At 55.8% G+C, this 57,671-nt stretch carries 50 protein-coding genes (2 of these 50 running past the window's edge); 31 read left to right on the top strand and 19 right to left on the bottom strand.

What is annotated here, in order from left to right:
• Positions 1-2,734, bottom strand: the 5' portion of a protein-coding gene (locus tag ACR3EH_RS21580; protein WP_171676462.1) for an ATP-binding protein. The gene continues 896 nt to the left of window position 1, outside the view; 2,734 of the gene's 3,630 nt are visible here — the first part of the coding sequence; it begins with the start codon at positions 2,732-2,734; the stop codon falls past the left edge of the window.
• Positions 2,735-2,910: 176 nt separating this feature from the next.
• Here ACR3EH_RS21580 and ACR3EH_RS21575 point away from each other — a divergent pair, with 176 nt between their 5' ends.
• Together ACR3EH_RS21575 and ACR3EH_RS21570 are read left to right on the top strand one after the other, a co-directional pair.
• A complete protein-coding gene (locus ACR3EH_RS21575) occupies positions 2,911-3,099 on the top strand; it encodes a hypothetical protein (protein ID WP_170424930.1) in 189 nt (62 codons plus the stop codon).
• A 56-nt stretch (positions 3,100-3,155) separates the two neighbouring features.
• Positions 3,156-4,559 (top strand): MATE family efflux transporter, encoded by a 1,404-nt coding sequence (locus ACR3EH_RS21570; protein WP_171676460.1) that lies wholly within the window; start codon positions 3,156-3,158, stop codon positions 4,557-4,559.
• A 123-nt stretch (positions 4,560-4,682) separates the two neighbouring features.
• Here the strand turns inward: ACR3EH_RS21570 and ACR3EH_RS21565 are convergent, their stop codons facing one another.
• Positions 4,683-6,029: a DUF7986 domain-containing protein gene (locus ACR3EH_RS21565; RefSeq protein ID WP_171676458.1), complete on the bottom strand. Its 1,347-nt coding sequence runs from the start codon at positions 6,027-6,029 to the stop codon at positions 4,683-4,685.
• 115 nt (positions 6,030-6,144) lie between these two features.
• Positions 6,145-6,417, bottom strand: coding sequence for a DUF6429 family protein (locus ACR3EH_RS21560; RefSeq protein ID WP_253762173.1), 273 nt, complete (start codon positions 6,415-6,417; stop codon positions 6,145-6,147).
• Between the two features lie 175 nt (positions 6,418-6,592).
• On the opposite strand from ACR3EH_RS21560, the gene ACR3EH_RS21555 reads away from it, so the two are divergent.
• Positions 6,593-6,844, top strand: a complete 252-nt coding sequence (locus ACR3EH_RS21555; RefSeq protein WP_257601408.1) for a WGR domain-containing protein — start codon at positions 6,593-6,595, stop codon at positions 6,842-6,844.
• 137 nt (positions 6,845-6,981) lie between these two features.
• Here ACR3EH_RS21555 and ACR3EH_RS21550 read toward each other — a convergent pair whose 3' ends face one another.
• Complete coding sequence (locus ACR3EH_RS21550) at positions 6,982-7,290, bottom strand: hypothetical protein (RefSeq protein WP_171676816.1); 309 nt, start codon at positions 7,288-7,290, stop codon at positions 6,982-6,984.
• A gap of 595 nt (positions 7,291-7,885) precedes the next feature.
• Here ACR3EH_RS21550 and ACR3EH_RS21545 point away from each other — a divergent pair.
• The 5 genes from ACR3EH_RS21545 (at position 7,886) to ACR3EH_RS21525 (ending at position 11,222) form a co-directional block, all read left to right on the top strand.
• Entirely contained in the window at positions 7,886-9,232 is a 1,347-nt protein-coding gene (locus ACR3EH_RS21545; protein ID WP_171676814.1) for a DUF3560 domain-containing protein, read from the top strand.
• Positions 9,229-9,537, top strand: a complete 309-nt coding sequence (locus tag ACR3EH_RS21540) for a hypothetical protein (protein ID WP_171676812.1) — start codon at positions 9,229-9,231, stop codon at positions 9,535-9,537. Before ACR3EH_RS21545 ends, ACR3EH_RS21540 begins: the two co-directional genes overlap by 4 nt.
• Positions 9,534-10,142 carry a methyltransferase type 11 gene (locus ACR3EH_RS21535; RefSeq protein WP_171676810.1) on the top strand — a complete coding sequence of 203 codons (609 nt, stop codon included), beginning with the start codon at positions 9,534-9,536 and terminating at the stop codon, positions 10,140-10,142. Before ACR3EH_RS21540 ends, ACR3EH_RS21535 begins: the two co-directional genes overlap by 4 nt.
• A 10-nt stretch (positions 10,143-10,152) precedes the next feature.
• Positions 10,153-10,347, top strand: a complete 195-nt coding sequence (locus ACR3EH_RS21530; protein ID WP_171676808.1) for a hypothetical protein — start codon at positions 10,153-10,155, stop codon at positions 10,345-10,347.
• Positions 10,348-11,060: 713 nt separating this feature from the next.
• A complete protein-coding gene (locus ACR3EH_RS21525; protein ID WP_171676806.1) occupies positions 11,061-11,222 on the top strand; it encodes a hypothetical protein in 162 nt (53 codons plus the stop codon).
• Between the two features lie 541 nt (positions 11,223-11,763).
• Here ACR3EH_RS21525 and ACR3EH_RS21520 read toward each other — a convergent pair.
• Positions 11,764-12,789, bottom strand: coding sequence for a GlxA family transcriptional regulator (locus ACR3EH_RS21520; RefSeq protein ID WP_171676804.1), 1,026 nt, complete (start codon positions 12,787-12,789; stop codon positions 11,764-11,766).
• A 117-nt stretch (positions 12,790-12,906) separates the two neighbouring features.
• Here ACR3EH_RS21520 and ACR3EH_RS21515 point away from each other — a divergent pair, with 117 nt between their 5' ends.
• The 5 genes from ACR3EH_RS21515 to ACR3EH_RS21495 all read left to right on the top strand — a co-directional run bounded on the left by ACR3EH_RS21515 (position 12,907) and on the right by ACR3EH_RS21495 (position 21,411).
• The gene (locus ACR3EH_RS21515) at positions 12,907-13,986 is read left to right on the top strand and encodes a class I SAM-dependent methyltransferase (protein ID WP_171676802.1); all 1,080 of its coding nucleotides are present in this window, start codon (positions 12,907-12,909) and stop codon (positions 13,984-13,986) included.
• Between the two features lie 24 nt (positions 13,987-14,010).
• On the top strand, positions 14,011-15,231 hold the full coding sequence (locus tag ACR3EH_RS21510; RefSeq protein ID WP_171676800.1) for a flavin-containing monooxygenase: 1,221 nt from the start codon (positions 14,011-14,013) through the stop codon (positions 15,229-15,231).
• Positions 15,232-15,638: 407 nt separating this feature from the next.
• Entirely contained in the window at positions 15,639-17,351 is a 1,713-nt protein-coding gene (locus ACR3EH_RS21505; protein ID WP_171676798.1) for an adenylate/guanylate cyclase domain-containing protein, read from the top strand.
• Between the two features lie 369 nt (positions 17,352-17,720).
• Positions 17,721-19,463 (top strand): sigma-54-dependent Fis family transcriptional regulator, encoded by a 1,743-nt coding sequence (locus ACR3EH_RS21500; protein ID WP_171676829.1) that lies wholly within the window; start codon positions 17,721-17,723, stop codon positions 19,461-19,463.
• A 148-nt stretch (positions 19,464-19,611) separates the two neighbouring features.
• Complete coding sequence (locus tag ACR3EH_RS21495; RefSeq protein WP_171676796.1) at positions 19,612-21,411, top strand: NAD(P)/FAD-dependent oxidoreductase; 1,800 nt, start codon at positions 19,612-19,614, stop codon at positions 21,409-21,411.
• Between the two features lie 63 nt (positions 21,412-21,474).
• On the opposite strand, the gene ACR3EH_RS21490 is transcribed toward ACR3EH_RS21495, so the two are convergent.
• Positions 21,475-22,335 carry a DMT family transporter gene (locus tag ACR3EH_RS21490; RefSeq protein WP_171181573.1) on the bottom strand — a complete coding sequence of 287 codons (861 nt, stop codon included), beginning with the start codon at positions 22,333-22,335 and terminating at the stop codon, positions 21,475-21,477.
• A 116-nt stretch (positions 22,336-22,451) separates the two neighbouring features.
• On the opposite strand from ACR3EH_RS21490, the gene ACR3EH_RS21485 reads away from it, so the two are divergent.
• The gene (locus ACR3EH_RS21485) at positions 22,452-23,846 is read left to right on the top strand and encodes an aminotransferase-like domain-containing protein (RefSeq protein ID WP_171676794.1); all 1,395 of its coding nucleotides are present in this window, start codon (positions 22,452-22,454) and stop codon (positions 23,844-23,846) included.
• Positions 23,847-23,906: 60 nt separating this feature from the next.
• On the opposite strand, the gene ACR3EH_RS21480 is transcribed toward ACR3EH_RS21485, so the two are convergent.
• A complete protein-coding gene (locus tag ACR3EH_RS21480; protein WP_171676792.1) occupies positions 23,907-25,814 on the bottom strand; it encodes a DUF3604 domain-containing protein in 1,908 nt (635 codons plus the stop codon).
• A gap of 108 nt (positions 25,815-25,922) precedes the next feature.
• Between ACR3EH_RS21480 and ACR3EH_RS21475 the strand changes: the two genes are divergently transcribed.
• Positions 25,923-26,900: an AraC family transcriptional regulator gene (locus tag ACR3EH_RS21475; RefSeq protein WP_171676790.1), complete on the top strand. Its 978-nt coding sequence runs from the start codon at positions 25,923-25,925 to the stop codon at positions 26,898-26,900.
• Between the two features lie 49 nt (positions 26,901-26,949).
• Entirely contained in the window at positions 26,950-28,011 is a 1,062-nt protein-coding gene (locus ACR3EH_RS21470; protein ID WP_216601679.1) for an alpha/beta fold hydrolase, read from the top strand.
• Between the two features lie 112 nt (positions 28,012-28,123).
• Here the strand turns inward: ACR3EH_RS21470 and ACR3EH_RS21465 are convergent, their stop codons facing one another.
• Complete coding sequence (locus ACR3EH_RS21465; protein ID WP_480634877.1) at positions 28,124-29,035, bottom strand: alpha/beta fold hydrolase; 912 nt, start codon at positions 29,033-29,035, stop codon at positions 28,124-28,126.
• 320 nt (positions 29,036-29,355) lie between these two features.
• Positions 29,356-30,381 (bottom strand): ankyrin repeat domain-containing protein, encoded by a 1,026-nt coding sequence (locus tag ACR3EH_RS21460; RefSeq protein WP_171676786.1) that lies wholly within the window; start codon positions 30,379-30,381, stop codon positions 29,356-29,358.
• Positions 30,382-30,721: 340 nt separating this feature from the next.
• On the opposite strand from ACR3EH_RS21460, the gene ACR3EH_RS21455 reads away from it, so the two are divergent.
• From ACR3EH_RS21455 to ACR3EH_RS21445, 3 genes are all read left to right on the top strand, one after another.
• Positions 30,722-31,027: an ArsR/SmtB family transcription factor gene (locus ACR3EH_RS21455; protein ID WP_253762237.1), complete on the top strand. Its 306-nt coding sequence runs from the start codon at positions 30,722-30,724 to the stop codon at positions 31,025-31,027.
• A gap of 221 nt (positions 31,028-31,248) precedes the next feature.
• Entirely contained in the window at positions 31,249-31,581 is a 333-nt protein-coding gene (locus ACR3EH_RS21450) for a YegP family protein (protein WP_171676784.1), read from the top strand.
• A gap of 304 nt (positions 31,582-31,885) precedes the next feature.
• On the top strand, positions 31,886-32,203 hold the full coding sequence (locus tag ACR3EH_RS21445) for a bactofilin family protein (protein WP_171676782.1): 318 nt from the start codon (positions 31,886-31,888) through the stop codon (positions 32,201-32,203).
• Between the two features lie 139 nt (positions 32,204-32,342).
• Here the strand turns inward: ACR3EH_RS21445 and ACR3EH_RS21440 are convergent, their stop codons facing one another.
• The 3 genes from ACR3EH_RS21440 to ACR3EH_RS21430 all read right to left on the bottom strand — a co-directional run bounded on the left by ACR3EH_RS21440 (position 32,343) and on the right by ACR3EH_RS21430 (position 34,366).
• On the bottom strand, positions 32,343-33,683 hold the full coding sequence (locus ACR3EH_RS21440; protein WP_171676780.1) for a DUF7986 domain-containing protein: 1,341 nt from the start codon (positions 33,681-33,683) through the stop codon (positions 32,343-32,345).
• A gap of 120 nt (positions 33,684-33,803) precedes the next feature.
• On the bottom strand, positions 33,804-34,076 hold the full coding sequence (locus ACR3EH_RS21435; protein ID WP_253762235.1) for a DUF6429 family protein: 273 nt from the start codon (positions 34,074-34,076) through the stop codon (positions 33,804-33,806).
• The gene (locus tag ACR3EH_RS21430) at positions 34,073-34,366 is read right to left on the bottom strand and encodes a hypothetical protein (RefSeq protein ID WP_371810755.1); all 294 of its coding nucleotides are present in this window, start codon (positions 34,364-34,366) and stop codon (positions 34,073-34,075) included. The genes ACR3EH_RS21435 and ACR3EH_RS21430 overlap by 4 nt, the downstream gene beginning before the upstream one ends.
• Positions 34,367-34,662: 296 nt before the next feature.
• On the opposite strand from ACR3EH_RS21430, the gene ACR3EH_RS21425 reads away from it, so the two are divergent.
• From ACR3EH_RS21425 to ACR3EH_RS21385, 9 genes are all read left to right on the top strand, one after another.
• A complete protein-coding gene (locus ACR3EH_RS21425; RefSeq protein ID WP_253762233.1) occupies positions 34,663-34,932 on the top strand; it encodes a WGR domain-containing protein in 270 nt (89 codons plus the stop codon).
• Between the two features lie 526 nt (positions 34,933-35,458).
• Positions 35,459-35,863 (top strand): DUF3768 domain-containing protein, encoded by a 405-nt coding sequence (locus ACR3EH_RS21420; RefSeq protein WP_253762224.1) that lies wholly within the window; start codon positions 35,459-35,461, stop codon positions 35,861-35,863.
• A 253-nt stretch (positions 35,864-36,116) separates the two neighbouring features.
• A complete protein-coding gene (locus ACR3EH_RS21415) occupies positions 36,117-37,982 on the top strand; it encodes a ParB/RepB/Spo0J family partition protein (RefSeq protein WP_171676775.1) in 1,866 nt (621 codons plus the stop codon).
• Between the two features lie 74 nt (positions 37,983-38,056).
• Positions 38,057-38,695 (top strand): hypothetical protein, encoded by a 639-nt coding sequence (locus ACR3EH_RS21410; RefSeq protein WP_480634876.1) that lies wholly within the window; start codon positions 38,057-38,059, stop codon positions 38,693-38,695.
• A 246-nt stretch (positions 38,696-38,941) separates the two neighbouring features.
• A complete protein-coding gene (locus tag ACR3EH_RS21405) occupies positions 38,942-39,544 on the top strand; it encodes a class I SAM-dependent DNA methyltransferase (RefSeq protein WP_171676771.1) in 603 nt (200 codons plus the stop codon).
• 632 nt (positions 39,545-40,176) lie between these two features.
• The gene (locus tag ACR3EH_RS21400; RefSeq protein WP_171676770.1) at positions 40,177-40,377 is read left to right on the top strand and encodes a hypothetical protein; all 201 of its coding nucleotides are present in this window, start codon (positions 40,177-40,179) and stop codon (positions 40,375-40,377) included.
• A 469-nt stretch (positions 40,378-40,846) separates the two neighbouring features.
• Complete coding sequence (locus tag ACR3EH_RS21395; RefSeq protein WP_171676768.1) at positions 40,847-41,266, top strand: ribbon-helix-helix protein, CopG family; 420 nt, start codon at positions 40,847-40,849, stop codon at positions 41,264-41,266.
• The gene (locus ACR3EH_RS21390) at positions 41,263-43,092 is read left to right on the top strand and encodes a relaxase/mobilization nuclease domain-containing protein (RefSeq protein WP_171676766.1); all 1,830 of its coding nucleotides are present in this window, start codon (positions 41,263-41,265) and stop codon (positions 43,090-43,092) included. Before ACR3EH_RS21395 ends, ACR3EH_RS21390 begins: the two co-directional genes overlap by 4 nt.
• 87 nt (positions 43,093-43,179) lie before the next feature.
• Positions 43,180-44,217 (top strand): hypothetical protein, encoded by a 1,038-nt coding sequence (locus ACR3EH_RS21385; RefSeq protein ID WP_170514426.1) that lies wholly within the window; start codon positions 43,180-43,182, stop codon positions 44,215-44,217.
• A 249-nt stretch (positions 44,218-44,466) separates the two neighbouring features.
• Here the strand turns inward: ACR3EH_RS21385 and ACR3EH_RS21380 are convergent, their stop codons facing one another.
• The 5 genes from ACR3EH_RS21380 to ACR3EH_RS21360 form a co-directional block, all read right to left on the bottom strand.
• Positions 44,467-46,080, bottom strand: a complete 1,614-nt coding sequence (locus tag ACR3EH_RS21380; RefSeq protein ID WP_171676764.1) for a mechanosensitive ion channel family protein — start codon at positions 46,078-46,080, stop codon at positions 44,467-44,469.
• Entirely contained in the window at positions 46,077-47,399 is a 1,323-nt protein-coding gene (locus tag ACR3EH_RS21375; RefSeq protein WP_171676762.1) for a mechanosensitive ion channel family protein, read from the bottom strand. Before ACR3EH_RS21375 ends, ACR3EH_RS21380 begins: the two co-directional genes overlap by 4 nt.
• A 325-nt stretch (positions 47,400-47,724) precedes the next feature.
• Positions 47,725-48,246, bottom strand: coding sequence for a hypothetical protein (locus tag ACR3EH_RS21370; protein ID WP_171676760.1), 522 nt, complete (start codon positions 48,244-48,246; stop codon positions 47,725-47,727).
• Between the two features lie 295 nt (positions 48,247-48,541).
• The gene (locus ACR3EH_RS21365; RefSeq protein WP_152460026.1) at positions 48,542-49,174 is read right to left on the bottom strand and encodes a tyrosine-type recombinase/integrase; all 633 of its coding nucleotides are present in this window, start codon (positions 49,172-49,174) and stop codon (positions 48,542-48,544) included.
• 386 nt (positions 49,175-49,560) lie between these two features.
• On the bottom strand, positions 49,561-51,084 hold the full coding sequence (locus ACR3EH_RS21360; RefSeq protein WP_171676758.1) for a winged helix-turn-helix domain-containing tetratricopeptide repeat protein: 1,524 nt from the start codon (positions 51,082-51,084) through the stop codon (positions 49,561-49,563).
• Positions 51,085-51,202: 118 nt separating this feature from the next.
• Between ACR3EH_RS21360 and ACR3EH_RS21355 the strand changes: the two genes are divergently transcribed.
• From ACR3EH_RS21355 to ACR3EH_RS21345, 3 genes are all read left to right on the top strand, one after another.
• Positions 51,203-52,246, top strand: coding sequence for a PLP-dependent cysteine synthase family protein (locus ACR3EH_RS21355; RefSeq protein ID WP_253762222.1), 1,044 nt, complete (start codon positions 51,203-51,205; stop codon positions 52,244-52,246).
• The gene (locus tag ACR3EH_RS21350) at positions 52,246-53,694 is read left to right on the top strand and encodes a pyridoxal phosphate-dependent decarboxylase family protein (RefSeq protein ID WP_171676754.1); all 1,449 of its coding nucleotides are present in this window, start codon (positions 52,246-52,248) and stop codon (positions 53,692-53,694) included. The genes ACR3EH_RS21355 and ACR3EH_RS21350 overlap by 1 nt, the downstream gene beginning before the upstream one ends.
• Positions 53,695-54,143: 449 nt before the next feature.
• Positions 54,144-55,913, top strand: coding sequence for an adenylate/guanylate cyclase domain-containing protein (locus ACR3EH_RS21345; RefSeq protein WP_171676752.1), 1,770 nt, complete (start codon positions 54,144-54,146; stop codon positions 55,911-55,913).
• A gap of 446 nt (positions 55,914-56,359) precedes the next feature.
• Here the strand turns inward: ACR3EH_RS21345 and ACR3EH_RS21340 are convergent, their stop codons facing one another.
• A complete protein-coding gene (locus ACR3EH_RS21340) occupies positions 56,360-56,992 on the bottom strand; it encodes a tyrosine-type recombinase/integrase (protein ID WP_480634875.1) in 633 nt (210 codons plus the stop codon).
• 234 nt (positions 56,993-57,226) lie between these two features.
• Positions 57,227-57,671 carry the final stretch of an alpha/beta hydrolase gene (locus ACR3EH_RS21335; protein ID WP_171676740.1) on the bottom strand. 650 nt of this gene lie beyond the right edge of the window, so only the last 445 of its 1,095 coding nucleotides appear in the window; its start codon lies off the right edge, out of view; the stop codon is at positions 57,227-57,229.

Raw genomic sequence — 57,671 nt, 5'->3', positions numbered from 1 at the left:
CGCCTGCAATGAAAGCGCGATTTCCAAGCTCGGTCAGAAAATCGCAGCGCGACAGATCGGAAATGTCATGGGTCGTCGTCAGCCTTTCGGCTTTGGCGAACGCTGTGTTGGCCTCGTCGATTGCGCCTTGAAATCGCAGCATCCAGGCCTGACCCACCAGGGCGCGCAGCCGGGCGCTGGCACTTTCCGCCGTGTCCGTCGCCTCGCGGTAAAGGGCGATGGCTTCGTCGATCTGTCCCTGATCGCGCCGGATATCTGCCAGCGACCGTTGTAATTCGGCCTTGTTGTCGCCGGTGCAAGCGGAAGACAGGCCCGAAGTGACGAAACGTTCCGCGACTGTGAAACGGTTCTGCGCCACTGCCTCGATCGCTGCAGCAACCGAGGCGGTCGTGGCTTGTTCGGCGTCGCCACTTGCAACTGCGTGTTCAGCCCACTTGAATGCATCCCGTGACATGTAATGCATCGCGGCTGCCGTATGGGCGGCCCGGCGTTGTTGGTCGGGTGTAGCTTCGTAGATGGCTTGCTGGATCAGCGCGTGGTCAAACTCGATTTGCGACCCGCGCGTGTTCAGAAACCCGGACGTCAAGACTTCCGAGGCAAATGCGGGGCCAAATATCTGTGCAGCATCCGACCTTGGGAAACTGCGCCCAAGCACTGCAGCATTCTGGCAAAGGTGTCTGATTTGCTCGTCCAGGCGATCCAACTGAAGCTGGGCCAACGCAATCACCGAGTTTGGAATCGTATCGCCCAGTTCGTTGCTGGCCTCGGTTAGTCGGATAGTGAACAACGGGTTTCCAGCCGCGTGCTCAACGATCCGTGTCGCGTCCTCTTCGGCGTTTACAGATACGGTGCGCGCCAGGGCCATGGCCTCGCTTTTTCGAAGCGGCGACAACATCGTGACGTGGACAGGTGTTTCCATCGATTGTGCCTGAAGCACAGGGCGCAGCCTTTCTTCATTCGCGCGCTCAGTCGCCACCACAAACACCCGATATAAGTAGAGGCGACTGGATAGCAACGCCAGAAAGGCGATTTCCTCACTCGTGGCCCAATGGCAATCGTCAAGAACCATCGTCAGGCCCGTTTCGGGAACATAGTCAAGCATGGCGCATATGGCATCCACCGCCATGCCCGACAGAACGGAGGGGCCTATGCCGGAGAGGTTAGATCGGTGATTGTCGAACAGGGTAAACAGGAAAGGGTTCCGGTCCGCTTCCGCCACGTGCAGATCTTCGGGTGAGCGCAGGTTCAAGAGACCGGCCAGTCTTGTGGCAATCCGCGAACGCAGGGGATCCTTATTCCCGGTGGTGGGATTGAATTCCATTCGCAACACAAGACCGCCAACCTCCTTGGTGCGGCTTTCTAGTTCCTCGGTAAGCCGGGTTTTCCCCATGCCGGCGTTGCCCGCCAGGATCGACACCGATCCTCTGCCGTCCATCGCCTCGTCTTGTAAAATGCCAAGCTGCAACAGCTCGATCTTGCGTCCGACAAATGGCAGCCGGGGTCTAAGGGGGCCTCGCTCAACGCTGACCAGGCGCCAGAATTTTCTGCCGCGAAAATCTTCCTCGACGAATTCGGCCCAGCCTCGCGTCTGGTTGCGCAAGAACGATCCTGAAAGGACTTCGCCTGGTGCAGCCATGAACGACAACGCTTCGGCCCGGCGCAGGGGTTCGCCGTGAATATTGCCCCCATCCCTTGTCACCAATCCCAAAGCCATGCCCGCCGCAAGGTCCGGCAGCTCGGAAATCGCCTGCGATGCTGCCTCCAACGCGTGCAATGCATCGTCTTCGCGAGAGGTTTCAAGGCCGAACAGGAAGCAGAGGTCATTGGCAGTGGCGTGCAGTTTCTCACCACCGAAGCCTTTCACAATCGTCGTCAAAGATTCGACCGTATCTTTCCGGGCATCCAACCGCAGGCACAGGACCGTGACCAGGCGCATGGTCGGGAACGTATCCTCGACCTGGGTTTCTGGTGGTGTGGTATTATCGTCGCGGGGTATCTGCGCTCTTTCATTTCGAATGCGGTGGTATAGCTCCGTGGTTTCCTTCTCGGGCGCCACGTCGAGTTCGCCACGCAAGAGTGCCTGTAACGTCTGATATTGTTCCATTGCCCGAGACGACCGCCGACTATTGGAAAACGCCTCCATGAGTCGTCGGTGGGCGGCCTCGTTGAGCGGGTCCAGAGTGATCTGGCGCAGCGCCAGCCGGATTACGTTTTCGTGGTTGCCATCTTTCGCTTCGGCCTCGGCGCGCGTGGCAAGCGTGGTTATCAACCGTTCTGATTGGTGGCGTCGTTGGGCTTCCAACCATTCCTGCAATGTGGGGTCACCGACGTGTACGCCTTCCAGGAATTCGCCAAGCCGACAGAGTAGGGCCACCGGAAGATCGACCGACAAACTATCCAGGTCGTATTCCATTCGCGCATCATCCAGCCAGACGCTGGCCACATCCGATTGAAGAAGTGATGCCGCCGGTCCCATCACATCGCGCAGCCTGGACAGGGCTTGGCGCAAAGACGCGCGCGCTTGAGCTGGGCCGTGGTCGGGCCAGAGAAAGGCCGCCAGTTGCGGACGCGTCATCGTCCGGCCCCGTTCGGTGGCCAGCCGCGCCAGCAGCAACTGCCCCTTTCTTGAAGAAACCTTGGCCGCCTGTCCGTGTACTTTCAGCTCAAAGGCGCCGAGCAGGTTCAGCGCAGAAGTCGCTCCTTCGCCTAACCTGTCACCGTAGGTCTCTGTCATACCGTCCTCCACGTACCCAACTTTCACCGAGTATGTGCCCAAGGCAACGAAAGATTGGGAGGCCGACCAGTGAGAGGCGTCTTTTACGGCTTTGTCACGCGCTGAATTGCAGCCTGGTTACGGTGGATCGGGATTGGTGACCGAACAACGCAATCCAATATCGAAAGGATTCCAAAATGACCAAAGATCTCATCTTTGCCGTCGCCGCTATAGCGCGCTTGGCACCCAGGTGGATGCAGGCAAGCGTCTGGTCGCAATCGACGTCGCTGAAACCCATACAGCCGTCGTCTTCGCGCCCGCTGGGTTTCACCGCGTTCATAGGAGCCAGCGCCACGTTTGAGATCCTGAAAAGCGTCACGAACTAGGGCTGAGCGATCCCGCAATCCACGCTCCAGGACTGCCTGTCTCGGGCGTGCCCGCAATGACAACCGAAATCCACGAGGCCGCCATGACAGCTGCAGACATCACAACCGAAACCTTCCGTCCGCGCCGCCGCCGTTTAGCGCGCTATATTGATACCTGCGAGATGCGTAAGATCTCGCGTTTGGCCACACCTATCGCGTTGGTGGCGATGGTCAACATGGCCATGAGCATCACCGATACCTTCATGGTGGCCGCGCTTGGGTCACAGGCGATGGCAGCGGTGGCGATTGGCAGCGATTTCTATTCGATTCTATTCTATCTCGCGACCGGGCTGCTGGCGGGATTGTCCCCGGCCTATGCGGAAGCCTGGGCCAAAAGAGACTATGCACGGTTAGCCCGGCTGAGAACCGTTGGTTGGATGTTGTTGGCGGCCGCCGCCGTTCCAGTCATCCCTGCCATTTGGTTTGCGCCGAATTATCTTGGGGCGCTCGGGATCGACCAGGGTCTCTTGCTGGAAGGCACCGGCTATACACGGGCCATGGCCCTGACGCTGTTGCCCATGCTGGCGGTGACCTTCTACCGCAACCGCCTTACGGCATTGGAGAAACCTGGGTTGATCCTCAAAATCACCCTTGGGATCGTTCCGCTTAATGCGGGTCTGAACTGGGTCTTCATTTATGGTGCCGCCGGGTTCGACGGGATGGGTGCCACTGGCGCAGGCGTGGCCTCTTGCCTGTCCGCCATCTGCATTGCCATGGGGTTGGCCTGGCTGGCCTGGCGAGCGGAGGATCGCGGCCTAGCGTGTTGGATCGACTTCGCTGAGTTCAGGTCCGCGGTGCGGATCGGCTGGCCCATCGGCATCGCGACGCTCGCTGAAGTCGGCATCTTTTTGGGTGCCACATTGTTCATTGCCGCCATAGCCCCCCAGGACACTGCGGCGCATGCTATTGTCTTGCGGCTGGCGGGCTTCACATATGCCATCCCAGTAGGGCTTCTTCAGGCCGCGATGGTACGCATGGCGCGCCTTGGGGTCGATGCGCGGCGCGCGCACCGACGACGTGTCATCGCCAGCGCGACCGTGATCGCACTGGTCTCGGGTGGCGCATTGTTCCTGGCCCTTGCAGCTTTGGCGCTCCCCTTGTCGGAGGTGGTTATGGGCAATCAACCCGATGCTGCCGTGCTGACACGAACTTTGGTGATGCTGATTCTGATCCTGGCAGCAATTGAGATTGCGGAGCCCTTGGGCACGACCTCAGCGGGACTCCTGCGTGGCTGCGACGACACGTGTGTTCCCATGATCATCAGCCTGTTCGGAAACTGGGGTGTCTCATTGCCGCTTGGGCTGGTGCTTTGCCTTGGATTTGAAACAGGCGCAATCGGTGTCTGGGTCGGCATGGGAATCGGCAACATCACTGCATCGCTGTTTATGTTTGTGCGTGTCAGGCACTACTGGCAGCGTTGAAACTCCGGGAGTGGGTGCATTCGATATGCGCTCACGGCAACTACCAGAAATGACGAGATGTGCTGCCGCTCCATGAAAACCTGGCGAAGGTCTGGGAGAGATTTCACTTGATCGATCGCGGGTTCACTTTCGGTAATCTGACAATCCGAGCTCGTCCCACATCCAGCTGAAATCATAGTCTGCAACAGGAGAGCCGGTCTGGCGCGCGCTGCGGTTTTCGATTGTCTTCAGCCAGTCTATGACTTTCTTCCTGCCCGCCGTGGTGCGAGCGGCCTGGCGCGGGGTCTTGCCATCCAGGGCCGGGATCGGCTGATCAAGCGTGTCGCGGTAGTGATGGTCGAGATGTTCGTGGGCAATCTGATGGGCAAGGGCAGGGGGGATGTCCTCTTCTTCTGCCACTTCGCTCTCCAGGCTGTCATCCGCCATCATCTGTTCGGCGGTCTGGATTGATGTCAGCGGAGATTTCACCAGGTCGCCCAGGAGGTCCCGGACCAGGGCTTCGCCGCGTTCAGCGCGCGCTGCAGAGTTCACAGAAAGTGTGAGTGTCCGACCTTTCAGATCTAGGGACCCAAGCACGGAGGCCCCTGACATTGATTTGTCCAACACGAGGCCGGTGCCGTGCTTGGTGCCTGACGGGGTGTCGAGGTCAAGCCAGGTCCAATCCTTCTGGCCTGAGATCACGAGCTCTGCGGACTGTGTTAGCTTTTCAGATACCTGGCTTTGCGTCACTTTGCTGGCGAGGGGGAAGCGCATGTCGTGAAAGAGCAGGTTGTCGCCATCGCTGTTGCTGATTTGTGGTGGTTCCGGATCCAGTAGGTTCGGCAGATGTGCGAAGAGCCAGGCATTGGTGAAGAGGGGTGCGGAACGGTGTAGCTGATCCTGTGTCAGCCTCAGTTCAACGTCGGGGTTCAATTTCAACACGGAGCGGAGCCCGTCTTCAAAAAACGCGACGGTGTCGGGGTCGAAGGGGAGCAGCGCCCCCGAGATCACGTTATATTCCCCCTGTGCGACAACCCGAGCTGCGATGCGATCCCATCGCTGCAGCATCTGCGTCGCGCTGTGTTCCCGGACGGTAACCGGCTCTGCGTCCGAAAGCATGTTGCGCAAGACCATGGATCTGCCGGGGTCTACCTCGCTCACCTCATAAAGGCTGACCGACGCGTCCCGCAAACCCTCGATATAGGCGCGGGTCTGCGCACTCTCTTTGGAACCGCTCCCTTTCAGATAGGCATCTACAGCGTTTTCGGCGTCCGGTCCGAATGTCCTGCCCAGCAAGTCTTCCAGGCCACCGCCCCACAGAACCATTGGCCAATCCTCGCCCAGCAGGTCGCCCAGATCCTCGAAATCGAGATCAAAGGCTTCGAGACTTGGCAGAAAATGCTCGTCCAACACGTCCGCGAGCCGCTCGTGCCAAATCTCGTCACGGGTGATAAACCGAATGAGCCCACCAAGATCGTTCCCCGTTGTCATCTTCAGCTTCTCCCTGTTCGCCAGACAGAGGCGATCTAGCGCAGATTGCAACCGCCAGCCAGATCACAGGCTTGTGCAGATCTGCGTTGCATGGATGGTCTTGTCGTGGCGAATGCTATGTCTTTGGCTCCCGCTCAAAAAGCTCTGCGAAAAGTTCTTTGGATCGATGCAGGCCTTGATCGGTCAACACCACCGATTTTGCCTTTCCAACCGGATCCAGGATCAACCCCTTCCGGTGCAAGCGGTCAAGCGCGTCCCAGTCAAAGCCTTTCCATGCGCGGCGCTCGTCATGCAGCGTCAACCAGAGCAGCGCCAGGACTGCCTCATCCACTTTGTTTTCATCTACGTCCATAACCACAGCGGACGCGACAAGGGTCGGGCTCGTCAACCCTGATCCGGGGAATGGAGGGACTGCAAAGATCTTCAACTCGCATATGGTGCGACCAGAATGATAAGGCCGGGTGAAACCCGTGCCGCCTCACATCACGGGTATGAATCGCTCCCGGCGAATAGATATCGCATTGTCATTGGACAGCTGGGCTGTGCCAAGAAATACTGGGCGCATGGAGCTGACAGACACCACACCTGTCCACCTGATCCATGTAGACCCTGACGTCAACATGGCACGGTTCTACGGAATAGAGTTGCAGCCGACGCTGTTTGGTGAAGTTTCCGTTCTTCGCACCTGGGGACGTATTGGCACAAACGGGCAAGCCATGATGGTGACGTACGATGACGAAGCCCAGGCTGCTGACGCGCTCCATATACTTGAAAGACAAAAACGTCGCCGAGGCTATGTTCCGGTTGGAGCATAGGCGATTGATCCCATGGTTAGATGATGCGGCTTATTCAATGGAACGGTACGCAGCAAGGCATGTGTGAAAGCACCGCATCTGAGGTTCTTCCAACGTGGCAAGGCAACGCCAAAGGTGCCAAACCAACGCGATATTGTTCAAGGTTTGTTGCTATCGATCCAGCGGGACATCAGAGTGCGATCCCGAAAGCACTCGTCCGGAACAGGACTGCGCTTGATCCGGGCGATGCGTTCCGCAAATGCCACCTGCTTCGAGCTTGGCCTTGTATCGCGAACGCGAGGTGCTGATCTCTGCGTGTCGATCCATTGGCTCATCGCGCGCCGATCTTGCTGGATTTCCCAGGGCAAAACGACGTTTTGTTGCTCTGCCAACTTGCGTGCATAAGCAAGTTGCTTTGCCGTTGCTGGCAGTGCTGTCTGTGTCTCTGAAATGGCAGTTTCGGGCATCAGTTTTTCCCCTTGGCAGCTTAGCAAAAGAATAGAACAAAAGGGGTTCAAAAGCAATCATATTGTGGGTGCTTAACGTAAGTATACTAAATATAGTGTTTCCGTCGAGGCAGGATAACACGCGTGCTTTTGTTTTCTGACAAGACCACGCAAACGGTGAATTGAGACCCGCGCGCGGCGCGCGGTTCACATTGATCAATTGACAGGGCTGAGGATCGACGCGCTAAAGCGCGCTCACCCCGGCCCTGGCATTGTCCAATAGTGGGGCTGCTGTGACCGGCAGGCCGGTCCCATCATCCCGATCCGCCCGCATCCTGCGTCGGGCCGGTCAAGGGGCAAGCGCCGCGCGGTGCGCGTCGTCTCCATGTCAAAAAACCGGTTCCTCCCACGCGCGAGCGCGCGGTTCCCTCCCATTTTTTTGCCACTCCGACCCCGTGACAGTCCCGCCCCAGGCCACAGGCAGGGCTTCGCCCTCCTGTTCTGCCAGCCGATAGATGTGGTCCATCTATCAGCTAACAGATCAGAAGGCCGCGCCCATTGGCGGAAAGCTGGGAAACACCGGCAACCGCATCGCCACGATAAGGAGACGCCACGAATGGCTGATTTTGATATTAATATCAGTGCAACTTACTCCCCCGAGGACAATAAGATCCGTTTGTATGCCTCGGAGCGATTGGACGCCGACACATACGAGCGCGTCAAAGCCGCAGGCTTCAAGTGGGCACCTAAACAGGAATTGTTCGTTGCCCCAATGTGGACCGTTGCCCGCGAAAACCTTGCGCTTGAACTGGCAGGCGAGATTGAACCCGAAGAAACCACAATGGCCGAACGGGCGCAGATCACAGCGGATCGCCTGGACGGGATCGCACAGAAACGCGCCGAACAGGCAAACGCATTTCACCGGGCCGCTGATGAACTGTCCCGTGCATTCGAATTTGGTCAGCCTATCCTTGTCGGGCATCACTCCGAGCGCAAAGCCCGCAAGACACAAGAGCGGATGCACAACGCAATGGACAAAGCCGTTAAGGCTCATGGCGCTATCGGTTATTGGCAATATCGCGCGGCAGGTGTCGAGCGTCATGCAAACCGGAAGAATGACCCCAAGGTGCGCGCGCGTCGGATCAAGAAACTACTGGCCGAGCTGCGCGACCTTCAGCGCCGGTTGAACGCTGCGCATAAAGCCTTGGCAATGTGGGAAAGCGCGACCACTGACGCGCAAATCAGTTTCATTCTGGGCCGCAGCCCTTCGGTGCCTTGTGGCCTCTATTCGGCAGTTACAGACGGCAAGACCACACCGGCAGAAGCCCGCGCGCAGTGCATCGAGGCCGCAAAACGCACCATCGAAAGCGACCACCTGTCCCGCTGGATCACTCACACCTTGAACCGCCTTTCATATGAACGCGAAATGCTGGGCGATGTGCCACGTTTTGAAGGTGAGATTACGCCGACTCTGTTGCAAATGTTTGTCCGCGAACACGGCGCAGACAAACCGAAGGGGAAAAAGGTCGATGACGATCTGTTTTCTGTGGAATGTGACGCCCCGTTGCCCGCTCATGTGGCCGATGGCAGCACCGTTGAGCTATCCGCCGACGAGTGGCGCGACTTGATGCAGTCTTGCGGGTACGTGCCGCCCGAAAAGAAACCGGCAAAGCCGCCTATTCTGAATTTCAAAGCGCAGAGCGGCAAATTTTTGGTTCGCAACCCGTGGAATAGAACAGTCGAGTTTGTTCCACAGGTGGAAATGACCAAGGCCGAATTTGCCAAAATTGGCACCGACTACAGGGGAACGCGGCTTTCAGCTTGCGGCGCTTTCCGGGTGCGGATCGCACCGAACCCGAACCACGAAGGGCCGCGTTTCTCGGCTGGATGGGCTGCTATCCTGATCACCGATCAAAAGCAGCATGACGCCCCTGCAGATTTTGACGAGGAAATTGCACAATGACCCGTCATTGGGAAACCCACCTTTACACCTACGCTGTCGCGCTCACTCAGGGCGCGGCAATCCTGCCCGAGAATTTGCAGGGGAGGCGGCAAAAGGCAATCAGCCACGGTCACACGGAGGGAGAATGCCAGATCGTTGAAGCCGACCCGATGGAATACGTTCAGGAGGGTTTTTCGCGCCTGACCGTTCTGGGCAAGGCGGTCACAATGCGCCGTTTGATGGAGACCGGAATCGAGGCAAACACGGCGCAACGGATAGTCAACCAAGCCACGAACGCCCTTGAAGTTGAAAGGCTAGGACGATGACTCAGAAACGGCCAAGCATCTACTACCGCCCGAACAGGCCCCTAACCATTCCGGTTAGGGTGCGGCATGACGCGCCCCAACTGGACGAGCTGAAGGCCCCCGAGGTTATCGCCGTTGACAAGTTCACCGAATGCCACGTGACGCCCGATCCTGTAGCCGCGCGGATGGTTGGTTATCTCGGGCCGCAAGGTGACTATCTGACATTGGAGCCAAGCGCCGGGACCGGCCAGCTCGCAAAGGCGCTGATTGCATCAGGTCACAGCACTTGCGAATTGACTATGATCGAGCGCCACAACACGCTTGCGGCAAAACTGCGCGCCATTGGCCCCACGATCAACCGTTGTTTTCTTGAGTATGCGGAGGAAGTCAGAGGCCGCGCGCAGTTTCCCCGTATCATCATGAACCCGCCTTTTAAGCAGGTACGCGCCCACATCGAGGCGGCTTTGTCCCTGCTAGGGCAGGGTGGGCATGACGAACCGGCAACCCTTGTTGCCCTGGTCCCTGTCACATTCCACCACGACGAGGCCGAAGAACTCGAAACCTTGCCGCCAAACACTTTTTCGACGGCCAGCGTTCACACGAAAATCATCAGAATCCGCCGCTGAGGGAAAGCCGATGTCTACAAAACCAATTGTCAGGATCGCTTGCGATGCAATGCAGTTTTTCGAAATCGACTTGCCGGATGGAACGGACCCGGAAACCTACGCCGATTCAGACGAAGCCCGTGCCCATTTTGCCGATCTGGTTTCGTTTGGCTTCATAGATTTTCAGCTTGTCCGCCGGTTTGACAGCGACGGAAAGGAGGTTTGACCACTGCTTGCGCGCCGCCATGCGTGGCGCGCGGCTTTCTTAGGTCGGCCAACACGCCTACCATTCCACAGTCTCAGATCAGAGGTCGCCTATGAATCAAATTCTTCACCGCATCTATTTGTCAGGGTATGGCGGTTGGACAATGCCCCGGCCACTTCGCCGCATACTTGCGCGTTCGTCATTTCATCGCGCATGGCTGAGTGGCCGCAACGGCTGCTTTGTCGAGGCTGGCACACGTTACAGCCCAGCAAACCCCTATCCGGGCTAACCAGCTCATTCGGTTGTGGCGTCCCGGCGAACCGGGGCCACCGCCCCGATTAGCCAGGACTGTGCGCTTCCAGCGCACGGGGCCGCATGGCGGCCGGAACGGATCGGCTTTAACGTCCGCTGTTGCCGTGCTAATCTCACTAAGCCGACGGCAATCGGCAAAAACGCTCTTTTGAGCCAGTCGGCCCGATCGTTGCCGCGAGTCTGGGCCGACTGCCTTTCCCTCAAAACTCTAAGTTCTGCACACACCGCACCAGGTCGCCGGTTCCACTGCGAACCTCTGTTTTTTGCGCGCCTGCCTTAGATCCGTCCCGATGAAAATGAGCGGCCAAGATACACGCCGCGCAGACCCGTAAACACCAAGCCCTACGATGCGCTGCGCGCGTGTTGACTGGTCTGCTTTCCCGGCGTGTTCGGGAGCCGCGAATTTTCAACAGGAGACAGACATGAAATACATTCGCAAAAAATCAAAACAGCTTCGCAAACTAGCAGCTCGCCGCCTAAAAGCCGTGAGAAAACAGCTTCAGAAAATCGACTTGAGCCTCAGCATCGAGGTCAACTTGATCTTCATTAAAATCACTTTCACTGCCAAACGCCGGGAGCCTTAGCTGTAATGACCTGCAAACATAATCAGTTCGGCTTGCAATCATCCTGATTTTCGGCCTGAATTATTTGCATCTATCGGAGGGGCCAAACCCGGATTATCTGCGAATGAACCCAGATTATTTGCAACCAGCCTGCAATCATCCGCTCCGGCTCACATTAAATGCGAACAGGGTTTTCCCCGCGTTTTCAAGTATCTGCCTTCTCATCAAATTATCCAGCCACTGAACGTAGATTGTTGGACGCGATTTCGAGACAATATTATTCAGCGGTTGTGGCGTCGTGGATGGCCATGCTCTGCTGTCTGGAAATCCCCCGTTTCCCAGATCCGCCGTTCGGACAAAGCGCGGCGAAGGCGTTGGGAGAGCCCAACCCGTAAATCCGATTTTCCCGCTACGCGCGCACGCGTCACAAAATAATACGGCATGAGCGAAAAATTCGGTGCCGCCCCGCGGCGCGACTACCCGTCATTCATGCAGACCGCGGCTTCGATCATGAATGCTGAATAACAAGCCCACGCAACTTGCATCATTCGAAGCACTCGTTCTAAAGCGCCGAAGGAGCCAGCGATAAGCGTTTCTTCCGATAGGCCGATGCAGGCATGCCCACATATCTCCGAAACGCATTTCGGAAACTTGATGGCTCTGTATATCCAACCTCGGCAGCTATATCGTCGATGGGCATATCGGTCGTTTCCAGCATCTGTTTAGCCTCTTCGACCCTGAGCGTCTGAATGTACTCAACCGGGGTCTGCCCGGTGGCTTTGCGAAACCGCCGCAACAGACTTCGCTCGGTCAGACCGCTTCGGGCGGCCATGGCGGCAACTGGGGTTGGCAGGGCATAGTTATCCGCGGCCCAAACCTGGGCATCTGCAACCAGCGCATCCTCATGTTGTGCTCCCGCAATCAAAGAAGCGTAGTGCAACTGTCCTTCAGTGTGAGGCTGGAGCAAGTAAATCTTGGCGAGGCGTCGGGCCTCATCCTGTCCAGCAATTCGGCCGACCAGATACAGAACCAGATCACCCCACGCAGACGCTCCACCAGCGGTCACAATCCGATGCCCGTCACCCGCAGGTATCAGAATTCGTTCTCGGCGCACGCGGACATCCGGGAATTTCCGGGCGATGACATCACAGAAACTCCAATGACTGGTGGCATCAAGGCCATCCAACAAGCCCGCCGCCGCGAGTAAGAGCGCACCAGAACAAACAGACGTGATGATTGCGCCGTCAGCGTACGCCTTGACAAGCCACGGGATCACCACGGCGAATTCATCTGGCAACGGTGCGTCAGGCGCAAGATGCAGATCAGGAACGATTACCAGGTCAGGTTGACCATAATCGGCCAGTGATCCGTCCGGCGTGATACGTCGTCCGTTGATGTCGACATAAGGTGCTCCATCTACCGACAACATCTTGGCGTCAAAGATCTTCGCCTTGGGACGGGCCCCATGTAGCATTTCCCAATCCCGGCCGACCGAGGCAAGTGCATCGAGAATACTGTAAGCCGTCGAGGTTCCGACGCAGGGCAAAGTCACAACCGTTGTACGACAAGGGGCTTTGAATGTTTGCATCGCTATGTCCGATATTCACCGTTTTGGTCAATCTTGGGCATATCACGACTCGCAACCTTGCGGCAATACCGATGCAGAAACAGACGATATGAACGCCAAAAACATCGGAGAAGCCCCATGAACGACCAAACAACAGTTACTTTTGATGAGGCCAAGGCAGAGCGCTTTGGAGAGCAGATGGTCGACACATTGAATAGTGCCGCGCTCGCGTTGATGACGTCGATTGGCCACCGTACCAACCTATTTGACGCGCTCGCCGGTTTACCCAACGCGACCTCGAAAACTCTGGCCGAGAAGGCTGGTTTAGCCGAGCGTTACATTCGTGAATGGCTGGCTGTGATGGTGACGTCAGGCGTGGTCGATTACGACCCCGGAGCCGGAACCTACAATCTTCCGCCTGAACACGCGGCGCTGCTTACTCGCGCGGCGGAACCCGACAACATGGCTGTAACCTGCCAGTTCATTGGTGTCATGGCCTCGGTCGAGGAGGACATGGTCGCACGGTTTCGAGATGGGGCTGGCACCCATTACCATGACTACTGTCGCTTTCATGAAGTCATGGCAGAAGACAGCGCTCAGCTGGTGGTATCGGCCCTGATAGAGCACATCCTTCCTGTGGAACCCGGTCTGATCGAGCGTCTTGAACACGGGATTGATGTTCTGGACGTGGGCTGTGGCGCAGGCCGCGCGATGATGGAACTGGCCCAAGCCTTTCCTGCAAGCCGCTTTATGGGGATCGATCTGTGTGAGGACGCCTTTACTGAAACGCAAGTCTCAGCGGCACGCATGGGTCTGAAGAACCTGACGTTTCGTGCGCAGGACCTTTCCAAGGTCAAGTCTCTGGGACGTTTCGATCTGATCACAGCGTTTGATGCGGTGCACGATCAGAAAGACCCGCAGGGATTGCTGGACCTTGTCTACCGCTCACTCGCCGAGGACGGATTGCTTCTGATGCAAGATATAGGCGGATCCCGGAATCTAGAAACCAACATCCAAAATCCGTTTGCACCCCTGCTTTATTCCCTGTCGCTGATGCACTGCACGCCAGTGTCAATTGGGCAAGGCGGGCCAGGCCTCGGAGCAATGTGGGGCATTGAGACAGCACAGGAATACCTCGCCAATGCAGGCTTCGGGCAGGTCGAGACCCATCACCTGCCTCATGATCAACTCAACGCATATTTCTTCGCGCGCCGTTAAGCGCACTGTTTTTGGAGTTCTCAAATGACATTTCCCCATTCAACAACCGCCATCATTATCGGAGCCGGTCTTTCCGGGTTGGCTGCGGCCTCTGAACTGCGCGCCCGGAACATTCCGTTCACCATTCTGGAAGCGTCCGACAGGGTGGCCGATCCGTGGCGCGCACGGCATCCGAAGTTGCGGCTGAACATTCATCGCCATTTCGCCAGCCTTCCCGGATATCACGCACCTCGTAACTCGGACACCTTTTTGCCCCGAGATGCTGTTGTCGATTACCTGAGCGAGTATGCGCGTCAGTTTGCTTCCGATATCCACTTCGAGACCCGCGTCCTGTCAATCCTCCACGAAGACGACATCTGGCAGATTGAAACCAACAGGGGCACCTATTTCAGCGCTCACCTGATTGTCGCAACGGGGCGGGAGAAAGTGCCTGATATGCCCGTTTGGCCGGGCATGGAGGAGTTTGGCGGTCAAATCATCCACGCCGCCGACTTCGATGACCCCAGTGAATACGACGGGAAGAAAGTCCTTGTCATCGGGGCCGGCAACTCGGGCACAGATGTGTTGAATCATTTGTCTCGCTGTAACCCGGCGCAGGTCTGGGTTTCGGTCAGGCACGGGCCATCGATCCTGCCATCCCGCGTCTTCGGCTTTTCGCTACAGCGGCTGGCCAACCTCTTCACGCTATTCCCCAAATGGTCGCTCGATCCGATCTTTTCGATCATGCAGCGCGCCTTCTTTGGGAACCTGCGCCGCTATGGCTTGCGCCGCCATGTCATGGGCGGTGGTTCCCGGATGCTGAAAGACGGAGTAACCTTCGCTCTGGATGATGGTTTTGTCTCTGCGCTGAAGTCTGGTCGGTTTGCGGCCGTCAGCGAAACCGTCGGCTTTTCACCCCACGCCGTTGAACTGGCAAGTGGTCGAAAAATCTACCCTGACGTAGTGATCTGCGCCACTGGTTATCGAGCAGATCTGGATGAACTCTTCGGGCACATGGGTGCGTTGGACAACAAAGGTTACCCACTTCATCCGATGGGTCAGGAAGATCCCCGAAATCCCGGTCTTTGGTTCACAGGGTACGGATTGTTGTTTCAGGGATTTTTCCACGCGGCGGGTATCAGCGCAAATCGCATCGCGACCCACATCGAAGCGTGTGCCAACGCGTCGTCCCAAGCTCAATCATCAAGGCACCTTTCACAAGGTGTAAATCAAGGCGTTCGGTCTTTGGAAGAAGCAGCGCGATGAACTTTTCAAACTCCGCACTGATGCAGCCGCCACCAAAGGGCTGGTGGCTGCATATCACAAGCATCTGTCAACTCTTTGGGAACCTCCTGCGCCGGAAACGGAAGGTTTATTGCTTGGACGAATTGCCTAACCATCTGTTGCGTGACGTAGGTCTTGAGCGCCTCATCGAATTGAAACCCAAGGCCAATTTCCAACACCGTCTGCTATAGCGTTTCTCGGGTCGGCTGTTTCCTGTAACTTAGGGTCAATTGCGGGAGAGCCTGAAATCCAAAGCTGCATGAGTTGCGGTCGTTCAAGGACGGCGCGGCGAATGTTGCCGATGAGCCCAAAGGTGACGTTAAAAGGCGACCTTGTCGGGCTGACAGAAGTCGAGTGTCGCGTTAAGTTCCTTAAAACAGGGGGAACGAATGGACAGACGTCTTACGACGGTGCTTGCGGCGGACATTGTCGGCTACTCAGCACTGATGGATTATGACCGGGAAGGTACGATTAGTGCGCTCCGATCATTTCGTGAAGATACGCTCCAATTGCTTCTGAAAGCCCATGGCGGGACAATGATCAAAAGCTTGGGCGATGGTTGGATCGCCGAGTTTAAGTCCACATCAGACGCTGTAGATTGCGCTATCGCAATACAGTCTGCTCAGAAACCAGACAGTATCAAGCTTCGAATTGGCATTCATACCGGCGAGGTTGTCACCGAAGGCGACGACATTTTTGGTGATGGAATAAATGTCGCCGCTCGTCTCGAAGCAATGGCCGAGCCAGATCAGGTATTGTTGTCGGATACATCTCACAACAGTCTTGACCGAGGCGATGCATCCAAGTTCGACGGCGGTGAGCAGACGGAACTCAAAAACATCACGCGCCGCATTGGTGTTTGGTGCTGGCCTAAGGGCACTTCAGCCAACCTATCTCAAAAAACGGATGCTAGACCTGGGATTGCAGTGCTTCCATTCGACAATATGTCTGATGATCCCGAACAGGAATTCTTTGCGGACGGAATCACAGAAGACATCATCACAGAGTTGTCTCGTTTCCGCTGGCTGATGGTCGTGGCCCGAAATTCGTCCTTCACTTTTAAAGGCAAAAGCACGGATATTCGCGAAGTTGGTCGCATACTTGGAGTGCGCTATGTTCTCGAGGGCTCGGTCAGACGAGCAGGTCAACGCGTCCGCATTACTGGGCAATTGATTGATGCGGAAAACGGCAGTCATCTCTGGGCAGAACGCTTTGACGGCGTACTTGATGATATTTTCGACCTTCAAGACAAAGTCACGCTGGAAGTCATTACAGCGATTGAGCCATCGCTACGGCACGCCGAAACAAACCGCGCGCGCGCGAAACCCACGGATAATTTGGAAGCCTATGAACTTTACCTGCGAGCGCAATCGCACTTCCACCTATTGACGGATGAAGACAATCGAGAGGCCATAAGGCTGACGACCCTCGCACTGGGTCGCGACCCGGAATATGCGTCAGCATCAGGTTTGTTGGCTTGGTTGCATATTCAACGCATGGTCCAAGGGCTTGAGCCTATTGGCGAAGGGCCGAAAGAGGCCGTAAAAGCAGCCGAACGGGTGCTGCTTAGCGATCGTGCAGACGGGATCGCACTGGCGTATGCTGCGCATTCAATCTCAATGCTGGCGCGGGATTTACCACGCGCGCGGGTTGCGTTTAAACAAGCTCTCGAGCAGAACCCAAACGCCGCAACAGTTCACATGCTGGCGTCCATCAACCTGTTTCTGCTTAATCGCCCAGAGGAGGCACTCAGCCACGCAACTCAATCTGTGGACTTCAGCCCGCACGATCCATTGCGCCATGCTGCTTATCTCGCTCAAGCAAGTGCACTATTCCATCTTGGGCGCTATGAAGAATCCATTAAGGCTTGCCGAAATGCCTTATCTGTGCGTTCAAACTTCGTAATGAGTCATCTCATGCTGATCGCTGCTCTGGGCCACCTCACCGATGGTGATGCTGCTCGCGAAGCGGTTGCAAATCTTCAGGCTTTGCGCCCAGGGCTGACCGTAACCTCGGCGCAGACTCAATTACCAATATTCACTGTCCCATCTTGTGCAAACAATTGGCGTGAAGGTTGGTTAAAAGCAGGGTTACCGCAATAGGTGACTGGTATAGTTGGTGAACATAGATTAACGCCACTCGACGCGAAGTTAGCGAAACCTCAGAAATTTGAAACCAAGAAAACTGAATCCCCGCAGTAAAGTCTTTATTACATTTTGCCACACTCAAAATCCTTACTGTCCGCTACTTTCCGGTTCGTCAGCGGTTCAGCAAAAGGTAGTTCGTCCCGGACCTGTCGCTCGTGGATAGCGCGGCGAAAGCGTCGGGAGAGCCCGAAAGTGAGCTATGCCGCGCGTTCAACGAAGGTCAGCTTGACGAAACGAAGCGCCAAACGTTTGCCAGACGAAATTTGAGCATAGGCGCGAAGCCTTCCACCTGCTATTTTTAGGAAGGGTTTGCAGGACGGGAAGCTGTTGGATCGCCAGCATTCAAAAGAGATTGACCGTGTCTTGAGCGGGTTCGATACAGGGCGAGACCGACTTGTCGCGGACAGCTGGCAGCGCTGTGTTGAGACCTATGGTATGGATCCCTCACGACAGGAACCAGCGTACATACTGCCTGACACCAAATTCCGTGAACATCTGGAACAATCCGAACGTCTGATCGCAACGGCGCGCTCGGGGCTGCAATCGCTGTTTGCGCAGGTGGCAGGGCAGAACTATGTCCTGCTGCTTGCGGATGCAGATGGCGTCTGCGTCGATTTCTTTGGCGACCGGAACTTCGAGGACGAACTCAGAACTGCCGGTCTTCATCTGGGATTCAAGTGGACGGAAGAGTTGGCAGGAACGAACGGGGTAGGGTCGTGTATCGTTACAGGTCAGCCGGTGACGATCCATCAGGGGGATCATTTTTCGATCACGCATACGCCGCTGTCTTGTACGGCAGCGCCTATTTTCGATACCAAAGGTGGTCTTGCGGCTGTTTTGGATGTTTCGTTGTTGCGTGGCCCTTCGCCTAAGGCGTCGCAGAATCTGGCCATGACATTGGTGACGAATTCCGCCCGTCGCGTCGAGATGGCAAACCTGATGGCATCGACCAGGCGCGATTGGGTCCTGCGCTTTTCAGCAAGCCCCGAATTTCTCGAGGTCGATCCTGAAGCGGCGGTTGCAGTGGACGGAAGCGGCAAGATCATTGGTATGACCTCGGGGGCCCGACGCGCACTGGACCCGGACGGTTCGGGCCACCTGATCGGGTCGCAATTGCAGGACTGGCTTGAAATCAGTGTTGATGACATGCCGGAGTTCATGCGCGGCAGACCGTCCGAAGACCGCGTTCTACACCTCAAGGACGGGCGAGCGCTCTATGGTCATGCCGTTGCGCCACAGACGTCGCAGATGACGGCGGCCCTGCGCAAGCGAGAACAGGTTCTGCCCGGAGCCCTTGGCAGTTTTGCGGGGCCGGATGCGGACCTTCAGCAGCTTTTGAACAATGCTGCGCGTCTTGCACCGACCAGCCTGCCGCTTTTGCTGACTGGTGAAAGCGGCACGGGCAAGACCAAACTGGCGCGTGCGATCCACATGGCCGATCCTGCGAGACAGGATTTCCACACAGTGATCTGTTGCGATACCGAGACATTCGATTTCTGCCAAACCATCGACCCCGGCACGCTGTTCCTGAGCGGTGTCGAAGACCTGAGCGAGCCTGCACAGGCCTCTCTTTTAGCAGTGCTTGAGCGGCGGGCTGATCTGAGGATCATTGCCTCATGTCGGCAGCCCCCGGCGGGATTGCAGGGCGGTCTGCGTGAAGATCTGCTGCACCGGATTGCGGGGGCCACATTTTCTCTGCCGCCTTTGCGCCACCGAGCGGATCTGGATTGGCTAATTGATCGCCTGCTTCGACGGTTTGCAAGCCATGATATTCACCTGTCGACAGTCGCGCGCGCCGATCTGAAATCACGACTATGGAGCGGCAATATTCGTGAACTGGAACATCTGCTGCACAGCGCGGTCGCCCTGTGTCAGGACAACATCATCGACTTGACGGATTTGCCAGCCCCGGCGCTCGCCCCTGCGCAAAAGCTGGACTCAGATGATCTGGAAGCACTGCTGCGTGCTTGCGATTGGAATATGTCTCAAGTGGCGCGACGCCTTGGCGTGAACCGGTCGACAATCCTGCGCCGTGTGCGAAAGGCCGGGCTTATTCCACCTGCATAAACGCACATGCCTTCGTGTTGCGCCCTTGTTGCGCGCGCAACAAGTCTTGGGATTTTTGGCCGAGGTCAAGCGTTGAGCCGCCAAATCGACTTGCCCGAAGGGACGCGGATTTGCCAGCCTTTTGCTCCGTGGAGATAGGGAGGATGACATGCTCGACACAACACTCTCGGATCAGGTGCAGGGGTTCCTGGATGACTTCGGTACGGCTTTATCCCAAGGCGATATCGATGCCGCCTGCGATATGTTCCAGGACGATTGCTATTGGCGCGATCTGGTCAGCTTTACCTGGAATATCAAAACGGTCGAAGGCAAGGCGCAGGTGGCAGATATGCTCGCGCATCAGTTGGCCACAACAAAGCCGAGCGGTTGGAAAATAGCCGAAGGTGAAGTACCCACTGAAGATGGCGGAATAACCACCGCATGGATCGAGTTCGAAACCGAAGTGGCACGCGGCTTTGGGTTAATCCGCCTCAAGGATGGCAAGATATGGACCTTGCTGACCACGATGGTCGAGCTGAAAGGTCATGAAGAGCCTAAAGGGTTCAACCGCCCACTTGGGGCCAAGCATGGTGCGGGTAAACACAGGACCACATGGGCGGAAGAACGGGCCCAAGAAGAGGCTGAACTGGGCAACAAAACACAGCCCTACTGCGTCATCATCGGAGGTGGTCAGGGTGGGATCGCCATGGGTGCGCGGCTGCGACAGCTCGGCGTCCCGACGATCATCGTTGAACGGAATGACCGGCCTGGCGATAGTTGGCGCAATCGCTACAAATCCCTCTGCCTGCATGATCCGGTCTGGTATGACCATCTGCCTTACATCAAGTTCCCGGAAAACTGGCCCGTGTTCTCGCCCAAGGACAAGATCGGCGACTGGCTTGAGATGTACACCAAAGTGATGGAGCTGAATTATTGGACGCGCACGACGGCCAAATCCGCCACCTTCGATGAAGACAAGGGCGAATGGACTATCACGGTGGACCGGGATGGCGAAGAGGTGGTGTTGCGGCCCAAGCAGCTGATCATGGCGACGGGTATGTCCGGCAAGAAACGCATGCCTGATTTTCCGGGTATGGATGTTTTTAAGGGTGAGCAGGCACATTCTTCGGAACACGACGGGCCGGCCAGATGGGCAGGCAAGAAAGTTGTCGTGGTGGGGTCCAACAACTCGGCCCATGACATCTGCGCCGCGCTTTGGGAAAACGATGCCGATGTGACAATGGTGCAGCGGTCCTCAACCCATATTGTCCGCTCGGACACCCTTATGGAAATCGGACTGGGCGATCTTTATTCTGAACGTGCGGTGCGGTCTGGCATGACGACCGAAAAGGCCGATCTGATCTTTGCATCACTGCCTTATCGCATTCTGCATGAATTCCAGATTCCGGCCTATGCCGCGATGAAAGAGCAGGACAAAGAGTTTTATGACGGTTTGGAAAAGGCCGGGTTCTGGCTGGATTGGGGCGATGACGAAAGCGGGCTGTTCATGAAATACCTGCGCCGCGGATCAGGCTATTACATCGATATTGGGGCCAGCCAGTTGATCATTGATGGTGAGATCAAGCTGAAACGCGGTCAGGTTACAGCCCTTGATGAAACCGGAGTCATCCTTGATGACAGAACGCATCTGGATGCTGATCTGGTGGTCTATGCGACCGGGTATAATTCGATGAACGGCTGGGTTGCTGACCTGATGGGTCAGGATATGGCGGATCGGCTTGGGAAATGTTGGGGTCTGGGCTCTGACACAACCAAGGACCCGGGGCCTTGGGAAGGCGAGCAACGCAATATGTGGAAGCCGACACAGGTTCCAAACCTTTGGATGCATGGTGGAAACCTGCATCAGTCCCGGCATTATTCACAGTTTCTCTCGCTGCAGATAAAGGCTCGGATGGAGGGCATCCTGACGCCGGTCTATGGCCTTCAAGAAGTGCATCACCTCAGTTAAAGCATGCGCTACAACCAAGAAGCGGACTTTCAATTTATTCGATTGAAAGTCTGCTTTGTCCCGTTACGCGAAGTGCTTCGCACCGGCCACGCAAATCACGACGAAAACCGTTACCCCGATCATCGAAGGCGCGACCGGTTCCGCTAGTAAGGCCGCTGCAAGGATCAAGCCGAAAAATGGCTGAAGCAGTTGTAGCTGCCCAACACCTGCTGTGCCCCCGCGAGCCAGACCGCGATACCAAAACACAAATCCAACCAGCATCGAAAAAATGGAGACGTATCCCAAACTGAGCCAGACAGGCATGCTCAAATCGGCAAATGTGTCAGGCCATGTGAAGATTGCGAGAATGACCATGAACGGTGATGACAAGACAAGCGCCCAGGAAATCACCTGCCAGCCGCCCAATCGACGCGAGAGCAGCGCCCCTTCGGCGTAGCCCAATCCGCAGGCGAGGATGGCCGCCAGCATAAACAGGTCTCCAATCAGGGACACTTCTGCACTTTGCGTGAGGGCAAAACCAACGACGGCCGCACTCCCCAAGACGGAAAACAACCAGAACATTCCGGCCGGACGTTCGCCGCCGCGCAACGCGCCAAATGCAGCGGTACTCAAGGGCAAAAGCCCGATGAAGACGATTGAATGCGCAGCCGTGATGTGCTGAAGGGCCAAGGCTGTCAGCAGAGGAAAGCCGATCACGACGCCCAAAGCCACTGTTATGAGGGATCCCAGATCCGCCAGCGAAGGTTTAAGCTGTTTGAATAAGACCAGCAAACACAGTGCTAGAGCTGTCGCCAGCACGGCACGAGCCGAGGTCAGAAAAAGAGGGTCAAATCCATTTATGGCCACTCGTGTCGCGGGCAAGGATCCACTGAAGATCAGCACACCGATCAATCCACTGCCCCAACCCGAAAATGAAGACGTCATCGCCACACAATCCTTTTTGGATCTTGTAGTGGAAGCGCTGTAGTAAATGCAGATACAGAACAGTACAGTTCACTCGAACTGTAACGGTAGATGAACCCAAACAGATTGATTGTACCATGGCCAAAGCGACCCGTCGCACACTCGTGATGGACCATATCACACGCAGGATACGGTCTCGTACATATAGCACAGGAACCAAGCTGCCGTCTGTCCGGGTGCTCGCACGTAGATTGGGCGTCTCACCCTCGACCGTAGTTGAGGCCTACGACGTCTTGGCCGCTGAGGGCGTTATCTTTGCCCGACGCGGTTCTGGTTTCTTTGTTTCCGACCGCGTTCAGCCCTTTGTCGTGTCGCAAACCGGGCCACAGCTTGAGCGAGAGATTGATCCGCTTTGGGTCGCTCGGCAATCCATTGATGCAGAAGACAGCATGGAGAAGCCCGGATGCGGGTGGATGCCGTCAGACTGGATGCCTCTGGCGTCACTGCGTCGGGCCATGCGTAATGTGGCACGGGGCAACAGCAATGTGTTGACCGATTATAGCAATGCAAAGGGGCACGCGGGCCTGCGCCAACACGTGGCACGCATGTTGGGCGATCAAAACATAGACGTCGACCCAAACACCGTTTTGCTTACAAATTCTGGGTCACAAGCGCTGGATTTGATCTGCAGATTGCTGCTCAAGCCGGGTGATACAGTTCTGGTGGACGATCCGTGCTATTTCAATTTTCAAGCCCTCTTGCGTGCGCATCAGGTCGCACTTGTTAGTGTGCCCTACACGCCCAATGGTCCCGATCTCACGATATTCGAAAGCGTTCTACGCAAAGAGCGTCCCCGACTCTATCTGACCAACTCGGCATTGCACAATCCAACTGGCGCGACGCTCTCAGCAGCGACCGCGCATCGCGTGTTATCTCTGGCCGAGACCCATGATCTGCTTATCGTGGAAGACGCTATCTTTGCTGAGTTCGAGCCGGGCCTGTCTCCGCGTCTAGCCGCGTTGGATGGGCTGGACCGTGTTCTTACGATTGGCAGCTTCTCCAAGACGCTTTCGGCGTCGCTACGATGCGGATACATAGCTGCCAGGCCTAGCTGGATTGCCGCCCTGATCGACCTTCAGGTCGCAATCAGCTTTGGTGGGCCGAGCCCGATGGTGTCAGAATTGCTGCACGCAGCCCTCACCGATGGGAGCTACCGCAAACATATGGACACGCTGAGGGCCAAACTGGATCGCGCCCGCGCGCGTTCTATCGATGAGTTGGGCACCCTAAACATCAAGCCCTTCGTGTATCCCAAGGGCGGATTTTACCTATGGTGTGAGCTGCCAGACGGAAGGGATTCGGCCCTGCTGGCACGGGAAGCTCTCAAACAAGGCGTTGTGCTTGCCCCGGGAAATGTCTTCAGTCCGACCCGGTCCAAGAACTCGTTTATGCGCTTCAACGTGAGCCAGATGACGGGAGTGACGCATAAAAGGCTGCTTCGTGAGCTGATGAGTGCGGCCGAGCCACAATGACCGCTTTGCGGAAGCCGCATTGCAGCGTTGTTTGATGAAGCAAATGTCGGCATTGGGCCGTCAGCCGGGCGTATACCAGATCGGGGCCGTATAGGCGCGTTCGGTTGTAACCATCGGCACTTCGGGTGGCATTTCGACGCCAAAGCGCTTGGCTTCATAGGCGGTCCAGCGCGGCGTGGGGATTTCAATGACCCGTGCGTAATAGAAGGACCGCAGTTCCGGATCAAAGTCGGGATCCGTCCAGATACCGATCAGTTCCGGGGCCCCGATGGTATTGGTCCAGGTGGCATTGGTCACGTCGACCGTATTGCCGACATCACCCACTGTTCCATCTTCGTTTGGTTCCCGATCCCCGGACCAGACCACGTCATAGATCTTTTCCTGTCCGTTTCCATCGGAGTCGATCCAGCCCTTGATGATCTGAATGCGGTCCAGATTGCCCGAGAGGGGATCGCGCAGGGCAGCCACCAAAAAGGACGGCACCTGGCCCTCCCGAGGTTGCGCTAGATCCCCTCCCATCGGCACGCCCTTGGCGTAACCGATATCCGCCGGCAGACGGCTGAGTGTGTCTTCCCCGGAGAATTCATAGCCCCCAAAGAATCGAACCAGCATGCGAGAGCCGGTTGTGCCATAGACCTCGCGCCGCTTCATCGCATCGAAAATGGCTTCGCGCGTGTTTTCGACAGCCCAGACCGCCGCATAGCCGCCTGCTGCCTGCTGCCAGCCAAGGATCGACAGATCCGGGTCAGGCGCCTCAATCACAGTATGCTTCCAGCGATGCGGTTCTGGCTCGACGCCGGAATGCTTGCCGAAAAAATTATTCTCTTCGACTGCGGTCAGTCCATTATGGGCGTCGGTGCTGCCGATCTGACCAAACTTGAACGGGTTCACTCCAAACTGGGCCTCCAGCTTCATGCCGTTCTTCAGGGCTTCACGGGTGTACTCATACTGAAGCATGTCCGGCTCTTTCAGCTCTGTACCGTCCAGATTGGACCGGTCCCAGATGTCTTGATCCGCAAAGGCATCGTCAGGCGACAGCATCGGATGTGCCTCGCCTGTGCCTTTGATCTGGGTGACCTCGTAGAGCCGTTCGAACCGGTTGCGCAGCCGAATAATTTCGTCGGTCAAAGGGCCGCCGTCAAAGCTTTCCACATCGAACATGCGCCCGTTGCTGAGGTTTCCGTTATGCGGAATGGCAATGACATCGCCGCCGGTGCGCTCTTCGAACGCGGCCAGATGGCGCCACAGGTCTTCGGGGTTCTTGCTGTCATATTGTGAAAATGGCAGCGTCTGATTGGCTTCGTTCGCATCTCCACGAAAGATCACGTTGCGATGCAGGTTGTTGCCACCATTGGTGGTGTATTCGTACCCGATCACAGCCGAGAAACGGCCCGGTTCGTTGTAACGGTCTGCCAGTGCGGTGTATTCTCGCCAGGCATTCTTGACAGCCGCGCCACTCTCAATCGGAGGTTCGTCATCGGACAATGTGCCGACAATTTCCATCGCAGTGTCAAAGGCCCTTTGGTCATCACCGCTGGTCAGCGCATCGTACCATCGCTTACCGGTCTCTGTCGCCAGAATCTCCCGATCACCCTTCAATAGTTGTGGCATCAGCCCGTACATTTCGGCGTGATCGGCAATGACCACGAAATCCAGCGGACGCGACAGCTTGGCGCGCAATCCATGAGTGGTGATCACCTCTTCACCGCGCGCAAAGCGAAAAGCATCTTCCTGTGTCAAACGGGTCATGGTTCCCGCATCAACGGAGACGATGGTGTGCAGATGCGTATCACCCCACATGGGTAGCGTTGGGAAATTGCGCCCGGCATAGGGGGAGAATTCCTCGGTCCCCAATACCTCCTTTACACTGTCTTCGTGCAGAGTGTGATCTTGGGCGACAACCGGACCTGACGCGATCGCGGTAACGAGAAGGAAACAGGTTAAGCGGTTTATCCGGGACCATATCATGATCATACCTCGTGCACGAAAAACGCTGTGATGATAAAATGATGAGGTAGTTTGCAATATGCGATTCTGGCCTGACCGACGGGATCCCGGTCCGCCCGAGGGGACGCAATGACGGAAAACACCACGAACATGATGGCCGATACCGTTCGGGTTTTGCCCGTGAACGGCATAGAAGCCATGCAGGAAGGCGTCAAAGGCGCGTCGGTTGAACCTACACAACTTGGCAAGGGTGCGGTCAGGGGAAAGCTGACCTTTGCGGACCTTGGAGGTTCAGATCTGACCATCGGGCGACTTAGCGGGTCGCTGGCTATCAACGGACCGCTGTCGCAGGACCGACTTGTGCTTGGCGTATTACTGGAGGCCAACGACACATCGCGGCAGTGGTCAACCTCCACCCGTACAGGCGATGTCGGAGTGTTCCCGGCTATGACAGAGCATGCATCAAGGTATTCAGGCCAGTCCGGCTATCTGACAATATCAGCCGATCTGGACGACATTCGTGAACGTGCCAAATTCCACGAAATACGGCTGCCGCGGAAGTTCTGGCGCAGGGGGCAAATGTATCGGGGATCGATTAACGCGATGCGACATCTTTTGAAGACCAGCCAATCAATCGAAGCGGCGTTGACAGATTCACGACATTCGATCTCCATTCCGTCAGCCGCAGCATCTGCAAGGCGTGAGATTATTGATGCGTTTCTGTATAATTTCGATGGCGCCGTCGGCCTGGAACAACTACGCCATGTCGCTTTCAGGGACCCTCAGCGGGTTGTCCGGCAAGCACAGGAGTACATCTGGCAACACTCGCATCGCGCCGTCAGCCTGGAGGAGATCTGCGGGGACCTGCGCCTGTCAGGGCGTAGTTTGCATCGCGCCTTTCATTCGGTTCTGGATATCTCTCCGGCGGCATATGCGCGAAACTGGCGGTTGACGCAGGTCAGACGCCATCTGGCACAATCGAATGGTGCGGATGTAAGCGTAACTGAAATTGCTACCAGATTTGGCTTTTGGGAGCTCGGTCGGTTTTCCGCGCAATTCAGGGCATTGTTTGGAGAGCTTCCCAGCCAGGTTCTGGCGCGCCAGTAGAAGTTGATCGGTTGTCATTATTGCCTTTCTACAACTCCAAAAGTTGATGATGCGCGAACGTCTGTTATGGGGAAGCTGCACTGCGGCGTTTAATGACTTGGCCGAGGGCGGCTTTGGGCCGGTTGTTTATGTCCTTGAGAATAGGGCGGGGATGTATGCTGAGACGGTTCCAAGTTCTGCGCTCGAGTCTACAAGGGAAGTCGGCTGTGGCAGCATGCATTTGTATAAAGGTCGTGCTAAAATCTGTTCGTCTGTTTGGACGGGGGAAATCATGCCGACAGCCATTCTGAACGGCGCGAAAATTTACTACGAAGATACTGGTGGCGAAGGCGAAGCGGTCTTATTCTCGCATGGCCTTCTGTTCAGCGGGGCCATGTTTGAAACGCAGGTCGCTCACTTGAGGGACCGCTTTCGCTGCATCACGTACGACCATAGGCGTCAGGGACAAAGCAGTGTGACCGAAAGTGGTTATGATATCGACTCGCTGACCGCCGATGCCGCAGAACTAATCAGAAGCCTGGACGCGGCACCTTGCCATTTTGTCGGCCTGAGCATGGGTGGGTTCGTGGGCATGAGACTGGCAGCTCGTGAACCAAGCCTTTTGAAATCGCTGACGTTGCTTGAAACCAGTGCTGATCCTGAAGAGCCAAAAAATGCTCCCAAATATCGAATTTTGAACTTTGTGGCGCGATGGATCGGATTATGGGCCGCCATCAATCAGGTCATGCCAATAATGTTCGGTCGCTCTTTTCTTGCCGATCCAGAACGAGCGGAAGAAAGGAAAAGGTGGTCAAAGGCAATTGTGAGCAGCCATCGGATCGGGATCACACGGGCGGTCAAAGGTGTGATTTCCAGAGAAGGCTGCGCCGAACTGCTTGGGAAGATAAAGGTTCCGGTCGGTATTGGCGTCGGAGACGAAGACATCGCAACGGTTCCGGAGAAATCACATCGAATACATAACTTAATCGCAACCTCAGAATGGGTTGTTTTCAAGGGAGCTGGCCATTCCTCTTCGATTGAAACACCTGATCAGGTGACGGCGTTGATAGAGCGTACAATTCAGAGAACTTTGAACGGTAGATCGGCGAAGACGTTACACCGCCGCCAATGATAGAATGAGTTTATCTATCTATTGCTTTAATTGGATACGGGTGGGTCCTCGAAGGCGTTTGAACATGGGGCAGGGCTTGCCGCAGTCGCTATTGGGTCTGCTGTCAGCCCCCTCAGCCGCCGCTGGCAAGGAATTCTTTGATCCTCGCATTCAGGGTTGCGGGTGCGTCCTCGTGGATGATGTGTGACCCATTTTCGATGATTTCGACACGTGCATCAGGCAGCCGTTCGCTAAGTCCATTGATTAGCAGCCTGAACAAGTGCGGACTATCACCTCCGCCTATAAGAAGGACCGGCATATGGATATCCGAAAACGATGTTCCGATAAGATCGGGGAAGCCATGATACAGTGAGAGGGCTCTGTCAGGCCCTCGGTTGTCCCAAACTTGAGCGTATCGTTCCTCCGATAGCGCCTCGAAGTATCTGTCACCCAAAACCCCTCGGCCAAACTTTTCAACGGCCAACTCATCATCGCCGGTCCGAAACGCCTTTTCAGATGGGCCTACGGTACCTATGCCAAACTTAATGATGTCAAACGCAAGCCGGGGCGCAGAGAACAAAAGGCCGATCAACTGGGCAGGCTTTGGCGGAATACTCACGTGCATTGAGACAGCAGGCGGTTCAATGAGGACGAGGCTGCGGAACATTTCCGGCACCTGCTTGGCCGCTAAGAGTGAAACAAGGCCGCCCCACGAATGCCCCACGACGTGCGCTGGTCCTGCATCCATCACTTTGATCAAACTCGCCAGATCTTCCACATGCACCTGGATTGGGTCCCTGGCATCGGTTGGTATCGGAGCGTTCGGGACATGATAGCGTCGACTGTAGGCAATCGTGCGATAGTTTTCCGAGAAAACGCCAAGCTGTTGGGACCAAGTGCGCACGTCCGAGGCGCTGCCGTGCACAAAAACCAGGGGCTCGCCTTCACCCTTTTCGAAGGTCGCAAGAACGGTGCCGTTCACTTCCACTGACTTGGCTTCATCCAAATCGAGCATGGTTACAAGAATATCGCAATCTAGCTTCATTGTTAACGGCAGCTTCGGCGGCCGCACTGCAGGTGCGGCTTTGCAAGATCAACGGCGGGTTTGGGCCGCGAACTTCTGCAAGAAGATCCGTGACACGCTCAGACGCTGCACTGAGTCCGAGGTCCTCTTCTAGTCCCTAGCAGGCAGTGAATGCACGGCGCGGTGGGGAACGGCAGCAATCCTGATATCTATGATTTTCTGGGTTGGCACGAAGTGCGCATCACAAGCACTCGCGTTTAAGGCAAGTAAACCTCTCGCTCAGAAATGCGAAACACTTGATGGGCTTCGAGGCCGGGATGAGGGTATCTAAGCCGGGCGCGTTACTCCCAACAAGCCCGCGTGCCGGACCGCGCGCCGGCAGCATCGAGCAGCGCCAAGATCTCTTCGTGGCCTAGATCGGCGGCAAACCAGCGCGCGGTACGTCCGTAAACATCGGCACGGTTAAGGCCATCGGGGTCCGATATCGCAATGATCCGCTCTACCATCGTCTGATCATCGCGCCAGGCGGCCGCCATCAGGGGCGTCTGACCCAGCGCGTTGATCTGGCCGGCATAGTGGGGCAGCAGCGCTTTGGTGGCGAAAAGCTCGTAGAGCCCGTGCTGCTGTCGGTCGATCGCGTCGAAGAGGAGTGGTCTGAACTTCTTGTTCTGGCTCATGTCACGTATCCAGGTCTTCTCGAACGCCTCGTCGCCGGTTGAATTGAGTAGAAGCGGCAGGCTCGGCACCCCTGGGTCGTCCAGCGCTCGAATCGGGCCGGGCACCAAGATCGTTGCAGCCTCCACTTCGAGGATGGGGCCCACATTCTGGTTCTCATAGACCACACCTGTCACCTCAACCTCGGCCCCTAGGGGAAGCTGCAGATCTCGGTTGTGGTGGAACTCGGTTTCGAACTTCGAAAACAAGAGCGGGACTTGTTGTCCGTCGGGCGTGTCGATCCAGACGTCCCAGCTCGTGGCATAGCCTGTCTCCTCGTTGAATTGGCCGAGCCTCAGGCCCGCCTGGACCGTGCCCGTGAGGCTCTGCCGGTCGCCCCAGCAGCTTCGCGCCGTCCGCATCACCGCACGTACGATGACAAGGCGCGGTTCGTTCGCGTCGAGCGTTACGGACCAATCCAGATTTTCCACAGGGCCCCAGAGCAGCTCGAGCGCGGCGCCGATGGGGCTCTCTACCTCTGGGCCCCCGACCACATTGGCGCCACGGGCGAGTGCGGCCTCGACGCCCGCGATATCAAGAGCTTCGATCGCGGCGATCAGGGCGTCCTCAGCGGGACCACCCCGTGCCGGTGCGGCGAGTGTCAGCAGGAGCCCTAGGACCCAGGCTCCTTTTATGCGATGCGATCCGATCATCTTTGGCTCTCCTTCGTGCTAGACCCTTTTACCAGGCGGGAACATGCACAGAAAGGAAGAGGATAACTGCAACCAGCATCAACGATGCGGCGAATGACAGGTTTGGTGAGCTGCACCACGGCGTGGCTGTATTCGATGAAGGTCCGGAGTGGGCCTAGCGTGAGCGTTTCATGTTCAGTGAAGTTTTCAATTTGTAAGTTCCTGCTGAGTTTCCCGTAGCGGGCGTAGTTTTATCGGAACCAATCCACTGGTTGGGCGGTGATCGGCGAATTTTTCGCCGTGTCGAGACAGTGCTTAGAGTTCGTGATATCAAGATTTATCGTTCTTTTGGGAGCGCCACTTGAAACCCGATCTCAGCAAAAACGCCCTTGAGGCGACCGATTTATTAAAGGCCATGGCGCATGACGGCCGTTTGCAGATCTTGTGCCTGCTTCTTGGCGGTGAGAAATCTGTCAGCGAAATCGAAACCACCTTCTCCATGCGGCAGGCAGCAGCTTCCCAGCAGCTTTCACGTCTGCGCCTCTCTGGTTTGGTTGAGTCAAGGCGCGACGGGAAAAGCATCTATTACAGGATTGCGGACGAACGAGTTTCGGCGATTGTGGAGGTCCTGTACGATCTGTTTTGTAGCGAAGATGTGGAAAAGTGATCTGCGTTCGATGCGGTCATAACAGGGCTGGACCAAACCGGACTGACGAAAACGCAGCGCCTTTTCCGTCTTTTCTGAGCAACTAGTTTGAAACTATGGGCGCTGTTTCTAAACTCACCAACTGGATGACATAGTTTTTTTTGTTTTTTTGCCTTGTGACGAACCGGTGAACATAGCAACGTCGTGTCGAATTTTTGTTCAACTATAAAGAGGTAGATCACATGGCTGGGAAATTTGAGATCTTTGAAGACAAGGCGGGAGAGTTCCGGTTTCGGCTTAAAGCCGGAAATGGCGAGATTATCTTGGCCAGCGAAGGTTATGTACAAAAAGCAAGTGCCGAGAACGGTATCGAGTCAGTGAAGACAAATGCGCCAAATGACGACCGGTACGAGCGTAAGGAGACGAAGTCAGGCGGGTATATGTTTAACCTCAAAGCCAGCAATGGTCAGGTGATCGGCACCAGCGAGAGCTATACCAGTGCATCCGCTCGGGATAATGGAATTGAGTCTGTAAAACGAAATGCGCCAGACGCGCGTGTCGAAGACCTGACCTGATCAGACAAGAACAGCAACGGCTGTTGGTTCCTCGCGTTCATCCTATCACGGCGACTATTTCAAACAATTGTTGAGATTTGTGCGCCGGTCTGAAGATGCACGCAGGGCTTTTTGAAGTCAGCCTTCTGCGCGCAGCTGCCTTGTACGCTCCGCGTTGACTTCTGCTGCCGAGTACGGCGGTCCGACATGAATATCCGTCGCTAGAGGCGGATATTCGCCCTGTGATCAAGTCAATTTCCCTGCAGGTGGTCAAATCCCGACTTGCATCTTAGGGTCGCCGTTGTTTCAAGCAGAGGATCTCAACGTGGCCAACTCAATAGTTGAAGAAGACCTGACAATCGAAGGCAATGTCAGCTCCAACGGAGGAGGTGTTGACGTCAAGGGCAATGTGGTTGGGGATGTCAGTGCTGACGCGATTACCGTTCAGTTGGGCGGATCTGTAGATGGCGCGTTGTCAGCAAAGCAGATCACGATAGAAGGCAAGCACAATGGCAGCTTGAGTTGCGACGATCTGAAGCTTGCCTCGAGCGCACAAGTTCAGGCCGATGTCGTGGCCAGGATGATGGAAACCGAAAGCGGCGCCCAGGTTGTGGGCAAGGTAAATATCACCGGGGCGCAATAGAACCCGTCCGGGATTGGTCTGTTTCTTAACGATCGCCGAGCCTGTGAAGAAACTTCGGGTGTTCCGAGACGCGCTGTGGCGGCAGTTTCTCTGCAGACCGAATGCCCGAACACGGACCACGTCTCAGCACCGCGCGGGATTATTTCCGGTATTCTGACAGCCCAAGCTCGTCCCACATCCAGCCGAAATCATAGTCTGCAACGGGCGAGCCTGTCTGTCGGGCACTGCGGTTCTCAATTGTCTTCAACCAGTCAATGACTTTGTTCTTACCCTTGGCACTGCGAACGGCCTGGCGCGGGGTCTTGTCTCCCAGCGCCGGGATTGGCTGGTCGAGCGTCTCACGGTAATGCTGATCGAGATACTCCTGGGCGAGTTGCCGGGCTAGGGCAGGGGGGATGTCCTCATCTGCAGCGAGTCCGGTCTCCGGTTTTTCCTCTGCCATCATCTGTTCGACGGTCTGGATCGCTGTCAGCGGCGGCTTCACCAGATCACCTAGCAGCTCAAGGATGTATGCTTCGCCGCGTCTCGCACGCGCGACTGAATCTACAGATAGCGTCAGCGCCCTGCCTTTCAGGGACAGAGACCCGAGGACGGCAGCGCCAGACATCGACTTGTCCAGGACCAGGCCGGTCCCGCGTCGCGGACGGCTTGCGTTGTCCAAAGCCAGCCACGTCCATTCTTTCTGACCCGAGGCCACGAGTTCATCGGCCTGCAACAGTCTCTCTGAAACCCGGTTTTGTGTAACCCCGGTGACAAGCGGGAAGCGCAGCTCGTGGAAGATCAGGTCGTCGCCATCGCTGTTGCTGATCTGCGGTGGTACCGGATCCAGCAGGTTTGGCAGATGTGCAAAGAGCCAGGCATTGGCAAAAAGTGGTGCAGAGCGCCCTAACTGGTCCTGCGTCAGTCTCAGGTCATCATCAGCGTTCAGCTTCAAGACGGACCGAAGCCCATCTTCGAAGAACGCAACGGCATCGGCGTTGAACGGAAGCAGTGCGCCTGAGATTACATTGTGATCGCCCTGCGGGACGATCCGAACAGCGATGCGGTCCCATTGCTGCAACATTTGCGTAGCACTGTGTTCCCGAACGGTGACGGGGTCCGCGTCTGAGAGCAGATCCGTCAGCACCATCGATTTGCCTGGTACGATCTTGCTGACCTCATAAAGGCTGACCGGCGCGTCCCGCAATCCGGCGATATAAGCTCGGGTCTGGGCACTCTCCTTCGATCCCTGTCGCTTCAGATAGACATCAGCAGCGTTTTCACTAGCCGGTCCGAATGTCCTGCCCAGCAGATCTTCCAGCCCGCCACCCCTCAGGACTATTGGCCAATCGTCGCCAAGCACTTCGCCCAGCACTTCGAAGTCGAGATCGAATGTCTCGAGGGCTGGCAGAAAATGCTCTTCCAGGACATCCGCAAGCCGCTCGTGCCAAATGTCATCGCGGGTGATGAACCTTATGAGCCTGTCAAGATCATGTCCCATCGACCTGCGCCTTTCATCATCAATTGCCGAACAGCTGCGACCTAGCGCAGATTGTTGCCATCAGCCAGATGTGAGACCTGCACTGGCGCAGATTGACTCGGCGGTCATGCAGCGGAAACGCTATTGCCCAGGCTTCTGAACAAAGAGTTCTGTGAAGAGCGCTTCTGATCGGCGCAGCCCATCCTCGGTCAACACCACTGACTTCACCTTCCCTTTAGGGTCCAGGATCAATCCTTTCTGGTGCAAGCGGTTGAGCGCGCCCCAGTCAAAACCTTTCCAGGCACGCCGCTCGTCATGCAGTGTCAACCAAAGCAATGCCAGAACCGCGTCATCTACCTTGTCTTCGTCGAGTTCCATGACAACAGTGGAGGCAATCAAGGTCGGGTCCGTCAAGGTTTATTGCTGTCGATCCAGCGGGACATCATAGAGCGATCCCGAAAGCACTCGTCGGGTACAGCGCGACGCCTGATCCGCGCAATACGCTCGGCGAAAGCCACCTGTTTGGAGCTTGGTCGGGTATCGCGGACGCGCGGCATAGAGCGCTGTGTGTCAATCCACTGGCTCAAAGCCCGGCGATCCTGCTGGATCTCCCAGGGTAGAACCACGTTCTGCAGCTCTGCGATTTTACGTGCGTAAGCGAGTTGTTTGGCGGTTGCTGGCAGTGTTGCCTGTGTCTCTGAAATGGCAGTTTCGGACATCTGCTTTCCCCTTCGACGGTTCTGTAATTCTTAGAACAAAAGAGGGGTAAAAGCAAGTATGTTGTGGACAGAGCCATCTAGTACACAAGATGTAGTGCTGGTATGTTTCTGGCGGGCTGAAAGCAATTCAGAGCACCCCACTGCTGACAGTGTCAGTCAAAAAGTAGGCAGAGACCCGCGCCTGACAGGCCGATGTTCGTTCAGCAGGTGGAGGTCCCATTGAGGATCAGAATCCATTCCGACGAATGGATCTTGCAAAGTCATTGGACAGGCGGTCTGAATTGACCGACAATCCCGTCATGGAGCTGACAGACACCACACCTGTCCACCTGATCCATGTGGATCCAGACGTCAACATGGCGCGGTTCTATGGAATAGAGTTGCAGCCGACGCTGTTTGGGGAAGTGTCTGTTCTTCGCACCTGGGGACGTATTGGCACAAACGGGCAAGCCATGATGGTGACGTATGATGACGAAGCCCTTGCTAGTGAAGCGCTCCATAATCTCGAACAGCAAAAGCTCCGTCGAGGGTATGTTCCGGTCGGTGAGTGACTTCGGGCTGCAATTTGTTTCTTTGGCAAATCCCGAGCCTGTCGGCTCGTGAGCGTGCTCTTGGTTCCAGCCGGCAGGCCGGCTTCCACCCAGAACACCCCTGCATGATCTCCCTGACGCAATAGCCCCTGAACCGTCTTTTGCGAGCCGGGGCAGGGGCCTTGGATCATGGTCGGTTCATGCTGTGGTGATCTGCCCATGCGGGTTTCGATCCCTTTTGCGCTTCCGCAGGATCAAAGATCCCTTGGCTTCTTTTGTTGGTCAGGCGGGATTTGGACAAGCCAAACGCCACCCGACGTCAGGGGGAAGGCGCGGCCTCCCCCCTCGGACAAGACAAATAGACAAGACCGTGTCCTCGCGCGCCTGCGCTGCGGGCCGCACCACTCTTGTCGATTTGTCCTGTCTCGCCCCTCTCCGCGTTCGCCACGTGGCAGGTTTTAGAGACGACGCCCTTTCAGGGCTTTGCTCAAAACCAGCACCAAAGGGGATCAGCCCCGGAGGTCGCACCACAAAAGGAGAGACGGTTTTGAACATCGAAGCGACAAAAGAAATCGAGACTGACGCGAGCCTGCAGGCGGCAGAGATTGTGGCCCAGAATGACCTGTTTCGGAAAGCCCTGATTGATCCGAACGCAGCAATCGAGATGCATTCTAAGGGAATTCAGGGTCAGGTTTTTGTCACGCCCGGCGTGTCAGGCGAAGGGCCGGAGTTCCAGGCAGCGGCACTGGCGGCCGTGTCCACGGATACGCACTTTGCCGAAGGCAATGACCCCTATGGCGATCACACTTTTGGGGCGGTGACAGTCCGTGACCAGAAGCTGTTCTGGAAGATCGACCTTTACGACGCGGACTACAAATACGGCTCCGACCGTCCGTTTGATCCGGCAGTCACGCGCCGCGTTCTGACCATCATGTGCCCCAGCGAATACTGAGACCAGCCTTGTCCCAAAGGGACTGGGTCTGCACGTGCAACCTGCGCAGGAAAGGAGGTGAAATCATGCCTGCAAATATCATCGAACAGCGAACACGTGAAGCTGCGGAATTGCTCAAGAAGGGAGGCCTGTCTGCAAACATCGCCCTCCGCTTCTTGAAACAACACGTAGCCGCTTAAGCGGCCCCGCCTTACCCCCAAGGGGGTAGGGCACCCTTACCACGATCTCAAACTCTGAAACAAGGATTTGCCCCATGAGCAAACTTGAAACATTCGCCGCACCGGAAACCATCGAAACTGTTGCCCTGTCTGATCTCTACCTGTCTGACATCAACCCCCGTCAGGAGGTTGCGGAGGAAGGCATTGCCCTCTTGGCCGACAGTCTGGTCATGTGCGGCCTGATCCAGAACCTGAGCGGGTTGCGCGATGCGGATGGCAAAGTCGCTATCGTTGCCGGTGGTCGCCGCTTGCGCGCCTTGAACATCGCTGTGACCGAGCGCGCCGATCTGGCACAGGTTCCCGTTAAGGTCACGGACAACGCGTTTGTTGCAGAGCAATGGGCCAATGCAGAAAACACCGCCCGCGAAGAACTGGACCCGGTGGACGAGGTCCGCGCTTATGGCAAGATGGCCGAGAAATCCCTGTCTGTTGCCAAGATCAGCAATGCGTTTGGCGTGACGGAGGCCCATGTGCGCCGCCGCCTCGCGCTTGCCTGTCTGCCCATCGCCGTTCTTGACGCGCTCAAGGCCGGTGAGATCAGCATGGGGCTGGCCAAAGCCATGACGGTCAGCACCGAAGAAGAGAAAATTCTGGAGGTTCTGGAACAGGCCAAAGACTGCCGGTGGTTCAGTGAGCATGATGTTAAACAAGCCCTCACGTCCGAAGCGGTCAGCAGCACCAATCGAAAGGCAGTGTTTGTGGGACAGGAGGCCTATGTTGAAGCCGGTGGCACGGTCACTGCTGATCTCTTTGCTGATGAAACCCTATTCAACGAGGGCGAGCTACTGGATCATCTGTTTGCTGAGAAACTGGCGGCAGAAGCGGAAAAGCTGCGTGAAGCGGAAGGCTGGGACTGGGTGGACACCCATGATGAAAGCTACATTCCCTATGGGTTCTCGGGGACCGAAGGCATGCACCGTCTTGAGATGGTGAGCCGGGACTTCACGGAAAAACAGGCCGAACGGTATGACGAACTTGCCGAACTCCATGAAGCCGAGGCTCTGGACGAGGCTGGCGACAAGGAACTTGCAACGCTCGAAGACTATGCCGCGCCGTTCTATTCTGACGAGCAACGCAAGCTGTCCGGCGTGTTTGTCTATGTCGGCAACACTGGCGAGATCAAAACATCATCGGCCTATGTCGCGGGAGAACATGTGCAGGCCGCCATTGAGGCCGGTGTTCTGGAACCAGTCAAAGAGACAGAGGTCAAAGAAACACCGAAACCGGCTTATTCGCAGAAGTTCATCGACGACATGGTAGCGATCCGGCTGGCAGCAGTGCAGACGGCCCTGCTGGACAAGCCGGATTATGTGCTGAGCCTGTTTGCCTTCTATGCCACCCCGGCCTCCGGTCTGACCTGCAACCTGTTCGGGTTTGGCTATGGTGGCGCTGAACGGAACACGCCCGAGGTCGATGACCAGTTCATCCTCGACCCCCGCCTTGGCGGGGAACAGGATGCGGCGGCAGAGGCAGCCTATGACCAGTTCCACGAGATGGCCGCAAAAGGCAGCGTGGAGGCGTTCAAAGCGTTTCGCGATCTGGGCAAGAAAACCCGCAACGGTGAGATCACAGCCTTTCTGGCCCGGCGGTTCCTGACCCAACGCCCAGAGTTCATGGCTGAGATCGAGGCTGAGATTGGAGCAGACATCCGCGCGATCTGGACACCTTCGGCTGAGAATTGCTTCAAGCGGCTGAAAGGCTGGCAGCTGGATGACCTCTATAAAGACCTGCTGGATTTGCACATAGATACCGACATGTTCAAAACCTTCGCGAAATCCAAGAAGGGCGCGAAGAACGAAGCGATGCACAAGCTCTTCAATGATCCAGAGCATCAAAAGGCACTGGGCGTGACCGAGGCACAGAGAGCCCGGATCGATGCTTGGGTACCTGAGTGCTTCTGAACCAGCAGGGCAGGGCGCATAACGCCCTGCCAATCAATCTCCGGCTGTGTCAGCCGCAATGATGAAAACTCAAAGTGGCATTGCGTGAACAACCCGTCGAGACTATCCATCAAAGGCCGGTCGCCTATCACATTTTCAAAGGCAAGAACTTCGCAGAAACGGATTTGGAAAACCCCATGAAAACCCCATCGAACAAGCTCGAGAAAGCCGCCCGCCGTGTTTGGAAGTCCGCGCAGATGTTTGTCGGGTTTCATACGGATCAGAAGGGCAAGCCGCGCACACAGCCGAAGCTCTGGCCGCCAAAAAACGGGAGCGCGTCGATCCATGGTGATCCCAGCGCGCAGGAGGCCATCGTGGTCGTCAAAGCCGCTGATCCGGACGAGGTACAGGACGTGCAGATCAAGCTGCACCCAAACCGCATTGTTGTGCGCCGCGATGCAGATGCCTGGTGGCAGGGTGTCGCTGTAGATGAGCATACCGTGACAGTTCGAATGGCCGACAACACCATCATCGAAATCCGCCATGACGGATCGGTGAAGCGCCGCTCGGCAGAAGATGAAACCCATGTCGAAGCTGATGGCAGCATCTTCAAGTTCACGGAGTTTGCCGAGGCGCATATGACGGGTGACGGGGTGGAAATGACCCGCCGTACTGAGGATCGCATTGCCACGATCACAGCCGATGGTGTTGTCGATCGCGCGCGCAGGCGGTAGCCTGATCTCAATACCTCAAGACTTTCCTTTGGTTAAACTTGCGGCCCGCTTCGGTGGGCCTCTTTCTTGTGTGCAAGATCGTCGGCAGAGGCTTGCCGAGGTCGCCTCTATTCCCTCCATATGCCATTCCAAACCCATGTTGACTGTTGTCGCCAACCTAGCCAATGTCGCGCGTTCGTATCGATGCGTCTGCGTCAGCGCAGATGTGTTGGGGCCGATGCAAACCCACAAGGAAACGCAAGCAACATGACTGATGACTGGAACGACTATGCCGATGGTTGGGACGACAATAGCGACGTCAGACGCTATGCGCGTCGCGCTTTTGCCTCGCTCGACGACCACTTGAGTCTCCGTGGGAAGGATTGGCAATCAAATCGCGTGCTCGACTTTGGATGTGGCACCGGATTGCTGACGGAGAAGATTGCACCGCATGTGGAGGAAGTTGTCGCGGTTGATACTTCGGAGAATATGATTGCGGTCCTGCACGAAAAGCAGCTGCACAATGTTAGAGCAGTGCATGGAGATATTCTGGCTGGAGATGTTCCGGGGCTCAAGAACGGGTTTTCAGGTTTCGATTTGATCTGCGCTTCATCCGTTTGCGCCTTTCTTCCCGATTACAGTAGCGCTGTGGCAGTGCTAGCGGGCTTGCTCAACAAAGGCGGGCATTTGGTTCAGTGGGATTGGCAAGCGTCAGATGATGGCGGTTTCGGATTGACGTTGAATCAAATGAAAGCCGCGTTGGAGGCGGCAAGGCTTGGTTCACTTCGCGTCGAACGGATATTCGAGTTCAAATCTGATGAGCAAGTCATGCCTGTTTTGATTGGAGCGGGGATTCGAAATACAGACTGATCTTGTGTTTGGATGAGTGAACAACCATTGCGCCCAATTACCTGACCTTTGGTGTGGCTCGGGCAGCAAAGTTCAACTTAGAGATTTAGCACCGGTTATTGGTCAGACTCCGCCATTTCAAATTGTGTCCGGCTGATCACCTGATCCGCACAAGCGCGGATCAGGGCCGGACCGTCCGGTCTTTGGCCTCCGCCATTTGGAATGCGCGGCTTGCACCGCCGGTGATCCTCCCTCCTTTGCTGCGAGGGTCATACCGGCCCAGAAAGGCCACCCGGACCCGGAGCTGAACACTGCGCCTGTGTCGGACCGAAGCGATGTTGCTGCCATTTACTGCATCGCTTCGTTCAGATGCCTCGCGTGCAGCGATCCCAGAATGCCTTGCCTGTTCACTTGGCCTGACAGTTTCGGGCCCGTTGCCGGAGAAGATCCTCAGCTGCCCGTGTTTCTGTGGTGATGAACATAAGCGAGCAGTCGGGAAAGACGCGCGGTGCCCGGACCGGGTACCGCGCTTCAACAGGGAATATCCCCTGCGCCTGCGGCGCATTCCGCGCGGAGCAAATTACCTGCTGACATCCCCTTTTGTGCTCACTTTTCCCATGTTCATCGAAACACGCCATAGCGAGGATCAAACAATGGCAACTCAAACACTGAAACTGAACGTCAAGACCGGTGAAAAAGAGGGCAAGACATTCTGGGACCGATGCGGGGTGCTCTTCGTCCATACCGATGAGACCGGAAACATCACCTCGATCCAGGTCAGGCACAGCATGTTCCCCGGCGTCGAGATGGTGGCCTTCCCAAAACGCACCGATGACGATCGCGTCACCGAATGACGAGAGGGCAGGGCGGCGCAAGCCGCCCTTTCTTCTGCTCCGGCCAAAGGCCGGACCACATACGCGCCACAGGTGGCGCGCGGTCCTAAGACCGGGCAGCGGTGTCGATCTGCCCCAATGCGGCAGCAGACAACCCTGCCAGACCCGCCGCGCAGGCGGCGGGAAACTGAGCGCGCCCAGGCGCGCGGAAAATGCAGATTGCATTTAACGTGCCGGAAAGTGACGGGCGCTGTTCGGGCAGCTCCCGCTTTGCGTGATTGCCCTGCGCCAGTCCACCGGCACCCACGCCTGTTTAAGGAAAAGGGGCGGAACCCTTTTCCCGGCGTGGAAATAGCCTCCAAGAGCAAAACTGTTCCGGGGGCAATTTGAGAAAATGCGGATTTCTAAAATCACCCCCGGTTTCCTCTTGGAGAGTATGACAGGATAAGGTAGTTGTGTTACAAACTCGAAATACAACCTGAGGTATACATTGAGCAAGCCAGCCGACACCACTGTCTTTTCCGTGCGCTTGCCTTTGGATGCATTGGCGCGTCTGGAGGAGGCCGTGGGCGCGCTCGGGGCCAAGAGCCGCAACCAGATCATCCAGCGTCTGATCTATCGTCTGATCGGGTATCTCGATCCTGACCCCGCTGTTGTGGATCTCTGGCAGACGCACTTGCGGCAGGTTCAGGGTGGATACACCAACCTCAATCAACTGGCGAAATCGGCCAAGCGCGGCACGGTGATCTGGACGGATGACGACCGGCGCGATGTCGAAAATCTCCATCGTGCGATCATCCAGCACCGGCAAGACCTGAAAGCGCTGATCACAGCGGCCCGCCGAAATCGAGAACCGGAGGCCGCCATTCGCCGGATCTTGCGCGACGATGATTGGACATCTGAAGTATGAATGTCGCGGCTCGCAATCTGACAGCAGAGGATTTCCTGGAGCTTGCCTTCCGGGAAGCGCAGAAGGGTATCGATCGATCCAAGCAGATCAGCCTGCAGCTGCAGACCGCCAAGCGCATGAAGTTCATGATCTCGCGGGCCTCATCCATCAAGGCGCGGCTGGGTGCTGTGGTCGGAAAGCCCGAGGCGGTTGTGAAACACGTCCGCAAAGGTGGGGTGAACAACGCCCATGAGCTGCGCCGCCAGATCAACTATCTGACCGTCAGGGTAGAAGGCGTATTAGACATCCGGGACAATGGCGTGACCCCGCTCGATGCGGATCAGGTCATTGATTTGATTGAGACTTGGGCCGAGGATTTCAACGGGAAAACCAATTACGGGTATACCCGTCACATGATCGTTTCTTTTCCCGAAGGCACCTATCCAGACGCCGCGCATGAGGCGGGCTTGGAGTTCGCGGATCGTCTATTTGGGAGCGGTGATTTTGGCGATACCTGGGACTATCTGACCGTGTTCCACAACGACACCGACAACCCCCATGTCCACATCGTTGTGAACAACCGGGGCGTCGAGCATGGTCAGTGGCTTGCTATGGGCATGAGCAGCGAGATGAACATCGACGTTCAGCGCGCCATCCAGGTTGAGGTTGCCGAAGGATACGGCATTGAGCTGACCGCGACGACCCGCCTTGAGCGCGGTTTGCGGCAGGAAGTGGAGACCGACACGTGGAAAGTTCAGGCCGGACTGTCACTTGTTGAAAGCACTCCGGAGGTTGAAGTTAAGGCCCGCGACATGGCCGGTGATGTGATGACTCTCTCCATCGCAAGAATGTCGGATCTGTTTGATGAGCGCGCCAACGCCATCAAGGACCGGATCGAAGAGTTTGCCATCCAACTCGTAGAGGGAGACGAACCAGTGGTTTCGCGCATGGAACATCTATTGGATCAAGCCCATCATTTTGATGATTACGGCGCGCCGGGAGACCCGTCTTACGTGTCGCCCGAGGTCATGAGCAACCTGCGGCGACACATCGAAACAGGTGGGTCTGAGGATACGATAGCGCCCGAACTAAAGGCTCAGGTTGTTGCCCATATCAACAACGTTCGGGACAACGAACAGAGCCACCCGTATCTGTCGGCCCTTGCTGACATTGTCGATGACAAGGAGTTCCAGGCGTCCGCTGATTATGCCCCGGCAGCACGCCGCTACGAGGTCTATATGCAGGACACCTTGGGCGAGGGGGCCTATGAGGACTTCCAGTCTCAGACCAAAGAATTGCTGCAATCAATCGACAAGATGGAAGGTCTTGCTCGTGAGGTTGACGACCCAAATCTGCGTGTCGCTATGGACATTCAGATTGGCGAGATGAAAGGCGACGTTGCGGATCTGCGCACCAACGATCCGGACCTTCAAGCCTTCATCATCGAGGACCGGCGGTATGCAACGATGATGGATACCGCCGAAATGGATGTCTTGGATTACCCACAAGCCGCTGAGTGGTCCGAGATCCGCAAGGACGTTACAGAGACCGCCACCAGCTACGGCTTGGACGGCGAGGCGTTCATTGCCCGGTTTGGAGACCATCACAACGTCACCCTGGGCACAACAATGGGATGGCGCAGCGACGACATATCGACAGCTGCGGCTCACTTCAACAGTCAGGGTTTGCCTGACAGCTACGAGCGGGCCGAGGCCGTTGTCGATGAGCTGCACCAAACAGCCTCTACCAAGATCATCGCAATCTCCGAGGAACTTTCGAACGTCCACGCCCACGCCACTCATCCGCTCCTAGAGGGGCGCGGTGACGATGACGGACACAGCTTATAAGGACTTCGCCCGGTCTGCCTGATGCGCGCGCCAACGCCCCAGGCAGATCCATCACAGAGTTATCCATCAACTCGCAAAGGAAAAACTATGGTTTCGCGTACAGACTATCTTTTAAACGAAGTCGAACACTTCGCACCCTATTCCAAATTTGATCAATCTGCCCCGCGCGAGGATCGCGTTTCAGAGCAGATCGACATCATCAAGAAAGAGCAGCAGGCGATGGGCTATGATCGTGCAGCCATCGCCTCAAACAGCTTCGACATCGAGGACCAGGCCAACCGCCGAGTTGACGAACAAACGGCACAACAAGATCTGGTCGAAGAACTGAAAACCGAATTGGAGGCTGCGGAGCGATCAGGGGAGCCGGTAGATCTGAACGATATGCAGGCATTGGTGTCTCAACACATGAGTGATGCTCAGGAATACGACCTGTATCACCCCTACTATTCGTCCCTTGCGGATCTGTCGGGCGACAAAGAATTTCAGGAGTCCGACGACTACCAGTCGCCCGCTGATCGCTATGTTCAGTATATGCAATCCGCTCTGGGGCAGGCCGGTTTTGAGACCTACGAGCAACAGACCAAGGACATCATAAACTCCATCGAAAACATGGAGGCGCTTGCCCGAGAGGTTGAAGATCCACACTTGCGCGCCGCAATGGACGTCCAGATCGGAGAGCTGAAGGGCGATGTCGCAGAACTGCGCCCATACGATACTGACCTGCAGGCGTACACTGTTGCTGACGACAGTTACACCACATCCATGAATGCGGCCGAGTTGGACAACCTGGATCCGTCCGAGGCCGAGAAATGGCTGGCAGTGCGTGACGAAATTGTTGCAACCGCCAACAGCTTCGGTCTCGACGGAAACACCTTCCTGGCCCGCTACAACGATCATGACAGCGTTTCGGTTGGCGCAACGGCGACTTGGCGAGGAGCGGACATTTCTACCGCTGCTGCTCACTTCAACAGCCAAGGCGTTCCAGACAGCTACGCGCGCGCCGAGGCCGTTGTTGGTGAGCTGCACCAAGTTTCATCCAGCAAGATTGCCGCCGTGGTGCAAGAGATTGCCCATACCCGCGAACAGGCTACCCACGTCCATGAGTATGATGGACACAGTCTTTAACCACGGAGGACATGATAGATGATTGTTCGCGCCGGTGAATGTGTTGCCGGGAACAGCGAGACCACCGGGTTGGAGTAATGTGGGGTCTGTTCCGATTGGGACGGACTCTTGTCCTTGGACATTCCGGGCATTCGCTGCACCACGTTTGAATAGGCAAGAAGCGGACGGAGCAGACAAGCGTACTCAATCACCGTTTTTTACAACACGAAGCTCAAGAACCGACACTGAAAGCCAGTTGCTGAATGCGGTTTATTCAACTTGATGAGCAAGCTTTCCGTCCCATTCTTCTGTCGAAACCTTGGGTTCCGGCGGGTCTGCAATGTAGGACGGTGTCATTATCTGTGTTCCGTTTTCATTAAACACATCGACAATGTTTTCGCGCAAATCCGACAAAATCTTAGGCAAGCTCGATCCGCGCGAAGTGTATGCGTTGATCTCATAATTGATTGCGTAGTCAGCCAGCTGTGTCCAAAGGACAAAAGGTTCGGGGCTCTTTCTTAACCCTTGGGTTCGCTGAGCAGCTTCTATCAGCATCGCTTTAATTTTCTTTGGTGGCTCCTCGTATCCGATCCCTACTGTCGTGTGGACCAACAGCCCTCGGCCATCCACTTTGCGCGAATAGTTTACGACCTCGGAGTTGAGCAGCTGCGCATTTGGAATGCTTATCATCTCGTTCTTTATCGATTTAATCAGTGTTTCCATTAACTTGATCTCTGTTACGTCTCCGATCTTGTCGCCAACCTGAATGCGGTCACCGACGTTGGTACTGCGTCTGTAGATGACAAACAGACCGGCCATCATATTTGAAACAACGGTGTTCGAACCGAGCGAAACCATAATACCCGCCAAAATCGTCAAGCCCTGAAAAGCCCGGGAATCGGAACCAGGGATATAGGGGTACGCAAACACCAGCGCGATGACGATCACCAACGCGCGGAACAACATGTTAGTGGGGGCGATCCAATGATCCTCAAAGTCTTTCAGTTCGAAAGCCCCGTTCTCAAGGTTCTCAAAGAACAGGTCGAGACCGCGAATTGCCAACCTGGTCACAGCTGCGATGATTGCGAGCATGATCAAGTTGGGGACGTAACCAACAATTGCCAAAACAACGGTTACGAGTGGCTCACTTACGTACTTCAAGAGGATCTGGGCTATACCCTGCGTTTCGGCAAAGGAGAGCAGCACCAATGAAAGATAGTAGTAGAAAAAGAATAGAAAGAAGACCCACATCAATATGTGGATTGAATAGACTATAATCGATGCGATTGCCCTGCTTCTCAAGATCGATTTTGTGGCTTCCTCAACGCCTTCAGCCCTCTTTTCCAAGTTGTTTCTGATGTAGTCCAATAGCTTTCGCCGCTTCGCAAAAAACGCATACGAAGCGAGGGCAAAGACTGCCGTCCAAGCAAATGCAGCCATCGCACTATCTACTCTGCCTTCATTGGACCGAGCATCTCGGTATTGAAGGATCGCAGTTTCAATCGCTTCAGCCTGAAGCCCAGCCAGAACTTCAATAGCCATTTGTTCGTGCTCGGCGTCAGCTTGGGTAGTTATTGTAACCATTTGCCCGTCGACGCGTATCATTTTCCCAAATTCCGCGTCCGATACTTGAACCTGAACCGAAGCCCTCGTCGAAGCATCGGCGACCTGAGCAATCCGTTCCTCGATCTTTCTCGCCCGTTCGGTAGCGGGCAAAGCACTTGAGCCGCGAACCAAGAATAGCTCTTCGCCATCCACAATCACCGGCGCTATGAATTCGGGATCATTTCTTTCTTCGACAGGTGCGAGAATTTCTTCAGACTGAGCAAGCGCAACAGTGCAGGCAAATAGAAGCGGCAGGAACCATAACGTAAGAGCCCTCATGGTTTTACTCCTTCTACGGGAATTATGTGCACATCACGTTGCGGGAACGGTATGGATATACCTTCCGTGTCAAACCGCTCTTTCGCTTGACCAGTAAGGTCCCAATAGACAGTCCAATAGTCATCGGACTTGGACCATGGACGGCAGAAGATGTTAACGGAGTTGTCTCCCAACTCTCCCACGAAGATTTCAGGTTCCGGTGTTTTCAGACAAAGCTGGTGACGTGCGACCAAGTCCTTGAGGACTTCAATTGCTTGGGCAGCGTTGTCCGAATAAGCGATGCCAAAGACCAGATCGACCCTACGTTCTTCGGATGCGCTCACATTAGTTATTACGTCCCCCCAAATCTTGCTGTTGGGGACTATGATAATCTGGTTATCGAATGTTCTGATCTTGGTTGAAACCACCGACATCTCATCAACAAACCCAGATGAACCACCTACTTGGATATAGTCACCAGTATCGAACGGTTTGAGAACCATGATCATCAGACCGCTTGCGAGGTTGCCTAACGTTTCCTGCAAAGCAAAACCTAGGATGAACGACAAACCCCCAAGCACCGCAAACAGCGGTGTAACGTTAACTCCGAACAAAGCTAATACGACGAGAATGCCAAGGACGAAAACGGCCCAGTACACGGTGGTGGCGATGAAGCGTTTCAGCATTCTGGAAATAGTTGGAATTTTGTTCAGACCCCGTTCAGTGACCCGGCGCACCATACGCGCAACGAACATCATGGCCCAAACTGCCAGTAAAACGCCCATGCCAGCTATCAGCAGGCCGACGCCCCCGTCCCACGAGAACAACCAAGACCACGCGTTCTGAAAAAGCGTTTGAATATCGGTTGTTTTTAAGGCTCCTGTTTTCAATGCAAGAATGTAATCAGTGTGCGGTTCTAGATCTTCCGCCTTCGCGCCTTTCAGGGCCCATGCTTCGAGCACCAGACGATAGTTGTTGAGAATGTCTGATCCAGAGTCGTTCAAGGAGGACAACTGAGACCGCAAGGTGTCTTCCAGAGTTCCGCTCGCCGACCGAAGCTGCAAGTTTACTTGCGCGACTTCTTCGAGCCGAGAGCGCACATAACTCTGCCAAGTACCAGCAATCTGGGAAAGCTCTTCCGCAGTTAAGGGAACAAGTAGGATCTCGAGCTCGTCGGCCGCAATCATCTCACCTACGACTGCATCCATAAGATCGTCGCTTTCCACCTCCGAAACTTCTTGGTCCGCCTCAGCTTCCTGCGCGCCGGCAGGAAAAGCGCCTGATAACGCCGCAAACCAAAGGAATGACCAAATCGTCAACGTTTTTAGTGCTCGTCTCATCTATCTGTCCCCCACCTCTTTAGCAGTCGAAGAGAGCACACACAGACGCAACAAATCCAGAATTATGTTTATGTTTGAATGTTTCACTGTGACCAACAGATACTTTGTTTGGGTCTAACTCTAGATCTGACCACTCACCCGGATCAGCCGGAAATCTGCACTCTGCTGTAAACGCTCACGCCGGTTTGAGTAAGTTAGCCGAAAGCTTGAAGCCTAAGGCCAAGAGGCAAACACAAACAAAAGAAGGACCCCGCAAGCAGCGGGGTCACGTCACGGTTCGAAATCACGATAACTCAACTAACTCGCGTTCGAGTATGAGGCGATGTCAGCTAGCAAGTGCAAGATTGCACTTTCGGCCTTCTTCCATTGCTTTCTTTGTACCGGTCAGATCCACAACAAAATTTGCGGATTTCTTTGGAAACGCAATCAAGGTCTGTCCTTCAGCTACGGCAGTCGCCATATTTGCGTCCTTTACAACAATATAGCCACCTGAGTAGTCGTCCGCTAGCTTCTTGCTTTTAATACCTTTTGCACGGCCTTCATAAACGAAGTCGTCAATTGCTATCTCGATTTTCTGGCGATTTTTGATGTCGATGTCAGCTTGCGTGAATACTCCCAAATAACCGTGTTTTTGGTTTTTGGTGAGACCCATTTGCATTACGTTTCCGCTCTCGAAGACCTTTTCAATAAGGCATGTACCAGAGTCGTTGTCAGCATATACAGTCCAGCCTTCAACCTCACTGTAGATCTCGAAGTTGTCACTACTTGCCGGTATCGGATCTTTGGCAGCGGCAACAGTTGCATAAGCGGATATTGCCACGGCGGCAAATATGGCAGCATGTTTCATGTATTCCTCCCAAAAAAATTACGCATCGCGAAGCTTCTCGCGACGCAACGAACCTAAATATCGCGATGTGATCCCATTTCAACTTGTACAAGGGATTTCCGTCAAAACTCCTGAAAAACGCGCTATTGGTTTTTGTCTGATCCCATCCTCTTTTTGTGGCATAGATACAGGTTAGTGAATGCCCATCGCCTGCGCACGGAAAAGTCAGCTTTGGGCTCGATTGTAACCATCGCTGCGCCGAGAACGTACGCCCGGTCCGGATTGGCGAACGGCACTTGCCGCCCGCCAAGGTACTCTAGATGTCGATTTTCTCGGCGATACTCAGCGCATCTTCAAGTTCGACGCCGAGGTATCTGACTGTGCTATCGACCTTGGTGTGCCCGAGCAGAAGCTGAACCGCTCGGAGATTTCCCGTTTTCCGGTAGATCTCTGCCGCCTTGGTCCGTCGAAGCGAATGCGTTCCGTATCCGCTTGGTTCCAAGCCAATTGCAGCCACCCAGTCTCTGACAAGCCGACCGTACTGGCGCGTCGAGATGTGTGGTCGGTCGTGGAAACGGCTCGGAAACATGAACGGGCAAGCCAGCATCTCGGGCGACTTCACCCATGCCAGGACAGAGTCCCTTGTGTTTTCAGTCAGTTCGAACTGAACGGGGCGCTTGGTTTTGCTTTGGATCACTGAAACACGCTCTCGGACGCGGTCATCCTTGACGAGATCAGCCACTGCGAGTTTGACCAGATCGCATCCACGCAGTTTGCTGTCTATGGCGACGTTGAACAAAGCCAGATCGCGAAGGTAGCCCGCAAGTTCCAGGCGTGCGCGGATCGCCCAGACCTGTTTTGGCAAGAGTGGGCGCTTCTGGCCGATGATACGCCCCTTGTTCCACGCTCTGCGTTTTGGGGTTACGGCGGGTAGTTGGACTCTTGGCATGATATGCCCTCCGATCCCCCCTCCACGCCCAGTCATCAGCACCGTGCTGACAAGGCGATTCTACGAGGCGGCGGAATGTCCGCAGTCCAAAGACAGTTTGGCACGCCATTTCTGCGTGAGCATTAGGCGGCTCCGAGCCCAAAGAGACCGCTTCTGCAGCGGGCATCAATGTCAGCTTCTCTGGTGGTGGCTAAAGCAACTGGTTCGAACTGTGGCCTGCATTGTCAACAATGGTCTTGGCGGCGCGAACTTATTGAGGTCAGCGGAATGAACTGACACCACTTTCTATCTGAGCTCCGAGGTAAAGACGAAGAGGTTTATTCTGCAAGTCATTAAGGTCGAGTGCGCCAACCGATCTTACGGACCTGTCCTGCGTCAACACCTGTCTAAAAACCCAGTTGTGTCAGAGCGGCCCGACCGGTGTTTCGGGCCAGGCCCTCAGGCAGCGGAAAGGCTGCAAAAAACTGGTCCTGATTGGCGTCTGGGCGGCGGGAACGGGCGCGGGACGCAAAATGCCTTGCCTCATTGCTGTTGCCGCAAGCCTCATGGGTCATCGCCGCCAACATGTCTATGAGGAAATGAGCACCGGGTGTGCGCGCGGACCTGTCCGCCCATTCGGCGGCACCGGCCCAGTCTTGTCGATTGACCCGGACCCACGCTTTCATGCCGTGCATCCCGTAAAGAAGCGGGTCTAGCGGGCTGAGACGCGTGGCAAGTTCGGATGTGCGATCAATACTGTCTGAACTGATCCCATTCAACGTTTGAACAAGACCAAACGAGTAATGGCCCTGGGCATAGTTTGGATTCAGTTGGACGGCCCGTTCCAAGTGATGCGTCGCTGACTCCAAATCATGCAACATCCAGTAACTTCTGCCGAAAACAAAATTGCAAAAGGGATCGTCGGGGGCAAGCTCCATAGCCCTTTCGGCGGCGCGCAGGGCTTCCTGTGCGGCGGCCCCGCGATCTTCGTCAAAACTTGTGAAGGCACGTTGAAAGGCGACAAATGACAGACCCGCATGCGCGCGGGCAAAATCGGGAGCCCTTGAGAGGGCCTCCTGAAAATACTGAGCCGACCTGGCGTTATCTTCGGAGGTGAAACGGTAAATTTGGTTGAGACCAAGGTGAAAGAAACTCCAGGCATCTAAAGCTTCGGTATCAAGCGCCTTGGCTTGAATGGCCTGATGGCGCGGCACATGCATTTCCGCAGCAGAGACAACGGAATTGGCAACAGTTGCTTTGATCGTAAAGATGTCATCCAGCTTGCCGTGAAACCTGTCGGCCCAGATAACCTCTCCTGTCTTGGACGATGTCATGACCGGAGACACGGTTACGCTTTTGGCGCGGATCTCTACGGACCCAGTAACAACGTAATCGACATCCAGCCGCTCTTGCGCTTCCCTCCCGTCGGCCACTTGAAAGCTAGAAGCCCGTGCAATGACCGTCAGCGACCGGGTCAAAGACAGAGTAACGATCAGCTCATGAGCCAAGGCAGGGGCAATGATCGTTGCGCGGTCCAAGTCGCCGAACGCACTGAACGGGAGCACAGCGATAGACGGAGCCGACCCCTCCGCTGATGAAAAGCCGGCCATGTCGGGGTTCATTCGCTTCACGACCGGAACTACCAACCTATAGCCCCGGCCCCTTACCGTGCGAATGACGCGCTGGTGTTCGCCGTCATCTCCTATTGCCGCGCGGGCCGATCGGACACGGCTGGCGATCGCCGCATCTGAGATCGCTGCCCCGTTCCAGATCGTATCAATTATGTCTGTCTGAGAGGTCAGACCTTCGCCGTTCTTGACCAGCAACTCCAGCAGCAGGAAGACTTGCCGCTCGACAGGAATTTCCTGTCCGCCGCATCGCAGTTCAGCCGAACCCGTATCCAGTTCAAAATCACCAAAACAATAAATCATCGCTTACAATAACATCTCTACAGGATTTCTACAGATGTTCTGCAAGCTCTGACGCCAAAGCTGGAATAGAGTTGATTCAAAACAAACAGCCAAAATGGCCGAAACGAGGGAAAACACGATGATCTACGACAACATCACTGAAACCATTGGCAGCACGCCGATCATCAAGTTGCAAAAACTCGCACCATCACATGTGGAGCTTTACGTGAAGGCAGAGTTCTTTAATCCGGCGGCATCAGTGAAGGATCGTCTGGCCGTAAGCATCATTGACGAGGCGGAGAAGAGTGGTGCCTTGAAGCCTGGGCAAACGGTGATCGAAGCCACGAGCGGAAATACCGGCATCGGCCTCGCCATGGTTTGCGCCGCCCGGGGCTATCCGTTGGTTATCACAATGGCGGACAGTTTTTCAGTTGAGCGGCGGCGACTGATGCGCATGCTTGGAGCCAAGGTGGTTTTAACACCGCGTGCGCTCAAGGCGGTCGGAATGTACAACAAAGCCGTGGAACTGGCCGAGGCTAATGGTTGGTTTCTAGCCAGCCAGTTTGAGACGCAGGCCAATGCGCTAATCCACGAACGCACCACAGGGCCGGAGATCGTCGCTGACTTCAAGGGGCGCAAGCTGACCCATTTTGTGACCGGGTTCGGCACTGGAGGCACGCTGACCGGCGTGGCGAGGGTGCTCAGACGTGACCGCCCCGAAACCAAAATCGTGCTAACCGAGCCTGCCAATGCGGGGCTGGTCGCCAGTGGCATTGCTCAGGAACGCAACCCAAATGGCAGCCCGGCTTCAGGCCACAGCGCTTGGGAGCCGCACCCGTTCCAGGGGTGGTCGCCTGATTTCATCCCGGCGGTTCTTCAAGAATCTCTGGACAACAAGTACTTTGATGAACTGATGCCCGTTGCGGGTCCAGACGCGATCAAAACAGCGCAAGATCTGGCGCGTCAGGAAGGGATACTGACCGGCGTGTCTGGTGGCGGAACCGTTCTGGCTGCGCTGCAAGTCGCACAGGACGCGCCCGAAGGCTCTGTCCTACTGGCCATGATGCCAGACACAGCAGAGCGCTATATGACCACACCACTTTTCGAAAACATCGAGCCGGAGATGACCGAAGAAGAAATCGCGATCTCGCACTCGACACCCACAGCGCAGATGGGTGCGTAGTGTCAGGCGAAGAGACCCTTGATCCTGCTGACTGGGCGGCGCACCGCGCGGCGGCACATCGCGCGGTTGACGATGCGGTGGCCTATCTGAGCGAGGTGCGCGACGCGCCGGTCTGGCAACAGATGCCAGAGCAGGTGCAGTGTTTCTATGAATCTCCGTTACCCGAGAGTGGCACGCCGCTGGAAGAGGTGCTCGATCAGATCAAGGAGAATCTGATGCCTTATCCAATGGGCAACATCCATCCGCGGTTTTGGATGTGGTACATGGGATCGAGTAACTTCACCGGCGCTCTGGGTGATTTCCTGGCCGCTATTCTTGGCTCGAATCTGGGGGGGGGTAATCACGCCGCAGCCCAGATGGACCGGCAAGTGGTAGACTGGCTCAAGGAAATCGCAGGCTTCCCGAGCACCGCCAGCGGTACGCTGACCAGTGGCGGTTCAGTGGCCAACCTCATTGCGCTCACCGTTGCCCGCAATGAAGCCCTTGGGCAAGAAAGCATCCGGGAAGGAGGGTTGAGCGGCGCTCGTCTGGCCTTTTACGGCTCCGACCAGGTGCATGGCTGCCATCTGACGGCCATGGAACTTCTTGGTCTCGGACGCAGGGCGCTGCGGCGCATCCCGTCAACGCCTGACTATCGGTTGGATGTAGATCAGCTTCAGACGAAGATCGCAACTGATCGTTCCGAGGGCGTCCAGCCCGTGGCAATCATCGCCAATGCCGGAACGATAAATACCGGAGCCATAGATGATCTTCCTGCCTTGGCAGATCTAGCCGCACAAGAAAACCTGTGGTTCCACATTGACGGTTGCATCGGTGCCCTCGCTGCGATGGCGCCGAAACACGGACACCTACTGGCTGGAATGGAACGCGCGGATTCCGTTGCGCTTGATCCGCATAAATGGCTGCATGCTCCGTTTGAGGTCGGCTGCTGTTTAGTTAAAGAACGTGAACAACATCTGGACACGTTTGCCTTGTCTCAGGCCTATCTGGAAAGCGAAACCCGCGGCGTTGCGGCCGCCGATTGGCTGCACGACTTCGGCATCCAGACCTCGCGCGGCTTCCGGGCGCTGAAAGTCTGGATGAGCCTGAAGGAGCACGGTGCCGCGAAGTTTGCCCGCCTGATCGACCAGAACATCGACCAGGCGCATTATCTGGCAGATCTGATCCGCGCACGCACCGACATGGAACTTTTGGCTGAGCCGGTTCTGGACATCGTGTGCTTTCGTCTTTGTCCAAAGGGGCTTTCCGATACAGACTGCGAGTTTCTCAACCGGGAGGTTATGCTGAGATTGCAGGAAACCGGCATTGCGGCGCTCTCGGATACCCGCGTCTCTGGCACTTATGCCTTGCGATGCGCTATCGCCAATCACCGCAGCACGCAGAGCGACTTCGACATTTTGATCAAGGAGATGGTGTCCATAGCGCAAGAAAGTCTTAAGGATGGGTGAACCTCCGCCCTATTCCTTTGGGTCAGCGAGCCCACCTGAGATTCAGACATGCGAGCTTCAGAGCTGGGCTAGCCTATGACCTGCCACAAAAGTAGGCGACGCATGGTTTCGGACCTGTAGCGGCTTCCCCATCGTCCTAAGAATTTTGGTCTGCCGCCACCAAACTGTCGCTCGATCTGGTCGAGTAGATCGACCTGTTCTACAATCGAAGTCGTCGACATGGGTATCTTGGCAACGTAAGCCCGGCTGACTTCGCAGACCGGTCAGCTGGACCTTTTGAAACCGTCCACTGAAACGGGGCCAGCTTATATGGCCACAGTGCCATACCACCTCTGTTATTGTTCATGTTCCGCTGGGAAGCCAAGAACAATCAAGCAGAAGCGGTAGATACACTACCTCGAATATGCGTCGGTCTTGCGAGCTCACGCAGTCGCCGCTAGGAAAGCAGTATGAGTTCAACGAACGTTCAGCGCCGCTTAGCAGCCATCATGTCCACGGATGTATCCGGGTTCTCACGCATGATGAACGCCGACGAGACAGGGACCCTTGCCGCCGTCAACCAAATCCGCAAGAAAATCTTCGGCCCAACCGTAGCCGCTCACAAGGGACGCTTGGTTAAGCTGATGGGTGACGGTGCATTGGTAGAATTCGGCAGTGTGGTAGACGCCGTGGCTTGCGCCGTCGAGATACAGACCGCAATGTCTACCCGGAAGGAGGACCCGCAAGGCAAACCGCTCCTGCGACTTCGGATCGGCGTCAACCTTGGCGACATTATCATCGAGGGAAAAGATATCTTTGGCGATGGTGTGAACCTCGCTGCTCGCCTTCAGGAAATTGCTTCTCCAGGTGGGATAAGCCTTAGTGCAAGCACTCATGAACACGTTGCCAAGAGGATCGAAGCAAGTTTTGCCGATGATGGCGAACATCAATTAAAGAACATCCCCACGCCGGTGCGTGTGTTCCGTTGGTCTCCGGAGCTTGACAACAACACCCATAAAAGTTCTAGCAGCGTTCAGCTCCAGCGGCCGGAAAAGCCCTCAATCGCCGTCTTACCTTTCGACAATATGTCTGGTGACGCGGACCAAGACTACTTTGCGGATGGTGTCGTCGAGGCAATCACAGCCACCCTCTCGCGCATCCGGTCCTTCTTCGTGATCGCGCGGAATTCGTCCTTTGCCTACAAGGGTCGACACATGAATGTCCGGGATATCGGGCGCGAGTTGGGCGTGAAGTACGTACTTGAAGGATCGGTCCAACGTGCGGGGCAACGCGTTAGAATCACTGTGCAGCTGATCGAAACCGATGGAGGGGCACACCTGTGGGCAGACAAGTATGACGGGTCTCTCGACGACATCTTCGATCTCCAAGACAAGATAACGGAGAAAGTCGCTGGCGCCCTGCAGCCCTCAATTCAATTTGCGGAGATTGAACGTACACGGCGGAAGCCGCCTCATGATCTTGGCGCGTATGACTACACGATGCGCGCCATGCCCGATGCCTGGATGTTAGAGGAGCAATCAGCGGCAAGAGCGTTGGAGCTTCTAGACAAGGCTCTTGAGATCGATCCCGATTATCCAATGGCACTTGCTCTCGCCGCTTGGTGCTGGGCGCAACGCTCTGTGTACAATTGGGTCGCTGATATCAGCAAAGCGAAGGCCGAGGCGCTATCCCGCGCGGAACGGGCCGCCCAAATGTCTTCCGACGATCCATTGATACTGTCGGTACTAGGTACGGTTCACACATTTGCACGCAACTATGGTGCTGCGCGTGTCCTTCTCGAACGCGCGATCCAGCTCGATCCCAATTCCGCATGGGCATTGAGCCGTTTGGGCTGGCTCGAAACCTATGCAGACCGGCCAGAAATGGCCATGAAACACTTCGAACGGGCGATGCGCCTAAGCCCGTTAGACCCGATGAATTTCAACAATCTTGTAGGCATGGGCAGCGCTCATCAGGTTGCCGGTGACGACAATCAGGCGGCAGACCTATTTATTCGCGCTCTGCAAGAACGCCCGAATGCACATTGGGTTCACCGAAACCTCTGTGCCGCGCTGTTGGGAGCAGGACGCGAAGAAGAAGCGCGCACGTCTGCAGAGAAGTTATTGCGCGCCCATCCAGACATGACAGTGAAACGCTTCAAAGAAGCAATGGTCTTTTCTCCAGACGTACTTGAGCGGGTTGGCAAACAGATGGCGGTACTAGGGATTCCAGAATTCTGATACATGCAGATGCGTTTGATTGCATATTTCCGCCTTCCTCTCTTTCAATTTGCGCAGGAAAAAGGTCTGTGTACTACCGCAAGGTTCTCTGAGTAGGCACTCTCAGAGAAACTGGGATTGAGGCGGGAAGGGGCTGGTTTCCATACTACGGAAAACAGCTTTGTCGCGCACTCCCGACTTGGGCACGCGCCCGGCGCGCGATCAAATCGGTGGTAGAGCTCGCGCGATGTCTGACGCACCGTTAGCGATCAAGAACGACCGGTTTTGACACACTCACTCGAAGCAGTCTTTGGCGCAGCCGCAGCGAAAGCTCACTCCGTCCGCATTCTTCCAGTTCGTGCAGACCGCAGAATTCGGCGCTTTGGGCTCGGCCCGACCCACCGCTGCGACTCGCACGCAGGTCCGCTCAGGATTGGCGAACGGCGCGAGCCGTCCGCCAACGTGGTTCAAATGTCGATTTGCTCGGCAATGCTCAGCGCATCTTCAAGTTCGACGCCAAGGTATCTGACAGTGCTGTCTACCTTTGTGTGTCCGAGCAGGAGTTGAACTGCCCGGAGATTCCCGGTTTTGCGGTAGATTTCCGCTGCTTTGGTCCGGCGCAGCGAATGGGTGCCGTAGCCGCTGGGTTCCAACCCAATCGCAGAAACCCAATCCCGCACAAGTCGGCCATATTGGCGGGTTGAGATATGTGGGCGGTCATGAAACCGGCTGGGAAACATGAAACAGCAGCCGATCATTTCCGGCGACTTGATCCATGCGGCAATGGTATCCCGCGTGTTTTCAGAGAGTTCGAACTGAACGGGTCGCCGGGTTTTGCTCTGGATCACAGACACCCTCTCGCGAACGCGGTCATCTCTGACCAAATCGCTGACGGACAGTTTCACCAAATCGCTTCCGCGAAGCTTGCTATCAATTGCCACGTTGAACAGCGCAAGATCGCGCAGGTTGCCGGCCAGTTCGAGCCGCGCGCGGATCGCCCAGACCTGTTTCGGGAAAAGCGGCCGTTTCTGACCGATGATCCGGCCCTTGTTCCAGGCTCTTTGTTTCGGGGTGACAGCGGGAAGTTGGAATCTTGGCATAGTGCGTCCTCCAAACCTCCCTCCAAACCCAAACATCAGCACAGCGCTGACGCCTCAGTTTACTGTTGGTCTGAATGGCCGTTGTCAGCTTGCTGTTTCTTTGAGAAACGCCGCAGACGCATTGGGCAGCACCGAGCCCCAAAGTGGTCACTTTCAAGAGTTGGGTTTCGCGCTTGCAGCGAAGAAATCAAGCACGTGCAGAAACAACGCGATGAACGCGCACCGGCATATTGGTTACTGCGTTAAAACGATGCCCGTCTCAGCTTCAAGTTTTTCTGCGTCGACGGTAATTATGCGTCCCGTTGCGTCGTTGCTGATGACGCCGCCTCCAGACTGATGCAGTGACTTGAGGAATTTCAATATTTCCGGAGATGAACCGATCTTGAAATGCTTCAGCGGGTCACCGGACTTAATGTTGGTCAAGTCAAATACGGCAACCTTCAGACCACCAAGCTCAGACACGGATTTGATATCACCGACCCTATCTCCCTGACGCCGAAGTTTTGCTGAGAGGCTAAGCGCCAGATCATCATTTGTTGTCAGCAAGATGATGGGTATACCTTGCGCCAGGACAGGTTGTGCCTGCGTGCGAAAAACATCTATGTCGAGGTCCGCAGATATCAGGATAAGAGCCCGGATTTTCCGCAAAACCGATATTTGATTTTGCTGAGCCAATTCA

The sequence above is a fragment of the Ruegeria sp. BG7 genome (genome assembly GCF_056535685.1).
This window is presented reverse-complemented; position numbering and strand designations above follow the sequence as displayed.

Excerpts from the sequence above, each read along its gene's own strand:
- ACR3EH_RS21365 (WP_152460026.1), bottom strand. The coding sequence starts at position 49,174 with ATGCCAAGAGTCCAACTACCCGCCGTAACCCCAAAACGCAGAGCGTGG.
- ACR3EH_RS21575 (WP_170424930.1), top strand. The coding sequence starts at position 2,911 with ATGACCAAAGATCTCATCTTTGCCGTCGCCGCTATAGCGCGCTTGGCA.
- ACR3EH_RS21495 (WP_171676796.1), top strand. The coding sequence starts at position 19,612 with ATGCTCGACACAACACTCTCGGATCAGGTGCAGGGGTTCCTGGATGAC.
- ACR3EH_RS21530 (WP_171676808.1), top strand. The coding sequence starts at position 10,153 with ATGTCTACAAAACCAATTGTCAGGATCGCTTGCGATGCAATGCAGTTT.
- ACR3EH_RS21355 (WP_253762222.1), top strand. The coding sequence starts at position 51,203 with ATGATCTACGACAACATCACTGAAACCATTGGCAGCACGCCGATCATC.
- ACR3EH_RS21470 (WP_216601679.1), top strand. The coding sequence starts at position 26,950 with ATGCGCGAACGTCTGTTATGGGGAAGCTGCACTGCGGCGTTTAATGAC.
- ACR3EH_RS21550 (WP_171676816.1), bottom strand. The coding sequence starts at position 7,290 with ATGCCCGAAACTGCCATTTCAGAGACACAGACAGCACTGCCAGCAACG.
- ACR3EH_RS21475 (WP_171676790.1), top strand. The coding sequence starts at position 25,923 with ATGACGGAAAACACCACGAACATGATGGCCGATACCGTTCGGGTTTTG.
- ACR3EH_RS21460 (WP_171676786.1), bottom strand. The coding sequence starts at position 30,381 with ATGATCGGATCGCATCGCATAAAAGGAGCCTGGGTCCTAGGGCTCCTG.
- ACR3EH_RS21565 (WP_171676458.1), bottom strand. The coding sequence starts at position 6,029 with ATGACAACGGGGAACGATCTTGGTGGGCTCATTCGGTTTATCACCCGT.
- ACR3EH_RS21480 (WP_171676792.1), bottom strand. The coding sequence starts at position 25,814 with ATGATATGGTCCCGGATAAACCGCTTAACCTGTTTCCTTCTCGTTACC.
- ACR3EH_RS21360 (WP_171676758.1), bottom strand. The coding sequence starts at position 51,084 with ATGATTTATTGTTTTGGTGATTTTGAACTGGATACGGGTTCGGCTGAA.
- ACR3EH_RS21450 (WP_171676784.1), top strand. The coding sequence starts at position 31,249 with ATGGCTGGGAAATTTGAGATCTTTGAAGACAAGGCGGGAGAGTTCCGG.
- ACR3EH_RS21380 (WP_171676764.1), bottom strand. The coding sequence starts at position 46,080 with ATGAGGGCTCTTACGTTATGGTTCCTGCCGCTTCTATTTGCCTGCACT.
- ACR3EH_RS21505 (WP_171676798.1), top strand. The coding sequence starts at position 15,639 with ATGGACAGACGTCTTACGACGGTGCTTGCGGCGGACATTGTCGGCTAC.
- ACR3EH_RS21465 (WP_480634877.1), bottom strand. The coding sequence starts at position 29,035 with ATGAAGCTAGATTGCGATATTCTTGTAACCATGCTCGATTTGGATGAA.
- ACR3EH_RS21400 (WP_171676770.1), top strand. The coding sequence starts at position 40,177 with ATGGCAACTCAAACACTGAAACTGAACGTCAAGACCGGTGAAAAAGAG.
- ACR3EH_RS21520 (WP_171676804.1), bottom strand. The coding sequence starts at position 12,789 with ATGCAAACATTCAAAGCCCCTTGTCGTACAACGGTTGTGACTTTGCCC.
- ACR3EH_RS21490 (WP_171181573.1), bottom strand. The coding sequence starts at position 22,335 with ATGACGTCTTCATTTTCGGGTTGGGGCAGTGGATTGATCGGTGTGCTG.
- ACR3EH_RS21405 (WP_171676771.1), top strand. The coding sequence starts at position 38,942 with ATGACTGATGACTGGAACGACTATGCCGATGGTTGGGACGACAATAGC.
- ACR3EH_RS21385 (WP_170514426.1), top strand. The coding sequence starts at position 43,180 with ATGGTTTCGCGTACAGACTATCTTTTAAACGAAGTCGAACACTTCGCA.
- ACR3EH_RS21440 (WP_171676780.1), bottom strand. The coding sequence starts at position 33,683 with ATGGGACATGATCTTGACAGGCTCATAAGGTTCATCACCCGCGATGAC.
- ACR3EH_RS21515 (WP_171676802.1), top strand. The coding sequence starts at position 12,907 with ATGAACGACCAAACAACAGTTACTTTTGATGAGGCCAAGGCAGAGCGC.
- ACR3EH_RS21525 (WP_171676806.1), top strand. The coding sequence starts at position 11,061 with ATGAAATACATTCGCAAAAAATCAAAACAGCTTCGCAAACTAGCAGCT.
- ACR3EH_RS21375 (WP_171676762.1), bottom strand. The coding sequence starts at position 47,399 with ATGAGACGAGCACTAAAAACGTTGACGATTTGGTCATTCCTTTGGTTT.
- ACR3EH_RS21540 (WP_171676812.1), top strand. The coding sequence starts at position 9,229 with ATGACCCGTCATTGGGAAACCCACCTTTACACCTACGCTGTCGCGCTC.
- ACR3EH_RS21370 (WP_171676760.1), bottom strand. The coding sequence starts at position 48,246 with ATGAAACATGCTGCCATATTTGCCGCCGTGGCAATATCCGCTTATGCA.
- ACR3EH_RS21570 (WP_171676460.1), top strand. The coding sequence starts at position 3,156 with ATGACAACCGAAATCCACGAGGCCGCCATGACAGCTGCAGACATCACA.
- ACR3EH_RS21415 (WP_171676775.1), top strand. The coding sequence starts at position 36,117 with ATGAGCAAACTTGAAACATTCGCCGCACCGGAAACCATCGAAACTGTT.
- ACR3EH_RS21340 (WP_480634875.1), bottom strand. The coding sequence starts at position 56,992 with ATGCCAAGATTCCAACTTCCCGCTGTCACCCCGAAACAAAGAGCCTGG.
- ACR3EH_RS21555 (WP_257601408.1), top strand. The coding sequence starts at position 6,593 with ATGGAGCTGACAGACACCACACCTGTCCACCTGATCCATGTAGACCCT.
- ACR3EH_RS21510 (WP_171676800.1), top strand. The coding sequence starts at position 14,011 with ATGACATTTCCCCATTCAACAACCGCCATCATTATCGGAGCCGGTCTT.
- ACR3EH_RS21345 (WP_171676752.1), top strand. The coding sequence starts at position 54,144 with ATGAGTTCAACGAACGTTCAGCGCCGCTTAGCAGCCATCATGTCCACG.
- ACR3EH_RS21485 (WP_171676794.1), top strand. The coding sequence starts at position 22,452 with ATGGCCAAAGCGACCCGTCGCACACTCGTGATGGACCATATCACACGC.
- ACR3EH_RS21390 (WP_171676766.1), top strand. The coding sequence starts at position 41,263 with ATGAATGTCGCGGCTCGCAATCTGACAGCAGAGGATTTCCTGGAGCTT.
- ACR3EH_RS21535 (WP_171676810.1), top strand. The coding sequence starts at position 9,534 with ATGACTCAGAAACGGCCAAGCATCTACTACCGCCCGAACAGGCCCCTA.
- ACR3EH_RS21545 (WP_171676814.1), top strand. The coding sequence starts at position 7,886 with ATGGCTGATTTTGATATTAATATCAGTGCAACTTACTCCCCCGAGGAC.